At 70.3% G+C, this 56,862-nt stretch carries 51 protein-coding genes (1 of these 51 only partly in view); 28 read left to right on the top strand and 23 right to left on the bottom strand.

From position 1 onward, the window contains the following. Positions 1-75: 75 nt before the first annotated feature. On the bottom strand, positions 76-219 hold the full coding sequence (locus KYX17_RS27420) for a hypothetical protein (RefSeq protein WP_243231978.1): 144 nt from the start codon (positions 217-219) through the stop codon (positions 76-78). A gap of 105 nt (positions 220-324) precedes the next feature. On the opposite strand from KYX17_RS27420, the gene KYX17_RS27425 reads away from it, so the two are divergent. Then, positions 325-660, top strand: coding sequence for an aldo/keto reductase (locus KYX17_RS27425; RefSeq protein WP_243231979.1), 336 nt, complete (start codon positions 325-327; stop codon positions 658-660). Between the two features lie 104 nt (positions 661-764). Here KYX17_RS27425 and KYX17_RS27430 read toward each other — a convergent pair whose 3' ends face one another. Then, a complete protein-coding gene (locus KYX17_RS27430) occupies positions 765-902 on the bottom strand; it encodes a hypothetical protein (RefSeq protein WP_192900640.1) in 138 nt (45 codons plus the stop codon). Positions 903-1,677: 775 nt separating this feature from the next. On the opposite strand from KYX17_RS27430, the gene KYX17_RS27435 reads away from it, so the two are divergent. Next, a complete protein-coding gene (locus KYX17_RS27435) occupies positions 1,678-1,983 on the top strand; it encodes a heavy-metal-associated domain-containing protein (protein ID WP_243231980.1) in 306 nt (101 codons plus the stop codon). A 109-nt stretch (positions 1,984-2,092) separates the two neighbouring features. Here KYX17_RS27435 and KYX17_RS27440 read toward each other — a convergent pair whose 3' ends face one another. The 5 genes from KYX17_RS27440 to KYX17_RS27460 form a co-directional block, all read right to left on the bottom strand. Further along, entirely contained in the window at positions 2,093-2,896 is an 804-nt protein-coding gene (locus tag KYX17_RS27440; protein WP_243231981.1) for a DUF72 domain-containing protein, read from the bottom strand. A 209-nt stretch (positions 2,897-3,105) separates the two neighbouring features. After that, on the bottom strand, positions 3,106-4,872 hold the full coding sequence (locus KYX17_RS27445; RefSeq protein ID WP_243231983.1) for a molybdopterin-dependent oxidoreductase: 1,767 nt from the start codon (positions 4,870-4,872) through the stop codon (positions 3,106-3,108). 59 nt (positions 4,873-4,931) lie between these two features. Then, positions 4,932-5,588: a fasciclin domain-containing protein gene (locus KYX17_RS27450; RefSeq protein ID WP_243231985.1), complete on the bottom strand. Its 657-nt coding sequence runs from the start codon at positions 5,586-5,588 to the stop codon at positions 4,932-4,934. A gap of 135 nt (positions 5,589-5,723) precedes the next feature. Beyond that, positions 5,724-6,554, bottom strand: coding sequence for a PhzF family phenazine biosynthesis protein (locus KYX17_RS27455; protein ID WP_243231987.1), 831 nt, complete (start codon positions 6,552-6,554; stop codon positions 5,724-5,726). Positions 6,555-6,623: 69 nt separating this feature from the next. Beyond that, a complete protein-coding gene (locus KYX17_RS27460) occupies positions 6,624-8,324 on the bottom strand; it encodes an AMP-binding protein (RefSeq protein WP_243231988.1) in 1,701 nt (566 codons plus the stop codon). A gap of 177 nt (positions 8,325-8,501) precedes the next feature. Here KYX17_RS27460 and KYX17_RS27465 point away from each other — a divergent pair, with 177 nt between their 5' ends. Beyond that, positions 8,502-9,659, top strand: coding sequence for a polysaccharide deacetylase family protein (locus tag KYX17_RS27465; RefSeq protein WP_243231991.1), 1,158 nt, complete (start codon positions 8,502-8,504; stop codon positions 9,657-9,659). A 10-nt stretch (positions 9,660-9,669) separates the two neighbouring features. Here the strand turns inward: KYX17_RS27465 and KYX17_RS27470 are convergent, their stop codons facing one another. Continuing rightward, positions 9,670-10,824: a glycosyltransferase family 2 protein gene (locus KYX17_RS27470; RefSeq protein ID WP_243231993.1), complete on the bottom strand. Its 1,155-nt coding sequence runs from the start codon at positions 10,822-10,824 to the stop codon at positions 9,670-9,672. A gap of 162 nt (positions 10,825-10,986) precedes the next feature. On the opposite strand from KYX17_RS27470, the gene KYX17_RS27475 reads away from it, so the two are divergent. The 3 genes from KYX17_RS27475 to KYX17_RS27485 all read left to right on the top strand — a co-directional run bounded on the left by KYX17_RS27475 (position 10,987) and on the right by KYX17_RS27485 (position 14,400). After that, positions 10,987-11,247, top strand: a complete 261-nt coding sequence (locus KYX17_RS27475) for a glutaredoxin domain-containing protein (RefSeq protein ID WP_137418288.1) — start codon at positions 10,987-10,989, stop codon at positions 11,245-11,247. Between the two features lie 72 nt (positions 11,248-11,319). Beyond that, positions 11,320-13,686, top strand: a complete 2,367-nt coding sequence (locus KYX17_RS32400; protein WP_243231995.1) for an acyltransferase family protein — start codon at positions 11,320-11,322, stop codon at positions 13,684-13,686. A 138-nt stretch (positions 13,687-13,824) separates the two neighbouring features. Beyond that, positions 13,825-14,400, top strand: a complete 576-nt coding sequence (locus tag KYX17_RS27485) for a DoxX family protein (RefSeq protein ID WP_243231997.1) — start codon at positions 13,825-13,827, stop codon at positions 14,398-14,400. A gap of 233 nt (positions 14,401-14,633) precedes the next feature. Here KYX17_RS27485 and KYX17_RS27490 read toward each other — a convergent pair whose 3' ends face one another. From KYX17_RS27490 to KYX17_RS27500, 3 genes are all read right to left on the bottom strand, one after another. Then, positions 14,634-14,906, bottom strand: coding sequence for a hypothetical protein (locus tag KYX17_RS27490; RefSeq protein ID WP_243231999.1), 273 nt, complete (start codon positions 14,904-14,906; stop codon positions 14,634-14,636). A gap of 415 nt (positions 14,907-15,321) precedes the next feature. Next, complete coding sequence (locus KYX17_RS27495; protein WP_243232001.1) at positions 15,322-15,945, bottom strand: response regulator transcription factor; 624 nt, start codon at positions 15,943-15,945, stop codon at positions 15,322-15,324. After that, a complete protein-coding gene (locus KYX17_RS27500; protein ID WP_243232003.1) occupies positions 15,942-17,585 on the bottom strand; it encodes a GAF domain-containing sensor histidine kinase in 1,644 nt (547 codons plus the stop codon). Before KYX17_RS27500 ends, KYX17_RS27495 begins: the two co-directional genes overlap by 4 nt. 268 nt (positions 17,586-17,853) lie before the next feature. Between KYX17_RS27500 and KYX17_RS27505 the strand changes: the two genes are divergently transcribed. Next, positions 17,854-19,614: an aldehyde dehydrogenase family protein gene (locus KYX17_RS27505; RefSeq protein WP_243232005.1), complete on the top strand. Its 1,761-nt coding sequence runs from the start codon at positions 17,854-17,856 to the stop codon at positions 19,612-19,614. 3 nt (positions 19,615-19,617) lie between these two features. Here the strand turns inward: KYX17_RS27505 and pip are convergent, their stop codons facing one another. After that, complete coding sequence (gene pip, locus KYX17_RS27510; protein ID WP_243232007.1) at positions 19,618-20,589, bottom strand: prolyl aminopeptidase; 972 nt, start codon at positions 20,587-20,589, stop codon at positions 19,618-19,620. 95 nt (positions 20,590-20,684) lie between these two features. On the opposite strand from pip, the gene KYX17_RS27515 reads away from it, so the two are divergent. The 3 genes from KYX17_RS27515 to KYX17_RS27525 are packed head-to-tail and all read left to right on the top strand — an operon-like array spanning position 20,685 to position 23,924. Further along, entirely contained in the window at positions 20,685-21,698 is a 1,014-nt protein-coding gene (locus KYX17_RS27515) for a malate dehydrogenase (protein ID WP_243232014.1), read from the top strand. A gap of 1 nt (position 21,699) precedes the next feature. Beyond that, on the top strand, positions 21,700-23,424 hold the full coding sequence (locus tag KYX17_RS27520) for a sodium:proton antiporter (protein WP_243232016.1): 1,725 nt from the start codon (positions 21,700-21,702) through the stop codon (positions 23,422-23,424). A gap of 32 nt (positions 23,425-23,456) precedes the next feature. Next, on the top strand, positions 23,457-23,924 hold the full coding sequence (locus KYX17_RS27525) for a recombinase family protein (RefSeq protein ID WP_243232018.1): 468 nt from the start codon (positions 23,457-23,459) through the stop codon (positions 23,922-23,924). A 107-nt stretch (positions 23,925-24,031) separates the two neighbouring features. Here the strand turns inward: KYX17_RS27525 and KYX17_RS27530 are convergent, their stop codons facing one another. Both KYX17_RS27530 and KYX17_RS27535 read right to left on the bottom strand, forming a co-directional pair. Then, positions 24,032-24,604, bottom strand: a complete 573-nt coding sequence (locus KYX17_RS27530; RefSeq protein ID WP_243232020.1) for a DNA-3-methyladenine glycosylase I — start codon at positions 24,602-24,604, stop codon at positions 24,032-24,034. Positions 24,605-24,636: 32 nt separating this feature from the next. Further along, a complete protein-coding gene (locus tag KYX17_RS27535) occupies positions 24,637-26,745 on the bottom strand; it encodes an acyl-CoA dehydrogenase (protein WP_243232023.1) in 2,109 nt (702 codons plus the stop codon). Between the two features lie 329 nt (positions 26,746-27,074). On the opposite strand from KYX17_RS27535, the gene KYX17_RS27540 reads away from it, so the two are divergent. Beyond that, positions 27,075-28,340: a GNAT family N-acetyltransferase gene (locus tag KYX17_RS27540; RefSeq protein WP_243232024.1), complete on the top strand. Its 1,266-nt coding sequence runs from the start codon at positions 27,075-27,077 to the stop codon at positions 28,338-28,340. A gap of 10 nt (positions 28,341-28,350) precedes the next feature. On the opposite strand, the gene KYX17_RS27545 is transcribed toward KYX17_RS27540, so the two are convergent. Next, positions 28,351-29,460 (bottom strand): ROK family transcriptional regulator, encoded by a 1,110-nt coding sequence (locus KYX17_RS27545; RefSeq protein WP_243232026.1) that lies wholly within the window; start codon positions 29,458-29,460, stop codon positions 28,351-28,353. Positions 29,461-29,573: 113 nt separating this feature from the next. On the opposite strand from KYX17_RS27545, the gene KYX17_RS27550 reads away from it, so the two are divergent. The 4 genes from KYX17_RS27550 to KYX17_RS27565 are packed head-to-tail and all read left to right on the top strand — an operon-like array spanning position 29,574 to position 34,906. After that, positions 29,574-31,769 carry an alpha-galactosidase gene (locus KYX17_RS27550; RefSeq protein ID WP_243232028.1) on the top strand — a complete coding sequence of 732 codons (2,196 nt, stop codon included), beginning with the start codon at positions 29,574-29,576 and terminating at the stop codon, positions 31,767-31,769. A 38-nt stretch (positions 31,770-31,807) separates the two neighbouring features. Further along, positions 31,808-33,091 carry an ABC transporter substrate-binding protein gene (locus KYX17_RS27555; RefSeq protein WP_243232038.1) on the top strand — a complete coding sequence of 428 codons (1,284 nt, stop codon included), beginning with the start codon at positions 31,808-31,810 and terminating at the stop codon, positions 33,089-33,091. Between the two features lies 1 nt (position 33,092). Continuing rightward, positions 33,093-33,986, top strand: coding sequence for a carbohydrate ABC transporter permease (locus KYX17_RS27560; RefSeq protein ID WP_243232040.1), 894 nt, complete (start codon positions 33,093-33,095; stop codon positions 33,984-33,986). Beyond that, positions 33,986-34,906: a carbohydrate ABC transporter permease gene (locus KYX17_RS27565; RefSeq protein WP_243232042.1), complete on the top strand. Its 921-nt coding sequence runs from the start codon at positions 33,986-33,988 to the stop codon at positions 34,904-34,906. The genes KYX17_RS27560 and KYX17_RS27565 overlap by 1 nt, the downstream gene beginning before the upstream one ends. 72 nt (positions 34,907-34,978) lie before the next feature. On the opposite strand, the gene recQ is transcribed toward KYX17_RS27565, so the two are convergent. The 3 genes from recQ to KYX17_RS27580 all read right to left on the bottom strand — a co-directional run bounded on the left by recQ (position 34,979) and on the right by KYX17_RS27580 (position 39,133). After that, on the bottom strand, positions 34,979-37,000 hold the full coding sequence (gene recQ / locus KYX17_RS27570) for a DNA helicase RecQ (RefSeq protein ID WP_243232044.1): 2,022 nt from the start codon (positions 36,998-37,000) through the stop codon (positions 34,979-34,981). A gap of 394 nt (positions 37,001-37,394) precedes the next feature. Continuing rightward, positions 37,395-37,940: a DUF1697 domain-containing protein gene (locus KYX17_RS27575; RefSeq protein WP_243232045.1), complete on the bottom strand. Its 546-nt coding sequence runs from the start codon at positions 37,938-37,940 to the stop codon at positions 37,395-37,397. Positions 37,941-37,972: 32 nt separating this feature from the next. Further along, positions 37,973-39,133 carry a glycoside hydrolase family 3 N-terminal domain-containing protein gene (locus tag KYX17_RS27580; RefSeq protein ID WP_243232047.1) on the bottom strand — a complete coding sequence of 387 codons (1,161 nt, stop codon included), beginning with the start codon at positions 39,131-39,133 and terminating at the stop codon, positions 37,973-37,975. A 101-nt stretch (positions 39,134-39,234) separates the two neighbouring features. Between KYX17_RS27580 and KYX17_RS27585 the strand changes: the two genes are divergently transcribed. The 4 genes from KYX17_RS27585 to KYX17_RS27600 are packed head-to-tail and all read left to right on the top strand — an operon-like array spanning position 39,235 to position 41,349. Next, a complete protein-coding gene (locus tag KYX17_RS27585) occupies positions 39,235-39,531 on the top strand; it encodes a hypothetical protein (protein ID WP_243232049.1) in 297 nt (98 codons plus the stop codon). Then, complete coding sequence (locus tag KYX17_RS27590) at positions 39,528-39,797, top strand: hypothetical protein (RefSeq protein WP_243232053.1); 270 nt, start codon at positions 39,528-39,530, stop codon at positions 39,795-39,797. The genes KYX17_RS27585 and KYX17_RS27590 overlap by 4 nt, the downstream gene beginning before the upstream one ends. Next, on the top strand, positions 39,794-40,117 hold the full coding sequence (locus tag KYX17_RS27595) for a hypothetical protein (protein WP_243232054.1): 324 nt from the start codon (positions 39,794-39,796) through the stop codon (positions 40,115-40,117). Before KYX17_RS27590 ends, KYX17_RS27595 begins: the two co-directional genes overlap by 4 nt. Then, positions 40,111-41,349 (top strand): C2 family cysteine protease, encoded by a 1,239-nt coding sequence (locus tag KYX17_RS27600; protein WP_243232298.1) that lies wholly within the window; start codon positions 40,111-40,113, stop codon positions 41,347-41,349. The genes KYX17_RS27595 and KYX17_RS27600 overlap by 7 nt, the downstream gene beginning before the upstream one ends. On the opposite strand, the gene KYX17_RS27605 is transcribed toward KYX17_RS27600, so the two are convergent. Further along, complete coding sequence (locus KYX17_RS27605; RefSeq protein WP_243232056.1) at positions 41,346-43,967, bottom strand: RNA helicase; 2,622 nt, start codon at positions 43,965-43,967, stop codon at positions 41,346-41,348. The genes KYX17_RS27600 and KYX17_RS27605 overlap by 4 nt on opposite strands. A gap of 134 nt (positions 43,968-44,101) precedes the next feature. Here KYX17_RS27605 and KYX17_RS27610 point away from each other — a divergent pair, with 134 nt between their 5' ends. The 8 genes from KYX17_RS27610 (at position 44,102) to KYX17_RS27645 (ending at position 50,608) form a co-directional block, all read left to right on the top strand. Further along, entirely contained in the window at positions 44,102-44,395 is a 294-nt protein-coding gene (locus KYX17_RS27610; RefSeq protein WP_137418303.1) for a GNAT family N-acetyltransferase, read from the top strand. After that, a complete protein-coding gene (locus KYX17_RS27615; protein WP_243232058.1) occupies positions 44,392-45,366 on the top strand; it encodes a pirin family protein in 975 nt (324 codons plus the stop codon). Before KYX17_RS27610 ends, KYX17_RS27615 begins: the two co-directional genes overlap by 4 nt. Positions 45,367-45,428: 62 nt before the next feature. After that, complete coding sequence (locus KYX17_RS27620) at positions 45,429-45,977, top strand: ECF transporter S component (RefSeq protein ID WP_243232060.1); 549 nt, start codon at positions 45,429-45,431, stop codon at positions 45,975-45,977. A 4-nt stretch (positions 45,978-45,981) separates the two neighbouring features. Continuing rightward, a complete protein-coding gene (locus KYX17_RS27625; RefSeq protein ID WP_243232062.1) occupies positions 45,982-46,563 on the top strand; it encodes a TetR/AcrR family transcriptional regulator in 582 nt (193 codons plus the stop codon). Between the two features lie 47 nt (positions 46,564-46,610). Continuing rightward, on the top strand, positions 46,611-48,359 hold the full coding sequence (locus KYX17_RS27630) for an ABC transporter ATP-binding protein (RefSeq protein ID WP_243232064.1): 1,749 nt from the start codon (positions 46,611-46,613) through the stop codon (positions 48,357-48,359). After that, positions 48,356-49,171 (top strand): energy-coupling factor transporter transmembrane component T, encoded by an 816-nt coding sequence (locus KYX17_RS27635; protein WP_243232066.1) that lies wholly within the window; start codon positions 48,356-48,358, stop codon positions 49,169-49,171. The genes KYX17_RS27630 and KYX17_RS27635 overlap by 4 nt, the downstream gene beginning before the upstream one ends. Before the next feature lie 22 nt (positions 49,172-49,193). Continuing rightward, positions 49,194-50,048, top strand: a complete 855-nt coding sequence (locus KYX17_RS27640; RefSeq protein ID WP_243232069.1) for a siderophore-interacting protein — start codon at positions 49,194-49,196, stop codon at positions 50,046-50,048. Next, on the top strand, positions 50,045-50,608 hold the full coding sequence (locus tag KYX17_RS27645) for an ECF transporter S component (protein WP_243232070.1): 564 nt from the start codon (positions 50,045-50,047) through the stop codon (positions 50,606-50,608). The genes KYX17_RS27640 and KYX17_RS27645 overlap by 4 nt, the downstream gene beginning before the upstream one ends. A gap of 242 nt (positions 50,609-50,850) precedes the next feature. Here KYX17_RS27645 and KYX17_RS27650 read toward each other — a convergent pair whose 3' ends face one another. The 3 genes from KYX17_RS27650 to KYX17_RS31920 all read right to left on the bottom strand — a co-directional run bounded on the left by KYX17_RS27650 (position 50,851) and on the right by KYX17_RS31920 (position 53,784). Next, positions 50,851-52,014 (bottom strand): acyl-CoA dehydrogenase family protein, encoded by a 1,164-nt coding sequence (locus KYX17_RS27650; RefSeq protein ID WP_243232072.1) that lies wholly within the window; start codon positions 52,012-52,014, stop codon positions 50,851-50,853. A gap of 161 nt (positions 52,015-52,175) precedes the next feature. Continuing rightward, the gene (locus KYX17_RS27655; protein ID WP_243232075.1) at positions 52,176-52,718 is read right to left on the bottom strand and encodes a hypothetical protein; all 543 of its coding nucleotides are present in this window, start codon (positions 52,716-52,718) and stop codon (positions 52,176-52,178) included. A 100-nt stretch (positions 52,719-52,818) separates the two neighbouring features. After that, positions 52,819-53,784, bottom strand: coding sequence for a M15 family metallopeptidase (locus KYX17_RS31920; RefSeq protein ID WP_243232077.1), 966 nt, complete (start codon positions 53,782-53,784; stop codon positions 52,819-52,821). 108 nt (positions 53,785-53,892) lie between these two features. Between KYX17_RS31920 and KYX17_RS27665 the strand changes: the two genes are divergently transcribed. Further along, entirely contained in the window at positions 53,893-54,960 is a 1,068-nt protein-coding gene (locus tag KYX17_RS27665) for an Rv2578c family radical SAM protein (protein ID WP_243232079.1), read from the top strand. Positions 54,961-55,017: 57 nt separating this feature from the next. Here the strand turns inward: KYX17_RS27665 and KYX17_RS27670 are convergent, their stop codons facing one another. Next, positions 55,018-56,862: the 3' portion of a DEAD/DEAH box helicase gene (locus KYX17_RS27670; RefSeq protein ID WP_243232081.1), read on the bottom strand. 339 nt of this gene lie beyond the right edge of the window; 1,845 of the gene's 2,184 nt are visible here — the last part of the coding sequence; its start codon lies off the right edge, out of view; its stop codon occupies positions 55,018-55,020.

Consider the following 56,862-nt stretch of genomic DNA (forward strand, 5'->3'; position numbering starts at 1 on the left):
GCCCTCCCGGATGCTCGTCGGCACATCACAGTGCACGGTCGCCCCGCGAGCGCAGCGAGACCCCCCCCCCGGCCGCTAGTGCAGCCGCAGCCCATCGAGCAGGAGGCGGACCATCGCGTTCGGAGAACCGTCGACCGACGGCGCACGGTGACTGAGATCGCCGATGGCCTGCAGCAGCTCGATCGGATCGACGCCGGGTCGCACCTCGTCCGCATCCACTGCCGCATTTAGGAGCATCCGGATGGCCGGGCCCAGCTTCGCGATGAGGTGGGCCGGCAAAGACGGGCGGGCCAGACCAACGACAACTTCCGCGCTGGCACCGGCATGCAACACTTCCGCGACGAGCGCCGGCTTGCCACGATCGAGGAACTCGTCGCCCTGGCGGATGAGGTCGGCATCCCTCTCTCGCACCTGGCGATGGCGTTCACACTCGCGCACCCCGGAGTGACCTCGGCGATCATCGGTCCGCGGACCATGGAGCAGCTGGAGTCCACGCTCGCCGGCGCGGAGATCGCTCTGTCGGACGAGGTGCTCGACCGCATCGACGCGATCGTCCCGCCGGGCGAGAGCATCGGCGCGATGGACATGGTCTACCGCGGACCGGAGGTGGGCAACGCCGCGCTCCGCCGCCGACCCGTATCGGAGCGGATGGCGCGCTGACCGGATGCCGGCGTCTCTGATGCGCGGGGGCACGTTTCGTCTCGCTGCGCTCGCTCAACGGCCGGGGGGCGAGGAGCGCGTGATCGGCGGCCGGGCGGGAGGGCTCAGGCGGGTTCGGTCACGCGGACGAGGCCGCAGTTCAGACACGACCACGCGACGAGAAACGCCTCATCGTCGAGGATCTCGAAGCGCAGCGCGTCACCGCAGGTGGGGCACACCCACGGGGGCTGTCGAGAGGTCACTCCTCGAGCGTAGAACCGCTCGAGGAGGCGGGGGTCGTCGCGACGTCAGGTCGATGCCGAGCAGCTGCTTGGCGGCGGCGACGGCCGGAGCACCGCCGAAGTCGGGGTCGACCCCGAGCTTCATCTGCGTGAAAGTCACGTACACCCCGGGCACGTTCGTCACGGTCGTCAGACCACGAAGGTCGCCGGCGGCGCGCCCTCCCGCCCGCGGCTTCGAGTCCTGCATCCGGTACGTACTCCAGGCCGGACAGCTCGATCGTGTCGGTTGTCGGCACGTCGTCGGCACCGTTGTTCGGATCGACGTTCACCTCGAAGGTCACCGCTTCCGCTCCGATGGGAGATATCCACGAGCAGGCGATGGAGCCGTCTTCGATGGTCTCGTCCGACAGCTCGAGTCCCGCGATCTGAGCGGCGACCACCGCGCCGATCGCCTCGCACGGTGGGAAGCGCGACAGCACGGCGTCGACCGAGAACGAGCCTTCCCCGCTCGCACCCTGCTGCGAGGAGGGCTCCTCGTTCACGGGAGCGGCGCTGGAGCCGGAGTCTCCGTCGGCGGGAGCCGGAGCGGCGGCGGCGCACGATGCGAGCAGAGCGGCGCCGCATCCGAGTGCGAAGACAGTGAGGAGTCGCGTCAGGGGGCGAGAGGTCAGCACGGAGGGGGCTTACAGACGGCCGCCTGCGCTCCGAACGTTATCCACACGACCGTAAGGTGGCCGCAGATGCTTGCCCCAGAGATACCCCCTAGGGGTATGCTGGGCGGCGGAACGGAGCACACATGATCCAGCGCATCGAGTTCGGCCGCACCGAGCCCAAGGCGGCCTGCGCCTGCGGCGGTCACGGCGACCACCACGCATCCGAGCCGGCATCCGCCGACGCCCAGGAGATCCTCGTCACCGGGATGACGTGCGCGCACTGCGTGTCGGCCGTCACCCAGGAGCTCACCGCGATCGACGGCGTCACGGACGTGTCGGTCGACCTACAGGTCGGCGGCACCTCGCGCGTGACGTTCCGCGCCGCATCCCCCGTCGACGCGCAGGCGATCGCCGCCGCGATCGACGAGGCCGGCTACTCGCTGGCCTGAGCCGCTCGCCGCACCGCCCACTCGCCGCGAGACTGCATCCTCGTCACGAGATCACGGGTAATGACAGTGATCTCGCGATGAAAGTGCTGTCTCGTGGAGCGGCAGAGCGTCACACCCGTGCCGCGAGCGCGAGGGCGTCGTGCGGGGCGCGGCCGCGCGCGTCGTTGTCGAAGTAGACGTACACGTCGCCCGACCACCCGCTGATCCGCGCCGCCCAGGCATCGAGCTCCGCATCCGAGTATCCGCTCGCGTACAGGTCGGTCGACCCGTGCAAGCGTGCGTATGCGAAGGATGCGGTCTGCTCCCCGAATCCGGGCCAGGTTCCCGCGGAGTCGGCAGCGACCAGCGCCACGTCGCGCTCGCGCAGCAGGGGCGCGAGCGCCGGGGATTCGAACGAGCGCGCACGCGGCTCCAGGGCGTGGCGGAGCGGACGGTCCTCATCGATCTCGAGCCACGCGCGCCCCTCGACCCGCGCATCGTGCCGCCGGGCGAGCTCGAGAGCGGCGCCCGTCGACGTGGGCAGGCGCGAGAGGAAACCGTCGAGCACGTCGGCATCGAACTCCTCCCGCTCCGGAAGCTGCCACAGCACGGGGCCGAGCTTCGCTCCGAGCGCCAGCACGCCGGACGCGAAGAAGTTCGCCAGCGCCTGATCGGCCTCGCGTAGGCGGAGCATGTGGGTGATGTAGCGCGAGCCCTTGATCGCGAACACGAAGTCTTCCGGCACCGCATCCCGCCAGCGCTGATAGCTCGTCGGCCGCTGCAGCGAGTAGAACGATCCGTTGAGCTCGACGCTCCGCATCCGCTCGCCGGCGTAGGCGAGTTCCCTCGCGTGCGCGAGCCCCTTCGGGTAGAAATCGCCCCGCCATGACGGGTAGTTCCACCCGGATATGCCCACGCGCACGTCGCGACCCATGCCACCTCCTCGCGCCCGCGACGCTACGGCGGCGGATGCGGCCGGCGCAGCGGATGGCGCTTCGGCGTGCGCCGTGCTATCCGGGGCCGCCTCGCGCCCCGTTCTTCCGCGAGACTGCATCTTTCGCACGAGATCAGGGGTAATACCCGTGATCTCGTGCTCGAAATGCAGTCTCGCGGGATGGGGGAAGCGGGTGGGGATGCGCCGCGTCAGTTCACCGTGACGAGGGTGCGCTGCCAGCCGGACGACCCGTCCGGGGCGACGGGCGCGGGTTGCTCGGTCTGCAGCTTGCCCGCGGCGTCGATCGCCCGCACCGTGATGTAGTGCGAGCCGGGCGTCGCATCCCACTCGAGCACCCACTGCACCCAGGTGTCCTTGTTGACGGGCGAGGAGAGGGTGGCGCGCTGCCAGTCGCCGTTGTCGATGCGCACTTCGACCGCAGAGACGCCGACGCCCTGCGCCCACGCCATGCCGGCGATCGGCACCTTTCCCGCTGCGACCGGCTTGCCGATCTTCGGGGTGTCGACGCGTGAAGACAGCTTGATGGGGGCGCGATCGCTGTAGCCGCGGGGTGTCCAGTAGGCGGTGTCGGCGGCGAAGGTCGTGACCTTCAACTCCTCGAGCCACTTCGTCGCCGACACGTAGCCGTAGAGGCCGGGAACCACCATCCGCACCGGGAAGCCGTGCTCCAGCGGCAGCGGTTCGCCGTTCATCGCGACCGCGAGGATGGCGTCGACGCCGGGGTCGGTGAGGGATTCGAGCGGAGTGGATGCGGTGAAGCCGTCGACACTGCGCGAGAGCACCATGTCGGCGCCCGACTGCACGCCGGCCGCAGCCAGCACGGTGCGCACCGGAACGCCCAGCCACCTCGCGTTGCCGACCAGGTCGCCGCCGACCTCGTTCGAAACGCACGTGAGCGTGATCACGTACTCGTCGAGCCCGAGGGCGATCAGGTCGTCGAAGCTCAGCTCGACGCGCTTGTCGACCATCCCGTCGACGACCAGGCGCCACGTGTTCGGATCCACCGTGGGGACGGTCAGCGCGGTGTCGACGCGGTAGAAGTCGGCGTTGGAGGTGAAGAGCGGGGAGATCCCGTCGACGTCGAGCTCCGCGCCCTGCGGGATCGGGACCGTCGTCTTCGGAGCCGGCAGCCGGAGCGCCTCGCGGATCTGCCGGATGGATGCGGTCGTCGCGTTCAGCGCCCGCGCTCCGAGGCCCACCACGACGGCGGACGCCGCGACGATGCCGGTGAGGATGAAGAACCCGCGGCGGTCCAGCTGCACCTCGGACGGCGCGAACTTCGGATCCGACGGCGCGGACTTCGGACGCCGTTCGGGGGACGCGAAACGCGGCCCCGAGCCGCCCGAGCCCGCATCACGGGTCCCTTCAACAGAGCTTGTGGCGGCACCATCCGCTTCGAGGGACGCGGGATGCGACGAAATCGCCCCGGAGCCCGCATCACGGGGCCCTTGAACAGGCGCGGCAGCGGCAGCGGCAGCGGCAGCGGCAGCGGCAGCGGCAGCGAGCTTCCACCGACGTAGGCGGCGGGTGAGCAGCATCAGCATCCAGATGCCGACGGCGGCACCCGCGACGCACGCCACACCTGCGAGGGCCCCCGCATCCGCGCGAGTGACGACGGCGGCGGTGGCGAGGGCGGCGGCGAGCGCGAAGAGCACGATGCCCCAGAGCGGCCGGAGCGTCTCGACGATGCCGATGACGGCCGCGGCGATCACCACGGCCACCGCGAGGGAGGCGAGCAGCACCGCTTTGTCGGCGGTGCCGAACGTCGAGATCGCGAACTCCTTGAGCGGGCGCGGCACGATGTCGATGACGAACGATCCGACCGCGATCAGGGGGCTGGTGCCCCGCGAGACGAGGGCGGCGACCGCCTCGCTGACCGCGAGGAAGGCCGCCGCCGCAACGACACCGGCGAGCGAAGCCCAACCCCACGTCGTGCGCATCCGCAGTCGTGTCATGGTCGGTCTCCGCTCGCCGGTCCGGCGGATCACGCCGGGGTGTCGTCAGTGTTCAGGGATCACATGGGGGGCATCAGCACCGAGTCGATGAGGTACACGGTCGCGTTCTTGGTCTTCACGCCACCGCAGATGACCTTGGCGCCGTCGACCATGATGTTGTCACCGCTGCCGGTCACCGTCACGTCCTGACCCTCGACCGTCGTGTGCGTGCCGTCGATGGCGCTCGGGGCGATCTGGCCGGGGACCACGTGGTAGGTGAGGATCTTGGTCAGCGCCGCGCTGTCGGTCTTGAGCGAGTCGATGGTCGCGGCGTCGATCTTCGCGAAGGCGTCGTCGACGGGCGCGAAGACCGTGAACTCGCTGCCGTTGAGCGTGTCGACGAGGTTCACGTCGGGGTTCAGCTTGCCGCTGACGGCCGAGACGAGGGTCGTGAGCAGCGGGTTGTTGGATGCGGCCGTCGCGACCGGGTCGAGCGACATGCCCTCGACCGAGCCCGCGCCGCTCGGAACCATCGCGGCGTAGTCGGCGCAGCCGGCCCCGACAAGGTCGGATGCCGCATCCATCGTCTCGCTGGGCATCGGTGCCGCCGTCGAGGTCTCCGGCGCCATGGTGCTCTCGGACGTGCCGGCCGATCCGCCCGCACAACCTGCGAGTGCGAACCCGGCGACGGCGAGAAGGGTGAGGCCGCCGAACAGGTGCTTCTTGTTGGTGCGCATGATGTCCTCCGAATCAGAGAGTCGCTGTGTACCGACTCGTTCAGAACACGCCCCGGTGCCGGGAGCGAGGCAGCCGCACTCTTGCGGCGTACATGCTCTGTTCGGCGTGCTCCGTGAAACGGATGGGAAGAATTTCTAGCGGATGCGCGCGGCCCTCCCGGAGACCACGATTCCGCCGGTGGAGGTCACGTCCACATCGAGCTCGCTGGGCCGCCCGACGTGCGCGCCCTGACGGATCCGGATGCGCCGCGGCGCAAGGCCGCGGCTGCGCAGGTAACCGCCCGTGGCCGCGGCTGCGGCACCCGTGGCCGGGTCCTCTGTAACGGTGCCGACGGGGAAGATGTTGCGCGCGTGCCAGAGCGTGTCGCTCTCGGGCCAGAGCACGATGATCGTGGCAGGCCAGCCGTTCGCATCCAGCAGACGGCGCGCGGCGACGGGGTCGAAGGCGAACGCGTCGAACACCGAGCGCTCGGCGAGCACGAGCAGCGGATGCCAGTTTCCGCCGTACGCGAGAGCGGGCGGATACGACGGATGCAGCGCCTCGCGATCGATCCCCAGCAGAGCGACCAGCTCGTCCAGGGTCTCAAGCGCCAACTCCGCGGCATCCGGCTCCACGCTCGTGAACGACACGATGCGCCCCCGATCGTCCGATCGCGTCGTGATCTCGATCCCGCCCACCGCGGTCTCGAAGACGAATCGGCCGTCGCCCTCGCACTCCGCGAGCGCCGCGGCCGTGGCGACCGTCGCGTGACCGCAGAAGGGCACCTCGGCGATCGGGGAGAAGTAGCGGATGCGGCGGGAGCCGCCCTCATCCGTGGTCGCGAAGGCGGACTCGGCGTACCCGAGGTCGGCGGCGGTGCGCTGCATCCGCTCGTCGCTCCAGCGCTCGGCTCGGCGCACGACTCCCGCCGGGTTGCCGCCGGCCGGGTCGTCGGAGAAGGCGGTCCAGTGCTCGATCTCGCTCACGCTCTCACGCTACCCACGCGTGAGCGCGCCGGCCCCGGTCCACCCGGGTGTGCGTGGACCGCCCGAAGCTCAGCCCTTGAGGTCGGGGAAGTCGCTCTCGCGGAACTCGGAGCCGATGCGCTCGGATCCGGCCGCCTCCTCGCGCTCGCGCAGCTCGACGCGACGGATCTTGCCGGAGATCGTCTTGGGCAGCTCGAAGAACTCCACGCGCCGCACCCGCATGTACGGGGGCATGTGCTCGCGCGCGTGCGCGAGGATGCTGCGCGCTGTCGCCGCATCCGGTTCCACGCCCGCGGCGAGCGCGACGTAGGCCTTCACGACGTTCAGCCGCACCGCATCCGGGGCGCCGACGACGCCGGCTTCGGCGACGGCGGCGTGCTCGAGCAGGATCGACTCGACCTCGAACGGCGACACCTTGAAGTCGCTGGCCTTGAACACGTCGTCGGTGCGCCCGACGAAGGTCAGGAAGCCCTCCGCGTCGCGGACGGCGACATCGCTCGTGTGGTAGTACCCGTCGTGCTCGACCTTGGCGGTGCGTTCGGGCTCTCCGATGTAGCCGGGCGTGAGGTTCAGCGGCCGCACGGGAGCCGTGGGCAGGCAGATCTCCCCCTCGTCGGAGATCTCGCCGGTGAGCGGATCCAGCAGCACGATCTCGACGCCGGGAAGCGCGCGCCCCATGGATCCTGGCTTGAGCGCCACACCGGGGGTGTTGCCGATGACGGCCGTCAGCTCGGTCTGGCCGTAACCGTCGCGAATCTGGATGCCCCACCAGCGCTCGATCGTGGCGATCACCTCGGGGTTGAGCGGTTCCCCGGCCGACAGCAGCTCGCGGAGCGCCCGCGGCTTGTGCTCGAGTTCGGCCTGGATGAGCATGCGCCACACGGTCGGCGGCGCGCAGAACGTGTTGACGCCCGCGCGATCGAGCTCGCCGGCGAGCGCCACAGCGTCGAAGCGGCGGTAGTTGTAGACGAAGACGGTCGCTTCGGCGATCCACGGCGAGAAGAACAGGCTCCAGGCGTGCTTGCCCCAGCCGGGCGCACTGATGGTCATGTGCACGTCGCCGGGGCGCACGCCGATCCAGTACATCGTGCTGAGATGACCCACCGGGTACGAGACGTGGGTGTGCTCGACCATCTTCGGGCGCGAGGTCGTCCCGGAGGTGAAGTAGACGATCGCGGTGTCGGTGGAGCCCACGACGACCCCGGGGCGCTCGTCGGATGCGGTGTCCGCATCCGTGAACGAGGCCCAGCCCTCTCGGTCGCCGCCCACGACGACCCGCACGAGTTCGGAATCGAGCCCGTCGAACTTCTCCGCATCCGCCGCATCCGCGATCACGACACGGACACCCGCGCGCTCGATGCGCTCGGCAAGATCGTCGGGGCCGAGCACGACGGAGGTCGGCAGGATGACCGCGCCCAGCTTCATGATGGCGAGCATCGCCTCCCAGAGCTCGACCCGGTTGTCGAGCATCAGCATCACGGCGTCGCCGCGGCTCACGCCCTGCTCGCGCAGCCAGTTCGCGACGCGGTCGGAGCGCACGCGCATCTCGTCGTACGTGCGCGAGGCCTCGGTGCCGTCTTCCTCGAGCACCCGCAGCGCGAGGCGGTCATTGCCCAGAGCGATCTCGTCGAACCAGTCGACGGCCCAGTTGAAGTGGTCTCCGACATCGGGCCAGACGAACCCGGCGCGCGCGGCCTCGATGTCGTGGGAGTGGGCGAGCAGGAAGTCCCTGGCCTCGCGGAACGCGCGGCCGGCGGCGGAGTGGAGCATCGTGTCTTCGTTCTCGACGGGGAGAGGATGCGGCGCGCACGAGCAGGCTCTGGCACCGTCCGGTCAGTCTAGGACGGCGTATGTGCGGGCCGCGGCATCCTCTCGCAGGCGACGCCCGATAGCATCGGTGCGGTCGTCGCCGCCAGGGGGAGCCGACCGTACGGCACCGGGGGATTCATGGAGACGACCAGACGAGCGCAACGTGGACGCCGCTCGCTACTGCGCCGACGCAGGGCGCTGACCGCGGCCATCGGCGTCCTCGCCGTGGCCCTGATCGCCGTCGGCGTTGTGGCCGTCGTGCGCGCGGCGACCTCGGCGCCGACGCCGGCGGCTCAGGCCGCGGATCCGTCCACCCCGACGCCGACGCCCACCCCGACGCCCACGCCCCTCACCGCGAGCCAGCAGCTTCTCGCCGGCAGCGACGACCCGGCAGCGTGCGCCGTGAGCTTCGCCGGCGACGCGATCACCGAGCAGCCGCAACTGCAGTCGCAGGGCAAGCTCTACGCCTATCTGCCGATTCCGCGCCGCGAGGGCGCCGTCTTCGCGGGGTGGTATGCCACTCCCGCCGATGCGCAGGCCTTCACGATCGCCGGGCGCGTGAACGGTGCCGACGTCGTCACGTGCACCGACGATGAGATCACGCTCTATGGCGCGTGGAAGACTCCCGACGAGGTGGCGAGCGAGGACGTCATCGTCCCGATCCTCATGTACCACCAGTTCACGACCCGCCCCGAGGGCGAGGACGGCTGGCTGAAGGGCAACTACGCCTACATCAACGACTTTGACGCCCACATGGCGTACATCGCCGAGAAGCAGTTCTACCTGCCCACCTGGGACGAGCTCAGCGCCTTCATCGACGGCCGGCTCTTCCTTCCCCATCAGTCCGTGATCGTCACCGACGACGACGCCGACCAGACCTGGTTGGATCTGGCCGTCCCGGTGGTCGAGAAGTACGGCGTGCTGACGACGTCGTTCGTGATCACCGCTGCGCGGCAGGCGCCGTCACCGGGCCTGCATGTGCTCCAGCGTTCCCACACCCATGACATGCACACGGCGGGCGAGAACGGCAAGGGCCGGATGGTCAACTACTCGGTCGACCAGATCGTCGCCGACATGAACACGTCCGCCGAGATCCTCGGCGCCAAGGAGGTCATGGCCTACCCCTACGGCCACTACAACGACACGGCCAAAGAGGGGCTGCGCCAGGCCGGCTACGAGATGGCTCGCACCATCGAACCCGGCTACGTGCATGCCGGGACCGACAAGCTCGCGCTTCCCACCGTCCGCATCAACTACGGGATGAGCCTGCAGGAGCTCATCAACCTGATCGGCTGATACCCGCCGGTCAGATCTCCCCGGGCGAGATCGCCTGACGGTCGATCTCCTCGACGAAGTACCGGGCGCGCGAGGGCGCCGGGCGCGGCGACGAGGAGCTGCGGGGTGCGTAGACCACCAGCGAGTGGAAGAGGAAGCGCACCACGAAGGCCGCCACGAGGGTGACCGCGGTGGCGATGACCACCGAGATGTGCCACGTCGAGATCATCAGCGTCGTGATCGGGATGCGGATCAGCAGCTCGATGTTGTTGAACGAGAACGACTTCGCGAACCTGCTGCCGATGCCGGACGCCTGCTCGCGCATGTCCTGGAAGACGAACCGTTCCTGCAGCAGGAAGTTGGCGATGATCGTCGTCTCCGCCGCGATGATCATCGCAGCGAGGTCCGTGATGCCGGCGTGCGAGAGCAGCCAGACGATCGCGACATTCGCCACCGCTCCCAGCGCGCCGATGAGCGCGAAGGCGGACATCTTGCCGAAGCGGAGCATGGCCAGCTGCGCCAGGAACGAGATGCCCTGCGAGAACGAGGCCTTCGACGCACCCGCGAACCGGTCCGCGAACGCGAACGGGATCTCGGCCACGCGCAGCGACCGACGAGCGAGGATCTCGAGCAGGATCTTGAAGCCGCGCGGGCGCAGCTGATCGAGATCGATGGCGCGCCGGTCGACGAGGAAGAACCCCGTCATCGGGTCGGTGACCTCGCGCAGGCGGATCGGGAACATCGCCTTCGTCACGGCGGTCGAGCCGCGAGAGACGATGACGCGCGACCGGTCGGCGAGACCACCCGCGGTGCCGTCGGCGGTGTAGCGCGAGGCCACCACGACGTCCACGTCGCCGTGGAGGTAGCGCGCGACCAGGCGCGCGATGTCCTCCGGCGGATGCTGCAGGTCGCCGTCCATGACGATGCACACGTCACTGGGCGCCGCATCCAGTCCCGCGACGACGGCTCCGCTCAGACCCCCCGCCGGGTCGTCGCGATGGATGAGTCGGACGGGGATGCTGGCGGTCGCCGCCACGCGCCGGATGACGTCGGGCGTCTCGTCCGTGCTGTCGTCGACGAAGAGGATGTCGACGCTGAAGCCCTTCGCGGTTGCGGCGACCCGACGCACGAGTTCTGCCACATTGGGCGCCTCGTTGAACGTGGGGACGATGACCGTGACCTGCATGTGCACCGCCTGATGGAAGCTGTGAACGCCCGAGTGCGGGCGACACTGCTCATCCTGGCACGCTGGTGATGTCAATTCCCTGGGGTTGAGCATCCGCATAGGAATCCGCTAGCCAACTCGTAACCACCCGATCACGGGCTGTTTACCCGTACGCTGGAATCCATGAGCGAAACGGGATCCGGCATCACGATGTTCGGCGCCGAGTGGTGCCGCGACTGCCGCCGCACGAAGGCTCAGCTCGATGAGCTGGGCGTGGAGTACACGTACGTCGACCTCGAGGCCGACCCCGCCGCGGCGGAGGTCGCCCGCGAGATCTCCGGCCGCACCAACATCCCCGTGGTGGTCTATCCCGACGCGACCCACCACGTCGAGCCGTCCAACGCGGACGTCGATGCGAAGCTGCGCGAGCTGTCGATCATCTGAGCGGGATGCCGACCCGTCGGAGCGTGGGACCGCTCCCCGTACACTGATTCCGGCTTCCGCCGGAATCAGCACGTGAACCGCACTCCATCCCCCGCATCCCGCCGAGACATCCAGGGCCTGCGCGCCCTCGCTGTGCTCGGCGTCGTCGGCGCCCACGCCGCGGGTTGGCCCCGCGGCGGGTTCGTGGGTGTCGATGTGTTCTTCGTCATCTCCGGCTTCTTGATCACCGGCCTGCTGCTGCGCGAGGTCGAGACGACGGGGCGCGTGCGCCTCGCCCGCTTCTACGGGCGGCGAGCGCGGCGACTGCTGCCGGCCGCCGCCGTCGTCCTCGCCCTCACGGTCGGCGCCGGCTTCGTCGTGTTCAACGCCGTCGTCGCAGAGCGCACACTTCACGACGCGGTGTGGTCCGCGCTCTTCGCGGCGAACTGGCACTTCGCGGCGGACGGCACCGACTACTTCCACGCGACGGATGCGGCATCCGCGCTGCAGCACTTCTGGTCGCTCTCGGTCGAGGAGCAGTTCTACCTCGTGTGGCCGGGGGTCGTCGCGCTGAGCCTCCTGGTGCTGCCCGCCGCGGCACGGCGTGGACGGCGCGGACGTCTCACCGTCGGGGGGATCGCGACGGTGATCGTGCTCGCCTCGGCCGCGTGGGCCGCATCCCAGACGGCGTCCGAGCCGACCGTCGCCTACTTCTCCACGCTCACTCGCGCATGGGAGCTCGGGGCAGGAGCAGTGCTGGCCGCCGCAGCACCGCTCCTTTCCCGCATCCCGAGAGCCGCAGGCGGGGTCATGGGCTGGGTCGGCCTCGCAGGCATTGTCACCGCCTTCGCGGTGATCGATCCGGCCGCGGGCGGCTTTCCTTCCCCCTGGGCCGCGCTCCCCGTCGCGGCCACGGCCCTCGTGCTGGCGGGCGGCGTCGGCGGTGACCCGCGCCACCGGCACCTGTTCCCGCTGACGAATCCCGTCAGCGTCTTCGTCGGCGACATGTCGTACTCGCTGTACCTGTGGCACTTCCCGGTGATCGTGCTCGCCTCGGTCGTGCTCGCCGGACGCGACGGGGCGCTCTGGCTCACGCTGGGAGCAATCACCGTCCTGTCACTGGCGACCTACCTGATCGTGGAGCAGCCGTTGCGGTATGCGCCGCTGCTGCCGACGCGAGCGGATGCGGCCGAGCCCGCCGCGCCGGAGCCGATCACCCCTCAGCCTGCCCCCATCCCGGCGACCCCCGCCGCGCCGCGGCCTCGCGTCGTGGCCACACGCCCCGCGGGATGGACGCCCGGCACCCGCTACTACCCCGGCTCGCCTCGGCCGCTCCCGCTCGCCGCCGACCCTGTTCTCGAGCCGGTACTCGCCGATCCCGATCCCGAACCCGTGATCGTGCCGATCGTCGCAGCCGACGTCTCGCCCGACGAACAGGAGAACGACGAACGGTCTCCCTGGAAGGCTTGGCGGGCCCGCTTCGGAGGGCAGATCGCCCTCGCCTCTTCGGGCCTCGGCATCGCCGTCCTGGCTGCCGTGCTCGTGGCGCAGAGCATCTTCGGCGCACCCGTGATCGGGCCTCTCACCCCGCCCGCCGAGGCGCAGGCGGATGGCGGAGACGACCCGATCGCCGCCGTGCAGAGCGAGCTCGCGGCCGCCGCATCCGCCACCGCATGGCCTGCGCTCTCTCCCTCTCTGGACACCGTGATCGCGCGCGGCTCTGCGGACAATCCGGCACGGGACTGCTTCGCACCCGACGTGGCACCGGATGGGGGCCGGTGCAGCTGGGGGTCGGAGCAGGCTGCCACCCGCGTCTACCTCGTCGGCGACTCGACCGCCATGGCCTACGCCCCCGCATTCAAGAAGATGGCGGAGGACAGCGGCGGCGCCATCCGCGTGACGACCGTCGGGCTCTACGGCTGCCGGTTCACCGAGGTGGCCGTGCAGAACGACGGCGCGGGCGTTATGGCGGCCTGCGAGCAGCGCAAGGCCGACGTGCGCGCCATGGTTCTCGCCGATGCCCCGAACGTCGTCGTGATGAGCAACGCCTACACGCTGGGCCACACCCCGGACGGGCAGGACCTGAGCGCCGAGACGCTCATCGCGTCGCAGCAGGCGGAGGCCGCCGGCTACGACGTGCCGGGGCGGATCGTGCATCTCGCGCCTCCGCCGGAGGGCGCCGACCTCGCTCGCTGCTACTCGCCGCTGACATCGCCCTACGACTGCGCGAGCGCGGTGTCGCCGACCTGGCAGCAGATGGAGGCGTTGGCCGAGCGTGCGGCCGCCGCATCCGGTGATCACGCGATCAGCTCCCTGCCGTTCAGCTGCTGGGAGGGCGTGTGCCCCGCGTTCGCGGGGACGCTGCCGGCCAAGTACGACCAGACGCACCTCACCGTGCCGTTCGCGGAACACATCGCCCCGATCCTGCGGTCGATGCTCGCGACCGCGGGGCTTGTCTGAACGACGACGGTGACGGTGGGACCTAGGTCCCTATCGGCACCTGCGTGAGCGGAGGAGGGTGGAACCACAAACACACACAGCCCCCCAGGTTCCGGCCCCACACCGCCGCTCCGAGGGATCGAAAGGAGCACACCTCTCATGGCCACCATCACCGCAAATGCCCGGACGCAGGTCGCTGCCAAGCCGATCACGGCAGAGGCGAGCGTCGTCACGAGCCTCGCGGCCCGACGCACCGTCGCCATCGCACGCTTCGCGACCGGCTTCATCTTCCTGTGGGCCTTCCTCGACAAGACCTTCGGCCTGGGCTTCTCCACTCCGGTCGAGCGGGCCTGGATCAACGGCGGCACCCCCGCCCAGGGCTTCCTCAACAGCGAGGCCGTGAGCGGTCCGTTCAAGGGGATCTTCCAGGCGATCGCGACGCCGCTGACCGACGTCCTGTTCATGGCCGGCATGCTCGGCGTGGGACTGGCCGTCATGCTCGGCATCGGGATGCGGGTCGCCGCCGTCTCCGGTAGCGCGATCATGCTCTTCATGTGGATGGCGGAGTTCCCGATGATCTGGGGCACCGGTTCCACCAACCCGGTCGTCGACTACCACATCATCTACGCCCTCATGCTCATCGTTTTCGTCGCACTTGCGGCCGGCGAAACGTGGGGCCTCGGCGCCCAGTGGCGCAAGCTGCCCATCGTGCAGAAGAACCACTGGCTCATCTAGCCGACCTGCTGGCCGCGTGACGGTGCGGCGCTTCCTCGCCCGGGGAGCGCCGCATCGTCATGTCTGCACGTCCCCGCCCTCCCCGCCCCGCGGCCCGCTCCCGGACCCGGGGCCTCTGCATGTTCAAGGGACCCGACGCCTTTGCCGGTTCAAGGGACCCGAAACGTCACGCCCACGGCCCGGGGACCGCAGTACGCGTCCTTCGAACAGGAGGATGTGGGACGGTCAGACGATCAGAAAGTGCCACCGTTGCGGAGGTCGGCACCGGGGGCACCGGAAGGAAGATGGGGGGCGGTGTGGGTCGTGCCCGCACGCCCGCGCCGAGCGGACACCCACACCGAGACCGCCACGAGCACCGCGACGGCGACACCGATGACGACGCCGGTCACCGCATCCTGCAACAGAGCGGTCAGAGCGACCGCGATCACCACGCCGATGACGACCGCCGCCAGCGCGCCCCTGACCAGGTGACGACCCCGGCTCGCGTGCTCCTGCGCTTCGTGCATTTCTCCATGCTCCCCCACGAACCGGATGCTGTCACCCCCGCTCCGCTCACGTCCCGCCGCACTCTGCGCGCCCCCGCCGCGCTGTTCGCCGCGCTCGAGGGACCCGAAACGTCCGGTTCCCGACCCCGAAGCGACAACACGCGTCCCTCGAACCGGACAAGGCAGTGCTCGAGGGACCCGAAACGTCGCCCTTGCGGCCCCGGGACCGCATCATGCGTCCCTCGAACAAGTGCGAGCAGTGTTCGAGGGACCCGAAACGTCGCGCCCGCGGCCCCGCGACGACAACGCGCGTCCCTCGAACAAAACGCGCGTCCCTCGAACGAGAGGATGCGGGAGCGAGGAGAGCGAGGAGAGCGAAGGGAGCGAGGAGAGCGAGGAGAGCGAGGAGAGCGAAGGGGCGCGGCCGCGGGCGGGATCAGGAGCGGCGCTGCTCGGCGCGGTAGACGGCGGCCTGGGTGCGCCGCTCCATGCCGAGCTTGCGTAGCAGCCCCGACACGTAGTTCTTGACCGTCTTCTCGACCAGGTTCAGTTTCTCGCCGATCTGGCGATTGGTGAGCCCGTCGGCGATCAGGTCCAGGATCTGCCGCTCGCGCAGGGTCAGGTCGACCTCGGGGGCGGTATCCGCATCCGCGCGCGAGCGGACGAGCTCGGCAGCGCGCGTTCCGGTGAGAGTCTTGCCCGCGGCGACCTGGCGGATGCTGTCGAGCAGCCCGTTCGCGCGGATGTCCTTGAGCACGTAGCCCGCAGCGCCGGCGAGCACCGCGGCTTCGCTCGCGCGGTCGTCGTCGAACGCGGTGAGGATCAGGCACGCGATCTCCGGATGCGCGGAGCGCACGTCGCGGCAGACATCAATGCCGTCGCCGTCGGGCAGGCGCATGTCGAGCACCGCGACGTCCGGGCGCACCGCATCCACACGCGGCAGCGTCTGGGCCGCCGTCGACGCTTCGCCGACGACCTCCATGTCGGGGGCAGCGTCGATGAGGTCGACGACCCCGCGGCGCACGAGTTCGTGGTCATCGAGAACGAAGACGCGGATCATAGGTCGGCCTCCTGCCGTGAGCTCTCATCATCGGATGCGGCCGCCGGAGCGGCCAGCGGCACGCTCCACGCGGCGAGGGTGCCGCCGCCGGGGCGCGGCGCGAGTGCGAAGGTGCCGCCGCGGGCCTCGGCCCGCGCCTGCAGGTTGCTGAGACCGCTGCGCCGTTCCCGGGCAGGGTCGAGCCCACGACCGTCGTCGCCGACCTCGATGACGATGCGGCCGTCGCGCACCTCCACCCGCACCTCGGCGTGCGAGGCGCGTGCGTGCCGGACGACGTTCGAGAGCGCCTCGCGCACGACCGCGGCGGCCTCCGGTGCGAGTTCGGCGGGGACGTCGTGATCGACGGGACCGCGGAAGACGAGCCGCGGCGGCTCAGCGAGAAGGGCGCGATACTCTCCGACGACGTCGACGATACGATCGCGCAGTGTGACGCCGCCCACGTCGTCGTGCTGCAGCGCGAAGATCGCGGTGCGGATCTCGGCGATCGCCTCATCGAGGGCGTCGATCTGCGCCGAGAGCCGGTCGCCCAAGCGCGGATCATCGACACCGGCCGAGACGACCTGCAGCTGCATCCCGGCGGCGAACAGGCGCTGGATCACGTTGTCGTGCAGATCGCGGGCGATACGGCCGCGATCCTCCAGCAGGGCGAGCCGGTGGCGGTCGGCACGCGCACGGCTGAGCTCCCCGGCGAGGTCCGCGACGGAGGCCAGCGCGGTCGTGCGACGGATGTCGTCGTCGCTGAACGGCCGTTCACGCAGGTGACGGGCCAGCAGCACTCCCACATCCGCGCCGTCCTGGCCACCGAGGCTCACCACGAATGCATCGCCGAACCGCACGGTCTCGCCCTCGAATGTCGGCAGCGCCACCTCGGGGAGCACCGTGGCGCCCGTCGCGAGCAGGGCGCGGGCGACCCGATCGTGGCCGGGCAGCTCCACACTCTCCAGCTGGCGCGCCATGGCGTCGCCGCGCACGATCTGCAGCCGCACGGTGCCGCGTTCGGTGGACGTGATGATCGCCACGAGCGCCGCACCCGTCAGCATCGGCAGCTGCTCCGCGAGCAATCGGTAGGGCCTCTCGTCGTCGACCTCGAGGAAGGCCGCGCGCACCTCGGCAGTCGCCGCGGCCCAGCGCTCCCGCAGCCGGGCGGCCTCGTACAACCGCGCCTTCTCGATAGCGATGCCCGCCGTCACGGCGAGCGAGCGCAGGAGCTCCGTGTCTTCCTCGGTGAAATGGCCGTCCGGATGCTCGGCCAGGTAGAGGTTGCCGAACATCTCCTCGCGGACGCGGATCGGGACGCCGACGAAGCTGTCCATGTGGGGATGGTGCGCGGGGAATCCGGTGAATCGCGGATCGGCGACGACATGGTCGACCCGCACGCTCTCGGACACGATGGCTCCCAGCAGGCCGCGCCCGCGCGGCGGGTGCCCCATCCGCGCCGCGGTCTTCTCGTCGATCCCGACGTGCACGAAGTCGACGATCGCACCGTCGGCGCCCAGCACGCCGATCGCGCCGTATCGCGCGCCGACGAGGTCGACGGCCGACTCGACGATCTCGCGCAGCACGGAGTGCAGATGGATGTGGCCGACGATCGCCTGGTTGAGCGAGAGCAGGCTGCGCAGTCGCGCCTCGATGTCGGCCACGGTCCCCTCCCCTGGTGTCGCGCCCAAGTCTAGGTGCGCCCCCGTCGGCGGCCACCCGCCGCCGCCGTGACTACTGCCCCCTCGCCGGTCCCCGGCCGCCCCTCGCCGGTCCGCGGCCGCCCTCCGCACCCCGGTTCGCCTGTCACAGATCGAGCCGGCGGGCTCGATCTGTGACAGGCGAACAAAACGGCGACCCCCGACGACCGGCGCGTTGTGCTCCAGGCCCGGTTCACAGCATCCGGAACGCCGCGGGCGGCACACTGGCCTGGTGGCCCACCCGAAGGAGAGCGCCGTGCCCGCGTCCGAGTCCTCTGCAACGCCCGCACCCGTGTCCGCGCCCGAGCTCGATCCGCGGCTGCGCGCGGCGATCGACGACGACCTCGTCGCGCTCCGCCAGGGCGCCGCGCTCTGGTCGCGCTCGAGCATCGTCGAGCGCATTCGCGCACTCTCGGCCACGAGGGATGCGGTCGGCACCGCGGCCGCGGACTGGGCCGGCATCGCCGCGCGCGCGAAGGGGCTCGCGCCCGACCACCCGCTCCGCGGCGAGGAGTGGCTCTCGGGCCCGTACGCCGTGCTCGGCGCACTCGACGGCTACCTCGCGACGCTGCGCCGGATCGCCGCCGGCGGCAGCCCGCTCGACGGGGTGCGGCTCGACCGGGCGCCGGGCGACCGCATCCGCGCGCACGTCTTCCCTCGCGAACCCATCGACAACCTCCTGCTGTCGGGATTCACGGGCGAGATCTGGCTGCGCCCCGGCACCGACGCCTCCACAGCCATCCGCCGCGCCGGGCTCGCGCAGGTCACCCCCCACGCTGCGGGCGTGGGACTCGTCCTCGGCGCGGGCAACATCTCCGCGATCCCGGTCCTGGACGTGCTGTACGAGCTGCTCGCCTTCGACCGCGTGAGCCTGCTCAAAGTCAACCCCACCCAGGACGCCCTCGTGCCGGTCTTCGAGCGTGCGCTCGCGCCGCTGATCGGTCGAGGCCTCGTGCGGATCGTGCGCGGCGGCGGCGATGTCGGCGCCTACCTCACCGCTCACGAGGGCATCGAGCACGTGCACATCACGGGCTCCGCCGCGACCTTCGACGCGATCGTGTGGGGCGACCGCGATCGCACGACCGACGAACCGCAGCTGAAGGCCCCCATCACCGCCGAGCTCGGCGGGGTGTCCCCGATCATCGTGGTGCCGGGCGAGTGGACCGACGCCGACCTCCGCTTCCAAGCGGCCCACATAGCGACGATGCGGCTGCACAACAGCGGTCACAACTGCATCGCCGGTCAGGTCGTGCTGATGAGCGCGGACTGGCCGCAGCGGGAGCAGTTCCTGCGGGCGCTGCACGAGGCCTACCGCGATGCTCCGGCCCGGCCGGTCTGGTACCCCCGCGCCGACGAGCGGCTCCACGCGCTCACGGTGACGTATCCGAGCGCCGAGTGGTCGGCCGGGCACAGCCGTGCGCTCGTGCAGGTGGCGCCGGGCGAGGATGCCACCGAACTGGAGACCACGGAGTACTTCGCCCCCGTGCTGGGTGTCGTGGAGCTGGCCGGCACGGGTCAGGAGTTTCTCGACGCCGCCGTCGCGCACGCGAACGAGTCGCTCGCGGGCACGCTCGGTGCCAACGTCATCGTCGACCCCGACACCGAGGATGCGATGGGGGCCGGCTTCGAGCGGGCGATCGCCGAGCTCCGCTACGGCGGCATCGCGATCAACGCGTGGACCGGCGTGCTGTTCGCGACGCCCGTGCTCAGTTGGGGTGCCTTTCCGGGCTCGGACGTGCGGGAGGTCGGATCGGGGATCGGCGTGGTCCACAACACCTCGCTGCTGGCCGACGTCGAACGCTCGGTGCTGCGAGGCCCCTTCCGCCCGTTTCCGCGCTCGCTCGGTCCGGGACGCTTCTCGGTGCTGCCCACTCCGCCGTGGTTCGTCTCCGCACGCACGGCGGCGGCCGTGAGCGAGGGCCTCACCCGCTACCGGGTCGACCGCAATCCGCTCGGTCTCGCCCTCACCCTCATCCGGGCGATGGGAGCCTGACCCTCACGCGAACCGGTCGGTAGCCGCCCGCAGGGCCGCCGCGATCCCGGGCTCGGATGCGGAGTGCGAGGCGTCGTCCACGACCACCAGCTCCGACTCGGGCCACGCACGGTGCAGGTCCCACGCGGTCATGATCGGCGTGCAGACGTCGTAACGCCCCTGGACGATGACCGCGGGGATGTGGCGGATGCGGTCCACTTCCTCGATCAGCTGGCCCTCGCGCAGCCATCCGTGGTTCACGAAATAGTGGTTCTCGATGCGCGCGAACGCGGTGGCCGCATCCGGATCCGTCATCGATGCCACCAGCTCCGGGTCGGGACGCAGCGTGAGCGTCGACGCCTCCCACCGGGTCCACGCGAGCGCGGCGGGCCGGTGCACGGCCGGGTCCGCGTCGAACAGGCGGCGGTGGTAGGCCTCGATCATCCGACTGCGCTCGAGCACCGGGATCTCGGCGACGTAGCCCTCCCACAGGTCGGGGAAGATCGCCGAGGCGCCGCCCTCGTAGAACCACTCGAGTTCGTGCCGGCGAAGCGTGAAGATGCCGCGCAGCACGAGCTCGGTGACGACCTCGGGGTGCGCCTGGGCGTAGGAGAGCGCGAGGGTGGACCCCCAGGAGCCGCCGAACACCTGCCAGCGCTCGATTCCGAGATTGCGACGCAGGAGTTCGAGGTCGGCGACCAGGTGCCAGGTCGTGTTGAACCGCAGATCGGCTGCGGGGTCGCTCGCGTGCGGGGTGGACTTGCCGCATCCGCGCTGATCCAGCAGGACGATCCGGTAGCGCTCCGGATCGAAGAAACGCCGATGCCAGGGCGAGGTGCCTCCGCCGGGACCGCCGTGCAGGAAGACGACCGGCTTGCCCTCCGGGTTGCCGGACTGCTCCCAGTAGATGCGCTGACCGTCGCCGACCAGCAGTTCTCCGCTCTCGTAGGGCTCGATCGGCGGGTACAGGATGTCGTCGAGCTCGGAGACCGTCATATCCTCACGGTACCTTGCCACCCCATCGTGTCCGCGGATGCGCTAAGGGGCTCATCGAGATGTGTCCGTTGTGAGCCTGCTCGTATGCTCATCGCATGAGCACAGCTGCGCCCACCACGATCACCATCACCGGCGCCGGGGGACAGATCGGCTACGCGCTGCTGTTCCGCATCGCGGCAGGCGACATGCTGGGCCCCGACAGGCCGGTCAGGCTGCGTCTGCTGGAGATCCGCCAGGGGCTGCGCGCCGCCGAGGGCGCGGCCCTGGAGCTTCAGGACGGCGCGTTCGAGCTGCTGCGCGACGTCGAGGTCACGGAGGATCCGGCCGTGGCGTTCGACGGCTGCAACATCGCTCTGCTCGTCGGCGCTCGCCCGCGCGGGCCCGGCATGGAGCGCGCCGACCTCCTCGCCGCGAACGCGGGAATCTTCGGCCCCCAGGGTGCGGCGATCGCGGCGCACGCCGCATCCGACGTCCGCGCCCTCGTGGTGGGCAACCCCGCGAACACGAATGCTCTGATCGCCTCGGCTGCGGCCCCCGACGTGCCCGCCGAACGCTTCGCCGCGCTCACCCGCCTCGACCACAACCGCGCCGTCGGTCAGCTCGCCGAGGCGCTCGGCGTCGGCGTGTCCGCCGTGCGCGACGTGGCGATCTGGGGCAACCACTCCGCCACCCAGGTTCCCGACGTGACGCACGCGACGATCGACGGTGCCCCCGCCCTTGACGTGCTCACCGCGCGCTTCGGCGACGAGGATGCGGCGATCCGCTGGCTCGACGACGAGTTCACCCCGCGGGTGGCGAAGCGCGGGGCGGAGATCATCGAGGTGCGCGGCTCCTCCTCCGTCGCCTCAGCGGCGAACGCAGCGATCTCCCACATCCGCGACGACGTCGAGGGCACGCGACTGGGCTGGACCTCCGCTGCGGTCGTCTCCCACGGCGAGTACGGCGTGCCGGAGGGTCTCTTCAGCTCCTTCCCGGTGCGCTCGGACGGCAGCGGCTACCGCATCGTCGAGGGGCTGGAGGTTCCCGCTCGCATCCGCCGCCGTCTGGACGCCTCGGTCGCCGAGCTCGCCGACGAGCGCGAGGCCGTGCGTGCGCTGGGAGTGATCTGACGTGGAGCATCTGGCCGTCATCGTCGGCGGCATCATCGTCGTCGCCATCGTGACGGCCCTGGGCCGGCGGCTCAACATCGCCGGCCCCCTCGTCCTCGTCGCCATCGGACTCGTGCTGGCCGCCCTGCCGTTCGTCCCCGACATCCCCGAGGTCGATCCCGAATGGATCCTCGTGGGCGTGCTCCCGCCCCTGCTGTACTCGTCGGCCGTGCAGCTTCCGGCGATCGAGTTCCGCCGCGACTTCACCCCGATCGCGGGGTTGTCGGTCGTGCTGGTGGTGGGAAGCGCCGTCCTGCTCGGATTCTTCTTCACCTGGGTGATCCCGGGCCTCGACCTCGGCCTCGGCATCGCCCTGGGCGCGATCCTCTCGCCGACGGATGCGGTCGCCACCTCGATCGTGAAACGGATGGGCATCTCCACGCGCGTCACGACGATGCTCGAGGGCGAGAGTCTGCTCAACGACGCGACGGCCCTGGTGCTGCTGCGCACCTCGACCGCCGCGATCGCCGCCGGATTCTCGTTCGGCGATGCCATCCTGTCGTTCCTGTGGGCGGTGCTGATCGCGCTCGTGATCGGCGGACTCGTCGGCTGGGTCAACCTGCGCGTGCGCACATGGGTCGGCCACTCGGCGGCGAACACCGCCATCAGCTTCGCGATCCCCTTCATCGCGTACCTGCCCACGGAAGAGCTCAACGGCTCGGGACTCGTGGCCGCCGTGGTCGCGGGCATCGTCACCGGGCAGGGCGCGGCCAGACGCTTCTCTCCCGAGCAACGGCTGTCGGAAGAGGCCAACTGGCGCACGATCGAGCTCGTCCTCGAAGGCGGCGTCTTCCTCGTCATGGGGCTGGAGCTCACCGACGTCGTCAACAAGAACCTGACCGAGCACGACGGCCTCTGGCACGGCACCTGGCTCGCGCTGTCCGCCATCGGCATCATCGTCGCCGTGCGCGGCGTGTACGTGGCCTTCCTCATCTGGCAGCAGGGACGACGAGCGCGGCGGTTCGCCGGCTTCGACATCGCGCGCGTCGACAACAGGCTGCAGGAGATGGCCGACGGCACGGTGCCGATCGAGAGATCGAACCCGGAGCGGGCGATGCGCCGCATCCCGTTGATCCGGAAGCGACTCGCGCGCCTCGGCGCCGACCTGGACTACTACCGCTCCTCGCCGCTCGGGTGGAAGCACGGCACGATCATCGTCTGGGCCGGGATGCGGGGCGTCGTGACCCTCGCCGCGGCGCAGACTCTCCCGCGGGACACCGACCACCGGCCTCTGCTCATCTTCGTCGCGTTCATGGTGGCGATCATCAGCCTGCTCCTGCAGGGCTTCACCCTGCCGGCACTGGTGCGCCTGCTCCGGATCCCGTCGGAGTCGGCCGGACCGACGCGGGAGGAGCAGCGGCGCCTGGACGATGTGCTGCGCGAGGCCGCGTCCGAGCGACTGCAGGACGAGGATCTGCGCCGGCGCGACGGGACGGCGTTCAGCGAGCGCATCCTCACCCGGGTGGGAGCGCGACTCGTGGACCCGCCCGACGACGAGATGACGGCAGCCGCGCGCGAGGTGCTGGAGCTGCGCCTCGAGATGATCGACGCGATGCGCGAGCGCCTGCTCGAGGCGGGGTCGTCGGGGTCGTTCAGCACGGCCGCGCTGCGCCACGCCCTCGCGGAGCTCGACGCCGACCAGATCAGCCTCGAACTGCGCCTGGCGGACGAGACGGGCGACGAGTGACACCGTCACCCGATCCGGGGGAGAATGGACGCATGATCAGCGAGGGGACGGGCGACGACGCTGGTGCGGGTTCCGATCCCGCGACCGCGCCGCTGCACCTGCCCCACACGGCGGCCGACTGCCCCAAGTGCTTCACGGAGCTGCAGTCCGACCGCAACTGGTGGCGTGCGCGACCGACCGGTGCGCGCCTGGTGGGCCTCGTGGTGAACCGCGACGACATGCCCTCGGTGGTCGAACAGCGCGCCGAGCTGACGCGCTTCGGGGTGCCCATCGACGGCTTCCGACACCCCGCCCCCGACATCCTCGAGTCGTGGGAGGAGCGCCTGGGTCGCCTGTTCGGGCGCCTCACACGCGGCGACGTCCTCGTGGTGGCGAGCGTTCATGCGCTGGGCCGCAACATCGACGAGGAGACCCGCACGGTCGCGGAGCTTCGCCGACGCGGCGTGATGGTGAAGGTGCTGGGCCACTCGGGCCGTCACCTGTTCGACACCGGCCGCTGACGCCGAGCGCGTTTCGTCTCGCCCGCGGCTCGCTCAACGACCGATGCTGCGGCTCGCTCAGCGACCGGTGCCCGTGGCTTGCTCAACGACCAGTGATCGTGGCCCGCTCAACGAGCAGCGCGCCAGCAGCCGGCGACGTGGTCGTCGACGAGTCCGGCGGACTGCATCAGGGCGTACATCGTCGTGGGGCCGACGAAACGGAAGCCCCGCCGGCGTAGCTCCTTGCTGAGCGCGGTCGATTCGGCCGTCGTGGCCGGGACCGCAGCGAAGGACGCGGGCGGCACGTGCCCTTCCGGCGAGAACGACCAGATCAGCGTGTCGAGATCACCCGGCGACATGGCCTTGACCAGACGCGCGTTGCCGGTGACGGCCTCGATCTTGGCCCGGTTGCGCACGATGCCCGCGTCGCCCATCAACCGCTCGATGTCGACCTCGTCGAAGGCGGCGACCGCATCCGGCTCGAACCCGGCGAACACCTCGCGGAAGCGCGGACGCTTTCGCAGGATGGTGATCCAGCTGAGCCCGGCCTGGAACCCCTCGAGGCTCATCTTCTCGAACAGCGGCCGATCACCGTGAAGCGGGGTGCCCCACTCCTCGTCGTGGTAGCGCAGGTACTCGGGATCGGCTCCGGCCCACGCGCAACGCGCAACCCCGTCCTCTCCCACGATGATGTCGGTCATCCACCCACGCTATCCGCGGGCGCCGACACCGCTCAGCGCTTCTTCTGCAGCGACTTCTCCGACACCGGCGCCTCACCGGATGCGGCGAGATCCGCGTAGTACGCGTGCGCCTCGTCCTGTCGCTGCTGCTCCGCGCCCGACGCGATGTGTGCACGGATGTGCTCGGGCTCGAAGCCCCACGCGTCCACGAGGTCCTGCGCGTGCGGGCGGAGCCGGGCCGAGAGGCGACCGATGTAGCGCGACACGGAACCTGCGCGCTGAGCCGAGAGGCGACCGTTGATGAGGTACCACGAGAGGTGCTTCTCGATGAGGCTCATCCCGAAGAGATCGCGCAGCCACGTGAGAACGCGCAGCGTGCCGTCGTCGCCGATGCGGTGCACGGCGTCGGTGAAGGCCTCCCACTGCAGCAGCTCACCGTGTGCACGAGCGGCCTCGATGAGGTCGTACTGGCACTCGTTGAACAGCGCGGCGGCCTCGGCGGCGGGCAGCTTCGCCGCCGGACGCAGTCGCGCCGCGACGTCGGCGACCATCTGCTGCACGCGTCCCGCCAGTAGCTCGAACTGCTGGTCCTCGCGCAGCCCGAGCTCGACCGAGCGCGCGGTCGAGCCGAGGTCGGCGAGCGACTGTCCGAGCTGACGAAGGCCCGCTCCATGGAACACCTTGCCCGCCGTGCTGCCGACGGCGAAGCGGGCGAGCGCGGCCGCATCCTTGCCCTTGAACTGCGAGGCGTAGTCCGAGAGCAGACGCTTGCCGACGAGCTGGAGGAGCACGTTGTTGTCACCCTCGAACGTCACATACACGTCGAGGTCGCTGCGCAGACCGACGAGCCGGTTCTCGGCGAGGAAGCCGGCGCCGCCGCTCGCCTCGCGGCACTCCTGCAGGATGTCGAGCGCGTTCCACGTCGACAGGGGCTTGAGCGCCGCCGCGAGCGTCTCGAGATCCTCGCGCTCTTCGGAGGTGTCGGTGCGACCGGAGAACACGCCGTCGAACTTCTTCAGGAACTCGTCGTGTGCGAAGGCCTGCGCGTACACCGTGGCCAGGCGCGGCAGGAGACGGCGCTGGTGCTTGCCGTAGTCGAGCAGGGTCACCTCGGGCGTCCCTGCCCCGGAATCGAACTGCCGGCGCTGGTTGGCATAGGTGACGGCGATCTTGAGCCCGAGGGCGGCAGCCGTGGTGGCCGCACCGTCGAGCGAGACGCGGCCCTGCACGAGCGCGCCGAGCATCGTGAAGAAACGGCGGCCGGGGCTCGCGATCTCGCTCGAGTACGTGCCGTCGGCGGCGACGTCGCCGTAGCGGTTGAGAAGGTTCTCGCGGGGGATGCGGACGTGGTCGAAGTGCAGGCGGCCGTTGTCGATGCCGTTGAGACCGCCCTTGACGCCGTCATCCTCACCGCCGACACCCGGCAGGAAGTCGCCGGCCTCGTCACGAATCGGAACGAAGAAGCAGTGGACGCCGTAGTTGACGCCGCCGGTGATCAGTTGGGCGAAGACGGTGGCCGCACGCCCGTGCACCGCCGCGTTGCCGAGGTAGTCCTTCCACGCACCGCGGAACGGCGTGTGGATGACGAACTCCTCCGTGTCGGCGTCGTACGTCGCGGTCGTGCCGATCGCGGCCACATCCGAGCCGTGGCCGGTCTCGGTCATCGCGAAGGCACCCGGCAGCTTCAGCGTCACGACGTCGGCGAGCCACTTGTCGTGGTGCTTCTTGGTGCCGAGCTGCTGGATGGCGGCACCGAAGAGCCCCCACTGCACGCCGGCCTTGATCTGCAGGCTGGGGTCGGCGAGCACGAGCTCCTCGAAGCCGGCGATGTTCGCGCCGTTGTCACCGAGACCGCCGTACTCGACGGGGTAGGCGCGCGCGGACACGCCCTGCTCGACGATGAGTCCCAGCTGACCGAAGACACGGTCGCGGTGCTCGGCGACGGTCTGCCCGTCGATCCGCCAGAACGCCGGGTCCTTGATCATCTCGCGCGCCTCACGGCGCGTCTTGCCCCATGTGCCGAGCAGCATCTCGGTCACGGCGGGCAGGTCGATGCGCGGCTCGGCGGCTTCTGCCGCGGAGTGCGCCGCCGTGGGCGCACCTCCGGCGGGGGTGCGACGGTTGGTCGCAGGCTTGGCGGGACGGACGACGGCGTCGGTCATGGCATCACCCTTCGGTGGGACAGAGGAAGACGATCTCGACCGTAGGAGCACGACAACACCATCCCAACTCGCTTGCAGGACATCGACAACCCGTTGCCGCCCCGTCGCCCCGTGTGCTTGTGTGCGCACTACATCCCCGCTCGACGGCGGCGGGGATATAGTGCGGGGCCTCCGCATCCACGTCTCGGCGCCACTGAGCGCCGTCGCCGCCGGTTCGGTGGCGGCAAGACGCGGGTGCGCAGGCGCCACACCCGCAATTCGGCGCCACCGAACCCGGTGGGATGCGGGTGTCGGCGGGCGAGGGCAGGATGGGCGGCGGGAGGGGTGCCATGACGGTGGAACTGCGCGCGTGGTCGGCGGAGGATCTCCCCGTGCTCGAGCGGGCGAACACTCCCGAGATGACGCGCCTCCTCGGCGGCCCCGAGACGCCCGAGCAGGTCATGGCGCGTCACGAGAAGTATCTGCGCTTGTGGCGCTCGGGCGAGGCTGAGATGTACCGCATCGACCTCGACGACGAGCCGGTCGGAGCGATCGGCTTCTGGCAGGCGGAACACGAGGGGACTCACGCATACGAGGCCGGGTGGGGTGTCGAGCCCGCATGGCAGGGTCGCGGCATCGCGCGCGAGGCGCTCCGCCTGCTGATCGCCCGGGTGCGCGAGCGTGGTGACCGGCAGCTGCTCGTCGCCTACCCCGGCGCCGAGAACGCCGCATCCAACGCGCTCTGCCGCACGACGGGGTTCATACAGGGACGCACGTTCACCGAGCCCTGGCGTGGCGGCGAGCTCACCGTGACCGCCTGGGCGCTCGACATGTCGCCGCTCGATCTCGCGGGCCGCATCCCCGACCTCGACGAGCGTTTCGTCGACACGCTCGACCGCGAGATCTGGTCGCCGTACTACCTGCCGCACTGGTCGAGTCGGGATGCGGCGAGCGCGCGCTGGCGCACCGGGCCCGACGGGCTCGAATTGCGCATCGACGAAGACACGGCACCCTGGGCTCCGGAGTGGGACGGCGAGGTGCGCGTCGCGCACCTGCAGACCGGGCAGCGCTCCGGACCCGTCGGCAGTGCCGATGGACAGCACCGCTTCCGCGAGGGTCTCGTCGTGCGCGAACAGCAGCCGGAGCAGCGGCTGCACCTGGTACGCCACGGCGTGATCGAGGTTCGACTGTCGGCGGTGCGCGATCCGCGGGCGCTCTCAGCGCTCTGGCCCATCGGCTTCGAGGATGCCCCCGAACGCTCGGGAGAGATCTGCGTGTGCGAGATCTTCGGCGACGAGATCGACGATGACGGCGGCTGGGTCTGCGTCGGCGTCAAGGCGCAGCACGACCCCGCACTGCGCGACGCCTTCGAGAAGGTACGCGTCACGGGAGATCTGACCACCCCACACGACTACGCGGTCGAATGGTCGCCCGACCGCATCCGCTTCTTCATCGACGGCCGGTGGGTCAAGACGGTCGCACAGGCGATCGACTACCCGATGCAGCTCATGCTCGACCTCTACGACCTGCCACGGGCGCCGCGCGCCGCCTCCACGTATCCGATGCGGATGCGGGTGGAACGCATCCGCACCTTCCCGGCTCAGCCGGCGGCCTGAACATCCGGCTCTACAACGGGAGCCGCGTCATGGCCGCCTGGATGGCGACCGCCGCGGCACCCCGCGCCCAGGCACGGAATCCCGAGTCATCGACGTGGATGTCGACGGGCTCGCTCTGCGGGTCCCGGCCCGCCGCGACAGCGGCACGGACCTCCGCCTCGGCGATCGGGAACAGCCCGATCCCCTCACCGGCGAGCACCACGGCCGACTGGAGGGAGAAGTTCAGCGCCAGGGCGATCATCCGACCGAGCGCCTGCCCCGCGGCGTCGACCACCGCACGGGCAGCGGGCTCGCCCGCGGCGGCCAAGCGCAGCGTCTCGGCGTAGTCGACCGACTCGCCCCTGGCCGCCGACACCTGCGCCGCGATGGAGCCCGCGGAGAGCATCGCCTGCGCACAGCCGCGATGGCCATCGGAGCAGACGGGACCGTAGGGATCGAGCGGGATGTGCCCACCGGTGCCGACCGTGGCGTCGGCCGTGCGCACGACCTGACCGTCCACGACGAGCCCGTAGCCCACGCCCGCACCGATCGTCACCGTCACGAAGCCGTCGAGGCCACGCCCGGCGCCGAACCATCGCTCCGCCTCGGTGAGCGCGACGAGGTCGTTCTCGACGACGACGGGAAGCCCGAGCGCCGCCTCGACGCGGGCACCCAGGTCGACGTCGTGCCACTGCAGGAAGGGCGCGTGGCGCACCACGCCGTCGCGCGCGTTTCCGCCGAGGGCGATACCGACGCCGACGATCCCCTCGAGGGCGAGCTCCGCCACGGCCGCGCGGATCTGCGCGACGACGGCATCGGGGTCACGATCCACGAGCGGATGCTCGCACTCGGCCAGCAGTTCCGCGCGGATATCGGTGCCGACCGCGAACAGACGATCGCCGGTGAGTTTGATACCCACGAATCTGCCGAGATCGGGGGCGATGTCGAGCGGGCGGGACGGCCGGCCGATCGAACCGTCGGCGACGTCATCGAGCTCGATGATCACTCCGCCGTCGAGCAGCGGTTTGGCGAGTCTGGTGAGGCTGGCCGGCGAAAGCCCGAGCCTTCCGGTGAGCTCGCGGCGCGAGAGAGGGCCGTGGATCAGAACGGCGCGAGCGAGCGCGGCCTCGCTGTCACTCATCACACCACCCTCACTTTCGTTTCATTGTGGCACAAAACATTCGAGAATGAGCGGTAGATCTTCGACTTGAGCCCTCTTGACCGTCTATTTATTTTCGTGTTAGAACTAACACCATGCTCGACACCGACAGTGACGTCTTGGCCGCCACCCCTCCCGGACACGCGTCCGGCGTCGTCCACCTGCGTCGCGGCGGCACCAGCGTCGTCATCGACCTCGCGGCGGAACCGCACCCGGCGATCGTGCACTGGGGCGACGACCTCGGCGACTGCTCGCCGCGCACTCTCGAATCCCTTGCGATCGCGACGCGCGCGCAGCGGGTGTCGGGCGGCCTCGACACCACCGCGCGACTCACGCTCGCGCCCACCGAGGCCGCCGGCTGGCTCGGGACGCCCTCGGTCGAGGGGCACCGCGACGGCCGCGCCACGAGCGCACTGTTCACGCTGCGTCAGGCCGCCGCGACCGAGACCGCCCTGCGGGTCGACCTCACCGACGACGAGAGCGCGCTCGCACTGCGCGTCGACCTGTCCGTGGGCGCGGCGGGCCTGGTGCGCCAGCGCCTCACCCTGACCAACACGGGACCCACCGACTACACCGTGCAGACCCTGCAGTCCCTGCTGCCCGTGCCCTGGGATGCCACCGAGATCCTCGACACGACGGGCCGCCATCTGCGCGAACGGTCGGCGCAGCGCCACGAGCTCACGTTCGGCACGCACCTGCGCGAGAGCCGTCGCGGCCGTCCCGGTGCGGATGCGACGCTGCTGCTGGCCGCCGGCCGCCCGGGCTTCGGCTTCGAGAGCGGGCGGGTGCACGCGGTGCATCTGGCCTGGAGCGGCAACCAGCGCGTGCTCGCCGAGCGCACCACGACGGGCGAGGCATTCCTCGGCGCCGGCGAGCTCTACGGCCCGGGCGAGATCGTCCTCGCCCCCGGCGAGCAGATCGCCGCTCCCGAGGTGCTCGGCTCGTGGGGCGACGGGCTGAACGAGCTGGCGGCGCGGTTCCACGACGAGTGGCGCGCGCGCCCGCAGCACCCGCGCCGCCCGCGCCCGGTCACCCTCAACACGTGGGAGGCCGTCTACTTCGACCACTCGCTCGACAAGCTGATCGCGTTGGCCGACGCCGGTGCACGCCTGGGCGTCGAGCGCTACGTGCTCGACGACGGCTGGTTCCGTCACCGCCGCGACGACACGGCGGGCCTCGGCGACTGGTACGTGGACGACACCGTCTGGCCCGAGGGTCTCGGACCGATCGTCGACCACGTCACGGGACTCGGCATGGAGTTCGGCCTCTGGTTCGAGCCCGAGATGGTCAACCCCGACAGCGACCTGGCCCGCTCGCACCCCGAGTGGCTGTTCCGCGGCCGCTCGACTCTGCCGCCGGCCGCCCGTCAGCAGCAGGTCCTGAACCTCGCGCACCCCGGCGCGTACGCCTACCTCGCCGAGCGCATCGCCTCGATCCTCGCCGAGTACCGGATCTCCTACATCAAGTGGGATCACAACCGCGACCTGGTGGATGCCGCATCCGGCCCCGGCGGAGCACGTCAGGTGCACGCCCACACCCTGGCGGTGTACCGCCTGATCGACCAGCTGAAGGCGACGCACCCTGGCCTCGAGATCGAGAGCTGCGCGTCGGGCGGCGCGCGCGTCGACCTGGGCATCCTCGACCGCACCGACCGGATCTGGACGAGCGACTGCCTCGACCCGGTCGAGCGGCTCGAGAACCAGCGCTACACCGGCCTGGTCGTGCCGCCCGAGATGATGGGCATGCATCTGACCACGCCCCACGTGCACTCCACGGGTCGCACCGTATCGCTCACGATGAGCGGCGCAGTCGCCCTGTTCGGCCACTTCGGCATCGAGTGGGACGTCACGACGCTCTCCGACGCGGATGCGGCATCGGTCGCCGACTGGGTGGCCCTGTCGAAGCGGGTGCGCCCCCTGGTCGCGACCGGCCACGTCGTGAACGTCGACACGACGGATCCCGGTCTCGACGTGCGCGGCATCGTCGCTCCGGACCGGGATGTGGCGTTCTTCACGATCTCGCAGACGCAGACCCTCATCTCGTCGCCCACCGGCCGCGTGCGGTTCCCCGGGCTCGACGAGCAGCGAGAGTACCGCATCCGCCTCGTCACTCCCGGCGGCATCGTGTCCGAGCCCGCGCAGTCGCCGCTGGCATGGGCGCACCACGACACCGTGCTCACCGGCCGCCAGCTCGCACGCGTGGGCGTCCGCCCGCCCGTACAGAACCCCCAGCAATCCGTCGTCGTCGAGATCTCGCTCGCCGACGAGACCGACGTAGACTCCGCCGCCTGATCAGGCGGCACATCACCCAGCGCAAGGAGGCGCGCACCATGAGAAAACGCATCATCCGCACCGCCGCCGCGGTCATCGGCCTCGCGGGGCTGGTCGCCGTGGCCGGCGGCTGCGCCGCGAATCCGTCGAACGGGGTGACCACACTCGACTTCTTCCAGTTCAAGGGAGAGGCACTCGAGGACTTCGCCGAGATCATCGACGCGTTCGAGGCCGAGAACCCCGACATCCGCGTCGTCCAGAACCAGGTCGCGGACTCCGAAACGCTGATCCGCACGCTGCTGGTGAAGGACCGCACGCCCGACGTGATCACGCTGAACGCCAACGGCAACTTCGGCAAGCTCGCCGAGGCCGGGGTGTTCTACGACTTCTCGGACGAGCCCGTGCTCGACACCATCAACCCCGGCGTGCAGGAGATCCTCGCCCAGCTGGGCACCGCACCCGGCGAGGTGAACAGCCTCGGCTATGTGAACAACGCCAACGGCATCATCTACAACCGCGCGATCTTCCAGGAGCAGGGCCTCGACGTTCCCGAGACCTGGGACGAGCTCATCGCGCTGTGCGAGACGCTCGTCGAGCGCGGCATCACGCCGTTCGCGACGTCGCTCGCCGAGAACTGGACGGCGATGCCCTCGTGGAACGGCATCGGTGCGTACTACAGCCAGGACGGCTTCTTCGACGAGATGCGCGCCGAAGGGGAGGACGTCGGCGCCGATGCACAGGTGTCGTTCGAGAAGGACTTCCCGGAGGCGATGGCCCGCCAGGCCGAGCTCTTCCAGTACTCGCAGGACGGCTATCGCGGCGCCTCGTACGACGACAGCACTTCGCTGTTCGCCCAGGGCGGGGCGGCCATGATGCTGCAGGGCATCTGGGCGCTCAGTCCGGTCAAGGCCGTGAACCCCGACATCGAAGCGGCGATCTTCCCGTACCCGGTGCCGGAGGATCCTGCCGATCGGATGCTGGTGTCCGGCGTCGACGTCACCGTCACCATGGCGCGCGACACCCCGCACCGCGAAGAGGCGCTGCGCTTCATCGAGTACCTCTTCCGCCCCGATGTGATCGAGCGTTTCGCCGCCTCGCAGACGATGGTGCCTTCGGTCATCGGCGCCGAGCTGAGCGACGATCCCGCGCTGCAGTCGATCGCCCCCTACTTCGACGAGGGGAAGATCACCGGCTTCATCGACCATCAGGTGCCCACCGCGATCCCCCTGACGGGCATCGTGCAGCAGTTCCTGTACGACGACGACGCCTCCGGCGCGCTGCGCACCCTCGACAACGAGTGGCGCAAGGTCGCCGCGCGCACGATTACCCCGACGGAGGACTGAGATGGCCACCCTCACCGCATCCGGGCCGTCCGCCCGCACGAAACTCGCGCCGCGAGCCTTCTACTGGTTCGTCTGGCCGGCCGTGATCGCCTTCGCGGCGTTCCACACCCTGCCGGTGATCATCGGCGTGTTCTTCAGCTTCACGAACTACGCGGGCTACGGCACGTGGGACTTCGTGGGCATCGCGAACTACGTGAACATCTTCCGCGACGACCGCGTGCTGCAGGCCTACGGATTCTCGTTCCTGTTCGCGATCGTCGCGACCGTGCTGACGAACGCGATCGCCCTCGCGATCGCGATGGGACTGAACGCGAAGATCCGCGCACGGAACTTCTGGCGCGGCGTCTACTTCGTGCCCTACATCCTGGCGGTGCTGGTCGTCGGCTACGTCTTCCAGTTCCTGTTCTCGAACTCGCTGCCCAAGATCCTGTCGGGCATCCCGCTGTTCGCCGACAACATCCTCACCAACCCCGATCTCGCCTGGACCGCCGTGGTGGCGCTCGCGGTCTGGCAGGCCTGCGCGTTCTCGATCATCATCTACCTCGCCGGACTCCAGACCATCCCCGGCGAGCTGTACGAGGCCGCATCCATCGACGGCGCCTCGACGGGCCGTCAGTTCCGCTCGATCACCTTCCCGCTCATCAGCGCGTTCTTCACGATCAACGTGGTGCTGAGCCTGAAGGGGTTCCTGCAGGTGTTCGACCCGATCATCGCCCTCACCAACGGCGGACCGGGCACATCGACCGAGTCGGTGACGATGCTCATCTTCCGCGGTGGCTTCTCTGGCGGCGAGTTCGCCTACCAGACGGCGAACGCGGTGATCTTCTTCATCGTCATCACGATCGTCTCGCTCCTCCAATTCCGGGTCCTTCAGCGCAGAGAGGCCGACTTCTGATGTCCAGCTCACTCACCACCCCCATCGAGGCCGAGGACGCCACCCGCGCCGTCGTTCTCCCCCGTCGTCGCCGCCGTCGCGGAGGTGACGACGAGTCGGACACCCGCCGCACCAACTGGTGGGCGACGGCGCTCATCGCGGTCTGCTCGCTCACGGTGTTCATCCCGCTCTACCTCGCGATCTCGGTGGCGCTCAAGACGCCCGCCCAGCTCGCCGAAGGCACCGGCTTCGAGCTGCCGTGGCCGATCGACTGGCAGAACTTCGCCGTCGCCTGGCAGCGCACCGATTTCCCGCAAGCGCTGCTGACCACGGGCATCATCACGGTCGGCTCGGTCGTCTTCACACTGCTGACCAGCTCGCTCGTGGCGTACGCCCTGGCGCGCAACCTGCACCGGCCGTTCTTCAAGGGCGTGTTCTACTACCTGCTCGCGGCGCTGTTCATCCCGTTCCCGATCATCATGCTGCCGCTGGTCAAGCAGACCTCGCTCCTGGGGCTGGACAACCCCGCGGGCATGATCATCCTGTACACGATCTACGGGCTGAGCCTGAACATCTTCATCTACACGGCCTTCATCCGCTCGATCCCGATCGAGCTCGAAGAGGCCGCGCGCATGGACGGCGCATCGACGTGGCGGGTGTTCCGTCAGATCGTGTTCCCGCTGCTCATGCCGATGAACGCGACCGTCGGCATCCTCACGTGCGTGTGGGCGTGGAACGACTTCATCATGCCGCTCGTCGTGCTGACCTCGCCGTCGGATCGCACGCTCTCGCTCGCGCAGTACGTGTTCCAGGGCCAGTACAACACCGACTACACCGTGGCGTTCGCCTCGTATCTGATGGCGATGGCCCCCCTACTGATCGTCTACATCTTCTCGCAGCGGTGGGTCATCTCCGGCGTCATGCGCGGGTCGATCAAGTAGCCGCATCCACGAGGAAGGGGGCCCGCGCGCGATCGACGCCCGGGCCCCCTTCCTCGTGTCGCACGTTCCGGCTCAGCCGGCCGCGATCACCTCGAGCACGGCCTCGCCGTAGGCGTCGCGCTTCTTGGCGCCGATGCCAGTGATGCCGTCGAGGGCGGCGAGCGAATCGGGACGATGTTCGGCGAGCGCGCGCAGCGTGGCGTCGCCGAAAACGATGTACGCGGGAACCCCCTGCTCGCGTGCGGTTTGGGCACGCCATTCGCGCAGGGCCTCGAACAGTGCGCGATCACCCTCGGCCACGGCGTCGGATGCGGCGGCACGCCGCGCTCGGGGGGCCGCCGCGGGGCGGCCGATAACGTCACGCCGGAGGCGCACCGCGGTCTCGCCGCGCAGCACCCCGCCGGCTTCCTCGCCCAGTGCGAGAGTGCCGTACTCACCTCGCGCGACGAGCACGCCCCGCGCGAGGAGCTGGCGGATGACGCTGCGCCAGTCCTGATCGCTGAGGTCGGCGCCGATGCCGTACGTCGCCAGCTCGTTGTGCCGTTGCTGACGGATGCGGTCGGTGTCGGCACCGCGCAGGATGTCGATGATCTGGCCGGCCCCGAAGGACTGGTTGCGCTCCCGCTGCAGGCGCACGACCGTCGACAGGAGTTTCTGCGCCGGCACGAGGCCGTCGAAGATCTCGGGCGGGGTGAGGCACGTGTCGCAGTTGCCGCAGGGCTCGGCCTGCTCGCCGAAGTAGTTGAGCAGGTTCTGCCGGCGGCACTCGACGGTCTCGCAGAGCGCCAGCATGGCGTCGAGATGCTGCCCCATCCGGATCTTGAACGTACGGTCGCCGGGGCTCTGGTCGATGAGTCGCCGCTGCTGCACGACGTCGCCGAGCCCGTACGCCATCCAGACGACGGAAGGGTCGCCGTCGCGGCCAGCGCGGCCGGTCTCCTGGTAGTAGCCCTCGACGGACTTCGGCAGATCGATGTGCGCGACGAAACGCACATCCGGCTTGTCGATGCCCATGCCGAAGGCGATCGTGGCCACCATCACGACGCCGTCGTCGCGCAGGAACCGTGACTGGTTCGCCGCGCGGGTCTCCGCCGGCAGGCCCGCGTGGTACGGCAGGGCATCGATCCCCTGCGCACGCAGATAGTCGGCCGTCTGCTCGACGCTCTTGCGGCTCAGCGCGTACACGATGCCGGCGGAGCCCTCCGGCATCGACCGGATGAAGGCGACGAGCTGGCGGCGCGGATCGACCTTTGGCTCGATGCGGTACTGGATGTTGGGCCGATCGAAGCTCGCGACGAAGTGACGGGCGTCACCGAGCGCCAGTCGCTGAGTGATCTCTTGATGGGTCGCGCGCGTCGCCGTGGCGGTCAGCGCCATCCGCGGCACGCCAGGGAAGAGGCCGCCCAGCTCGCCGAGGGCGAGGTAGTCGGGGCGGAAGTCGTGACCCCACTGCGACACGCAGTGCGCTTCGTCGATCGCGATCACGCTCAGTCTGCCGCGCTTCAGCAGCGCCGTGGTGGTGGAGAGGTTGAGTCGCTCGGGGGCGACGTAGAGCAGGTCGATCTCGCCGGCCACATACGCGCGCTCGACGCTCTGCCGCTCGCCCGGCAGCTGCGTGGAGTTCAGGTAGGCGGCGCGCACGCCGTTGGCGAGCAGCGCTTCGACCTGGTCGTGCATGAGGGCGATGAGGGGGCTGACGACGAGCCCGGTCCCCGGCCGCACGAGCGCCGGCACCTGGTAGGTGACGCTCTTTCCGCCGCCCGTCGGCATGAGCACGATGGCGTCGCCGCCGCCGACCACGTGATCGACGATGTCGGCCTGGTCGCCCCGGAAGGCGTCGTAGCCGTAGACCTCGTGCAACACGGCCCGCGGGTCCTGGCCGGTGAAGTCTCGGCGCGGCGCGGCGGGCGGCGCATCCTCCGGCGGGACCCAGCCGTCGTCGGGCGGAACCCAACCGCTCTCGCCGTACGGATCGTACGGCGGCTCGTCTTCGGGAGGCGCCCAGTCATCCGGTGGGACGTCCCACGAGGACGGATGCGGCGAACTCACCCTTCCAGGGTAACCAGCCCCGCCGACAGACTCGCTGCCCCGCATCCGCCCCGCATCCTCGCCCCGCCCTCACCCCGCCGCCCGCTCCCGCCGCCCGCGGTCTCTGCCTCGGCCTCCACCCTGCGTGTCTCAAACGTTCACGCCCGAAGCCCCTGAAACGTGCACAAGTGAGACACGCAACGCTCCGCCCATCCCCCTCGCCCATCCGTGTCCCACACGTTCACGCCCGAAGCCCCCGAAACGTGCACAAGTGAGACACGCAACACCCCAGACACCGCGCACACCCCTACGTGTCTCGAACGTTCACGCCGGAAGCCCCCGAGACGTGCACAAGTGAGACACGCAACACCCCAAGGCGGGCAACACCCCAAGGCGAGCGGGCGGGCAGGCGGGCGCGGGCCCCCGGCGCCGCGCCCGGCGCACCGGAGAACCGTCGCCGTCAGCACCAGCGATCGGCGAGGGCCCCGACGACGTTGAGGTTGCGGTTGGTGGCGATGCCGAGCAGCTTCGCGGCGGACAGCGGGTCGACCGTGCCGTCGTTGTACCCGGGTCCCAGCAGCGCGTGCGCCGCCCGGCCCGAAACGACCATCTCGCCCTTGTCGCCGCTGGTCGCCTCGACGAGGGCCGCCTGCTCCGGGGTGAGCTCTTGTTTCAGCAGATACACGTAGTGCCGCGCGAGATTCGGTCGGGCCTCGCTCAACGCGCGCGCCTCGTCGGCGATGCGCGCGAACTCGTCGGTCGTGAACACGATCGTGAGCACGTCGAAGCCACGGTCGGCGTGGAACGCGCGCTCCAGCGCCTCCTCGATCCGGGCGCGCGAACGCATCCGCGTCGAGAACCTCACGTTGCCGGTGTTGAGGTGCGTGGTGACGTCCTCGAAACCGAGTTCGGACACCACCCGGCAGATGTCGCCCTTCGGAAAGACGCGCTTCGCTCCGAGGTTGATGGCGCGGAGAAACCCGAGATACGTCGGCACCCGGCCCATTGTGGCCCGCCGCGCCCGATCCCGCATCCCCGTCACTCGCCGGGGAACGTCTCCTTCAGCTCCAGGATGCGGCCCGCCGCCGCATCCACTTTCTCGGCGAACGCCGGGTCGGTCTTGGCCCGCTGCAGCACGGCCTGGTACATCTCGGGAAATACCGACGTGTCGGCGGAGAGCAGCAGCAGATCGACACCGGCGTCGACGGCGAGCACCGCCCGGTCCGCGGGCGCCCAGCGCTCCACCTGCGCCGTGGCCGAGATGTCGTCGGTCATCACGACGCCGTCGAATCCGAGCCCGTCGCGCAACAAGCCCGTCACGACGGGTTCGGAGAACGCCGCGGGCATCGAGGGGTCGATGCGCTGATAGACGGCAGTCGCCATCATGACCGCGGCCGGCCCCTGGTCGAGAAGGGTGCGATAGACGTTCACGTCCGGCGAGTCCGCGCCGACGACGGTGTCGACGACATCGGCCGCGTAGTCGGTGTTTCCGGTCACCCGGCCGAGCCCCGGGAAGTGCTTGATCGTCGGCAGGACGCCGGCCTCCCGCATCCCCTGTGCGAAGACACCCGCCTTGTCGGCGACGGTCGCCTCGTCGTAGCCGTAGTGGCGGTTGTAGACGCCGATCGGCTGATTCAGCCGTGCGGTGTCGGCGCTCGTGACGATGTCGGCCACCGGCGCGAGATTCATGTCGACCCCCGCCGCGCGCAGCTGGGCGGCCCACCGCTCGGCATCCGCGCGCAGCGTCGCGTCGTCGCGTTGCGCACTCGTGAGCGCCGTCGGCATGGGCTCGAAGCCGTCTCCCGAGAGCACCTGCACGTCCCCGCCCTCCTGGTCCGTCGCAATCCAGGTGCGAGGGCCGGTCGCAGGCTCCACCGCCATGAACTGCGCGACGAGCGATGCCGTGGCCGCCGCGCCCGCGGAGGAACGTCCGCGCAGGAAGAGCCCGCCCACACCCGGGTCGGCCATCGCGGCGAGCGCCGTCGGGTCGGGGGCGTCAGCGGGAGTTCCCACCATGAAGAGCTGCCCGACGCGCTGCTCCAGCGTGAGGGCGTCGATCGGGTCGGGCGTCGGGGTCGGTGTGGGCGTGGGGCTCTGTGTCGAGGGGGCAGCCGTCGGCGTGACCTGCGCGGAGCATCCCACGAGCACCGCCGCCGCGGCGAGAACGGCCAGCGCGCGAACCGCGATCGTCTTGCGCATCATCCCAGTGTGACCGACCAGACCTGGACGCACCCGGGGTTGTGGACGACTCCGGATGCGGCTTTGGACCCTGTGCGACACTGAGGCGAAAGGGGAGGCTCATGACCATCGCGATGTCCTTCGACGAACTTTCCGCCCTCAGCACACGATTGCACGACACTGCTGGCCGGCTGGCGGATGTCGATGCGCAGGTCCCTACGGATGCGGGCACCCTCGGTGGCGATGACGTCGCCGCCGCAGCAGCGTCGTTCGCAGCCGCGACGGAGCGCATGCGCGATGCGGCGCACGATCGGTGGCGGCAGCTCGGCGATGCGGTGTCTGCAACCGGCAACGCCATGCACGAGCGCGAGTCCGCACTGTCGGCGTCTCTGGCCCGAGTCCATGGCGAGCTCCCGTGACGGTGCGGGTCGTTCTCCGGCAGGGAACACAGTTCCGGGATGACGGACTGACGATCGGCTTCATCTCGGCCGATCTCCGACCATCCGCTGAGGGCGGCGGCGTTACGGCGCGGCTCGGCATCGCCGGCGCCGAGGGCCGAACCTCGGTCCGACTGGCGTCCGGAGAATCCGCTCCGCTGCCGGGTGGCGGCTCGCTGCGGGTGGCCGCTCTCGCTTTCTCGCCGGACGGCTCCGAGAGCACGGTATCGATCGAGATCGAGCGATGAGAAGCCGCAGGATCGCGCTCTTCGTCGCGGGTGGCCTGGTCGCCGTCGCCGCCGCGGCGGTCACGGCGTGCCAGATCGTGGGCGTGCCGCAGACGCTCGCCGCGGGGGCGCAGACCGAGGTGTGCGGCGTGCGCATCGGGGTCGTCGACGCCGGTGAGCCCGTCGTGCTGACCTGGGGCGACCGGCAGCGCGCCGCTCTGACGGTCGGCGAACGCGCGCGGGTGGCTGCCTGGTGCGTGATCGAGATCGAACGCGTCGAGGGCTCCGACGACGGGGTGGACGGCAGCGGCCAGGTGTTCGTGCGGTGGCGACCATGGTGAACGCGATGGGGGATGCGGGCACGGTCGCCGCCGCAGCGCGGCGTCTGCGCGCGGCCGCCGACGCGGTGACCGACGCTGTGGCGCTCGGCCGCAGCGCCACAGCGGACGACTGGCAGGGGGAGGCGTCCTCCGCCTTCAGCAGCGCCCGGTCCGCCGACGCCGACACAACCACCCGGCTGGCAACGGCCTATTCCCGCGCGGCGGTCACGCTCGAGTGGTACGCCCAGCACATCCGCACCGTCGGCGCGAACTACGATCGCGCGGTCGCAGCCTACGATCGTGCCGCGGACGCCGTGCGCGCCAACCCCTTCGACCTCGGCGCCTACGGCGCGGCCGTGAGCGCCCGCCTCGACGCTTTCGCCGCCGTCGGCGCGCACCAGGAGGCCGCGGCGCGCGCCGCGGCGGAACTCCGCGCTGCGGCGGGTCAGGATGCGGAGGGCAACGCCTGGTGGGACCCGTTCGGCTGGTTCACGGGCGATGAGAGCGAACCCGACGAGCCGGTGACCGAGGCGATCACCGACGACGATGCCTTCGACGCGGACGACGTGGCCCAGGGTCAGATCGGCGACTGTTTCATGCTGTCCAGCATCGTGTCGCTCCTGGGCACCGACGGCGGCGACGACTTCATCCGCGAGCACGTGCGGTGGGATGCCGACCGCGAGGGCTACTGGGTGACGCTCTACGAGAACGGCGAACCCAAAGAGGTTTTCGTAGACAACGTCTTCGGTCACGGGGCACGCCAGTCCGACTGGGAGTGGTTCCTGTTCTCCGGCGACAAACCTTCGATCGCGGCCTTGTACGAGGCGGCACTGCGCGAGGAATACGGGTATGACTTCCTCGACGGCGGCGTGCCCGCCGACGCGATGGAGATCATCACGGGACGCGACGTGACCGTCACCGAGAACGATTCCTACGCGGGACTGACTGCCGATCAACTCGCTCCGCTCCGGGAGAATCTGGAGCAGGGCGGTCAGGTTGTCATCTCGTCGCCGCGCAGCGGCGACCATACGATCACCGTGGAGGCGGCCGACGGCAGCTCGCGCGAGATCGACATCGTCTCGTCTCACTCGTATGCCGTCACGCGCATCGAAGAAGACGGCAGCGTGTGGATGCGCAACCCGTGGGGCCCGGGCAACAGCGCAGACGGCGGCGGCGAGTTCCGCGTTTCGGCGGACGACGTCGAGGCACTGTTCTGGCGCGCGACCTCGACGAACGTGACGGCGCCCGACTAGAGGCGCACGATCTCGGTGACCCTGACCTGCGCCGCGCCCTCTTGGGCGGATGCGGCGAGGTCGACGACCGCGCGGATGCGCCAGTCGTGGTCGCCCTCCGGATCGTGGATCACCTGCTCGACGCGCCAGATGCCGCCGGCCGCGTCCGACTCATCGATCGTGCAGAGCGCGGGCGAGCGCGCACCGGCGTCGGTGAGGACGGCGTCGTGCTCGTCGTAGTAGGCGTCGAGAGCATCGGGCCAGCCCGCATCCGGGTCCAGCGCGACGAGGTCGTCGTCACGCTGGAGCGCCGCGAGCTGCACGCGCCGGAACATCTCGTTGCGCACGAGCACCACGAAGGCGCGACGGTTGGCCACGACCGAGGGGGGCGCGGGAGGCACGACCGGCTCGCCCGCCACATCCGCCGGGTTCACGAGCCGCTCCCACTCGTCGACGAGGCTCGAGTCCACCTGCCGCACGAGTTCGCCGAGCCAGGCGATCACGTCCATCAGCTCCTCGGTGCGCGCTTCGGCCGGCACCGTCTGGCGAATCGCACGGTACGCGTCGCTGAGGTAGCGCAGCACGAGGCCTTCGCTGCGACCGAGCTGGTACCAGGAGACGAACTCCGCGAAGGAGAATGCCTGCTCGAACATGTCGCGGACGACAGATTTGGGGCGCAGCTCGAAGTCACGCACCCAGGGCTGACTGGAGGCGAACACCTCGAACGCCTCGCCGAGCAGCGTGGCGAGCGGCTTCGGATAGGTGATGTCCTCGAGGGCCGCCATCCGCTCGTCGTAGTCGAGTCCGTCGCGCTTCATGGCCGCGACCGCCTCGCCGCGCGCCTTGAACTCCTGTTGCGCGAGCACCGGACGCGGGTCGTCGAGGGTCGCCTCGATGACGCTGACCACATCCAGGGCGTAGTGACCCGACCCCGCGGTGCGCGCCGGTCGGAGATCCGGCCGGATGTCGGAGGTTTCGCCGTCGATCCTCCGACCTTCGTCGCTTTCTCCGACCGGAGCGACCTCGGCGGCGGATGCGGCCGCGGCGGATGCGGGCGGCGCCGCATCCGGGTCGAGCAGCTCGATGGCGGCGAGCGCGAAGGGCGAGAGGGGCTGGTTGAGCGCGAAGTTCGGCTGCAGGTCGACCGTCAGCCGGATGCGGCCGTCGGCCACCTCGACGACGTCCGCGGCGACGAGCGTGCGGAAGATCGCGAGCGCACGGCGCGCGAGCTCGTAGCGGCGCGCTCGGGGCTCGTGGTTGTCGAAGACGAGGGAGCGCACATGAGCGAAGACGTCGCCGCCGCGGGCGATGACGTTGATGAGCATGGCCGCCGTCAGCTGCATCTGCGGCACCAGCGGCTCGGGCACGGCCTGCACGAGCCGCTCGAACGACCCCTCGCCCCAGTTCACGGCGCCGGCCGGCGCCTTCTTGCGCACGATCTTCTTGCGCTTGGCGGCGTCGCCCGCGGCCTTGCGCAGCGCCTGCTCGTTCTCGATTTCCCACTCGGGGGCCATGACGACGACCGTGCCGGCGGTGTCGTAGCCCGCACGACCGGCACGACCCGCGATCTGATGGAACTCGCGCGCGGTGATCTGCCGCATCCGGGTGCCGTCGAACTTGGTGAGCGCCGTCAGCAGCACGGTGCGGATGGGCACGTTGATACCCACGCCGAGGGTGTCGGTGCCGCAGATCACGCGCAGCAGCCCGCGCTGCGCGAGCGTCTCGACGAGACGTCGGTAGCGCGGCAGCATGCCCGCGTGGTGCACGCCGATGCCGGCGCGCACGAGGCGCGAGAGGGTCTTGCCGAACGCCGTCGTGAAGCGGAAGCCGCCGATGGCCTCGGCGATCTCGTCGCGCTGCGCGCGGGTGGCGACCTTTACGCTCGCGAGCGCCTGCGCGCGCTCCATCGCCTGCGCCTGCGAGAAGTGCACGATGTACACCGGCGCCTCGTTCTCCTCCAGCAGCTTCTCGACCTGCTCCTGGATCGGGATGCGGGCGTAGGAGAAGTGCAGCGGAACGGGGCGCTCCACCCCCGTCACCTCGACGGTCGGACGCTCGGTGCGGCGGGTGAGGTCGGCGGCGATCTCGGTCACGTCGCCGAGCGTCGCCGACATCAGCAGGAACTGCGCCCGCGGCAGGAGGAGGAGCGGCACCTGCCAGGCCCACCCCCGGTCGGGCTCACCGTAGAAGTGGAACTCGTCCATCACGACCTGGTCCACCGGCGCATCCGCCCCGTGGCGCAGGGCGAGGTTCGCCAGGATCTCCGCCGTGCAGCACACGATCGGCGCATCCGGGTTGACCGAGGAGTCGCCCGTGACCATCCCGACGTTCTCCGCGCCGAAGATGTCCACGAGCGCGAAGAACTTCTCGCTCACGAGGGCCTTGATGGGCGCGGTGTAGTAGCTGCGCCCGCCCCGCGCGATGCTCACGGCGTGCGCGGCGACGGCGACGAGCGACTTGCCCGTGCCGGTGGGGGTCGACAGGATCACGTTCTGACCCGAGACGAGCTCGATGACCGCCTCATCCTGCGCGGGGTACAGCTCGATGCCGCGTCCGGTGGTCCAGCCCACGAATGCGTCGTACAGCGCATCCGCGTCGTCCCCGGCTGCGCGGGCGAGCTCGGTGAGGGATGCGGTCATCCCTCGAGTCTGCCCGACGCCGGCCACATCCAGCGGGCGACCCTCGTCATCCGACGCAGGCGTCCTCGGCGGATGACGCAGCCCGAGACCGCCCGCCCACGGCTAGCGTGGGAGCACGCGAGCAGAGGAGAGCCATGTCGGATGAGCTGAACGTGCGCGTCGAACGCGGCGAGGACCGGTACGAGGTCTTCCTCGATGACGTCCCCGCGGGCTTCACGGCCTTCTACACGGACGAGGAAGGCCGCACGGTCTTCCCCCACACCCAAGTGGATCCCGCCTTCAAGGGTCACGGCGTCGCGAGCATCCTGGTCGAACGCGCTCTCGAGGACGAGGCGAAGCGCGGCGAGACGATCGTCCCGCTCTGCCCGTTCGTGGCGAAGTACCTGCGCGAGCACGAGGTGCCGGGCCTCAAGGTCGCCTGGCCGTGACCCGACTCGACGCGGACGCCGAGGAGAGCCTCGAGCAGTCCGTCGAGTGCGACGGGCCCCGTGCCGTCGTGCTCGACGCGCGCGTGGTTCCGCTCGGCGGAGTGCGCGCGATGCAGGTGCACCGCGCCCTCCCGCAGCGCGAGCTGCCGATGGTCGGCGCGTGGTGCTTCCTCGATCGCTTCGGCCCCCAAGAGGTGCGGATGCGGGTCGAGCCGCACCCGCACATCGGACTGCAGACGGTCACCTGGCCGCTGGTGGGCGAGGTACGCCACCGCGACGGCATCGGCAGCGACGTGCTGATCTCCCGAGGACAGCTCAACCTCATGACGAGCGGGCGCGGCATCGCCCACTCCGAGTACTCGGTCACCGAAGAGCCCATCCCGCTCGACGCCCTGCAGCTGTGGATCGCCCTCCCCGATTCGCGTCGGCACGGCGACGCCGCGTTCGAGCAGCACACCGACCTCCCCGAGCTGGCCCTGGACGGTGGCGGCGGCGCCACCGTCGTCATGGGAGAGCTCGCCGGAGTGCGCTCGCCCGCATCCGCCTACACGCCGATCGTGGGGGCCGAGATCCGCGTCCCCGCAGGCTCCCGCATCACGCTGCCGCTGCGCGCGGACTGGGAGCATGCGCTCGTCGGCGTCGCCGGCACCCCGCGCGTGCACACGGCGGATGCAGAGCGCACCGAGCTGGTGGGGCTGCAATTGCTGTACCTCGGGCGCGGACGCGAGGAGGTGGAGATCTCGAGCGCCGAGGACGCGACGCTGTTCCTCCTGGGCGGCGAACCCTTCGAAGACGAGATCGTCATGTGGTGGAACTTCGTCGGACGCGACCACGACGAGATCGTGGCGGCCCGCGAGGAGTGGGAGGCGGGCTCGGAACGCTTCGCACACGTGGTCGGCCACGGCGACGAACGCGTCCCCGCGCCTCCGCTGCCGGCCGTGCGGCTGACGCGTCGCCGGCGTCGGCTCTGAGCGGCGGAGTTCTCCCGGGCGCCGCGAGCCGGCCCGCACCGTCACGCCGATAGTCTGGGGACGTGGCCCGCACCTCTGTTCTGTCGACGCGCGTGCTGCTCGTGTGCGCCGCGATCGGTGTGGCCACCGGCATCCTCGGCGGCATCGCCGGCTGGGCCACGGTGCCGCTTCTGGGTTTCGTCCCTCCGCTGTACGGTCTGCTGCTGGGCGTGCACGTGCTGCCCGGCATCATCGCGCAGGAGGTGCTGCGCCGACCCGGTGTCGCCCTCCTGGCGCACCTGCTGGCTGCTCTCGTCTCCAGCGCCACGGCGCCGCAGTACGCACTGCAGTTCCTCGGAACCGCGGTGCTCTTCGGCGGCATCCAGGAGGTGGTCGCCGCCGCGACCCGCTATCGATCCTGGCGCGCATGGCGGTTCTTCGTCTCGGCCCTCGTGATCGGCGTCGTCATCGCCGCCGCGGTCTTCTTCGCCGCGGGCCTGAAGACGCTGCCGCTCTGGGCGCAGATCGCATACCTCGCCATCTCGGTGCTGGCCCCCGTCGCGTGGACCGCCGTGGGTCTGTGGGTCGGCATCGGTCTGCGCCGGGCGGGCGTCGTGCGCGGCGGGCGCTGAGTCGATGACCGAGGGCGCGGACAACCCCGAGCGCCGCCGGCTCGCGCAGCTCGCGGCCGACCTCATCCTCGAGAACGGCCTCATCGACCTCAGCCTGTCCGGCATCGCCCGCGCGGTGGGCTCCAACAACCGGATGCTGCTGTACTACTTCGGTTCGAAGGAGCGGCTGCTGGAGGCCGCATCCGAGATCGCGATCGAGCGCTTCCCCCACCTCGCCGCCGTCTTCGAGCGCCTCGCCGCCGACGATGCTCCGCTGCGGGAGCGCCTGTTGCGGGCATGGCAGGACATCGGCGCCCCCGAGAACAGGCCCTACCTGGTCATGTTCTTCCACCGCTTCGCGGTCGCCCTCGGAGACCCCGAGCGCTGGGACGAGTTCCTCTCGCACCTCGGCACCGGATGGGTGACTCGCGTGCGCGCGGTGTTCGTCGCCGAGGGCTGGGCTCCGGATGCGGCCGAGCTCGCCGCGACGCGCGTCGTCGCGGAGTGGCGCGGCCTGCAGTTCGCGCTCCTGTGCGGGATGGGACCCGCGCGGCTGACGGCGGCCTACGAACGCAGTATCGACGAGCTTCTGGAGAAGGCGAGTTAGGTTAGGCTAAGTTGGGAGGACCCGCCCGTCGAAACTCTGGATCCTCCGTGCCCGCTGCCTCCGCCGATCGCGACGCCTCGTTCGCCGCATCCGGCGTCGACGCACCCCTCCTGCGGGTCGAGGACCTCTCGATCACCCACGAGGGCGCCGGGCGCCCCTCGCCCGCATCCGCCACGTTCCGGATCGACCCCGGCGAGGTCGTGCTGCTTCTGGGGCCCAGCGGCTCCGGCAAGTCGACGCTCGCCCTGGCGCTGAACGGGCTCATCCCCCACGACATCCCCGCCGAGGTCACCGGGCGCGTGACGGCCGGGAGCCTGGACACCCGCGACGCCTCCGTCGCCCAGCTGAGCACGCAGGTGGCGATGGTGTTCCAGGATCCGGATGCCCAGCTCGTCACCGGCACGCTGCTCGACGAGGTCGCCTTCGGTCCCGAAAACCTGCGGCTTCCCGTCGACGAGGTGCTCCGCCGCGCCGAAGACGCCCTGCGCCGGGTCGGGCTCTGGGACCGCCGGAACGAGAACCCCGACCGCCTGTCCGGCGGCGGACGCCAGCGCCTCGCCATCGCCGCGGCTCTGGCCATGGCCTCTCCCCTGCTGGTGCTCGACGAGCCCACCGCCAACCTCGATCCGCGCGGCATCGAAGAGGTGTACGCGACGCTCGCCGAACTCGTCGCGGCCGGCGATCGCGCCATCCTGCTGATCGAGCACAACCTGGATGCGGCCGTGCCGCTGATCGATCGCGTCGTCGTGCTGGATGCGGCGGGCGCGGTCATCGCGGACGGGGGCGTCGACGAGGTGCTGCGTGCGCGGGCCGACGAGCTGCACGAGCTCGGCGTGTGGCTGCCGACCTGCACCCTCGCGGCGCTCCGTCTGCGGTCGGCCGGGTACCGCATGGACCCGCTGCCGCTGAGTCCTGCCGAGCTGCGCGCGGCGCTCGAGGCGCAGCCCGCGCCCGCATCCGTTGCCCCCGCCGCGCGGGCGGCCGTCACCTCACGCGAACCCCGCGATCCGATCGTCCACGTGCGCTCGCTCACCCTGCGGCGCGGGCGCGCCGAGGTGCTGCACGACGTCTCGCTGAGTGTCGCCGCAGGCTCCTTCGTCGCGATCGTCGGAGCCAACGGTGCCGGAAAGACGAGCCTGCTGCAGGCGATCGCGGGAGTCGTCGTCCCCCCGCGCGGCACCGTGACGGTCGCCGGGATCGACGTGGGCCGCGCCGACGCGCGAACGCTTCCCGCTCGCATCGGCTTCGTGTTCCAGAACCCGGAGCACCAGTTCATCGCCCACACGGTCGCCGACGAGATCGCGCACGGCCTGCACCGGCAGCGGCTCGCCGATGACGAGGTGCACCGGCGCACCGACGAGCTGCTCGCGCGGTTCGGGCTGGCAGAGCGCGCCGGGGCACATCCCTTCCTGCTCTCGGGCGGCCAGAAGCGCCGCCTCTCCGTCGGCACGGCACTCGTGGCCGGCGCCCCGGTGCTCGCGCTCGACGAGCCGACGTTCGGGCAGGACCGCGCCCGCGCCGACGAACTGCTCGCGCTGCTCGCCGAGCTCAATGCCGCCGGCACCACGGTGCTCGTGGTGACGCACGACATGCAGCTCGTGACAGAGTACGCCGATCACGTGGTCGTGGTGCACGAGGGGCGCATCGCCGCATCCGGCGCCACATCCGACGTATTCGCCGACGCGGCACTCATCGAGCGAGCAGGGTTGCGCCCTCCGCCGCTACGGCACGCACTCGCTCAGCTCGAGGGTCATCCCGCCCTCGCCGGCGTCGTGCGGTTGGCGGATCTGCCATGACCGCGACGATCGACCCGTTCGCGGCGCCCACGGCGGCATCCGGGGCGCGCTTCCTCTACGCACTCAATCCGCTCGCCAAGTTCGCGGCCATCATCCCCCCGAGTCTCGCGCTGATCTTCGTCCGCGACCTCACCACCCCGCTCGCGTTCCTCGTGCTCGCCTACGCGGTGCTGCTCATGGGCGCGCGGGCGTCGCGTCAGGTGCTGCTCACACTGTTCGTGGCGCTACCCGCCGCCGTCCTCGTGCTCGGATGCGGCTTCGCCGTGTGGACGGATGCGGCCCAGGTCGACACGACGCCGCTCGTGCTGCAGATCGGCCAGTGGCGGCTGTTCTCCGGCGCTCTCGCGATCGGTTTCGCCACGGCGCTGCGCCTGATCGCGATCCTCGCGCTCGCCCTGGCCGCGGGGTTCACGACCGCAGGGGCCGACCTCGCCCGATCGCTCGTGCAGCAGCTGCGTGTGCCGTACCGCATCGGCTACACGGCTCTCGCCGCGTTCCGTTTCGTGCCGCGGTTCGCTCACGAACTGGACGTGATCCGACAGGCGCACCGGGTGCGCGGATCGCACGGCGGGCGCGGACCCTTCGCCGCGATCGCCCGCTGGGGCGGGTATATCGTCCCCCTGCTCGCGGGGGCGATCCGTCACGCCGAGCGCGTCGCTCTCGCGATGGACGCCCGCGCGTTCGGCGCCTACCCCGACCGCACCGAGCGTCATCAGGTGCCCTTCCGCATCCGCGACGTCGTCTTCGTCCTCGCGTTCTGGACCGTCTCGGCGGCGGTCTTCCTCATCGCGCGCCCGTGGACCGGCGCCTGACCCCCCGACAGAAAGGCTCCGCATGGCTCGGTTCTCCCGTCTCGTGAAGCCCGCATCCCCCGACCTCCTGCACCTGCGGGTGGTGCGCACCGAACGCCTCAGCGAGCACTGGATGCGCGTGACCCTGGGCGAGGGCGAGATCGACAGGTTCGTGCCGCTCGGCTACGACCAGTGGTTCCGCCTCTTCCTCCCCGTCGGCGGCGATCAGGGCCTGGAGCGGATCCCCGCGAAGGCGAACAAGCTGATCGGGTATCTGAAGTACCTGCGCATCCCGGACGGCGTGCGTCCCGTCATGCGCAACTACACCGTGCGCGCCTACCGGGCAGCGACGGTGGACGCAGGAGCGGAGATCGACGTCGACTTCGTGCTGCACGGCACGGGGCCCGATGCGGGTCCTGCGTCCCGGTGGGCAGCATCCGCACGCCCCGGCGACAGCGTCGTGATCATCGACGAAGGGCTCGGGTTCGACCCGGCCCGCGGCGTCGACCGGGTGATTCTCGTCGCGGACGAGACGGGCCTGCCCGCGGTGTCCGGGGTGTGCGCCTCGCTGCCGGCGAGCGCGACGGGCGTCGCCCTCATCGAGGTGCCGTCCGAGGCCGACGCGCTGGCCTTCGATGCCCCGGCCGGCGTCGAGGTGCGGTGGCTCGTGCGCGACGCCCAGACCCGCCCCGGCACGCTCGCGCTCGCGGCTCTCGAGGAGGTCCCGCTGCCCGCGCAAGGGGTGCACGCGTTCATCGTCGGCGAGCAGTCGCTGCCCACATCCGCTCGCCGCGCGCTCGTCGCCCGCGGCCTCGATAAAGCATCGATCAGCTTCATCGGCTACTGGCGGATGGGCGCGTCGACCCCTGCGTCGACCACCGCGGGGGTCGACGCGTGAGCGCCCCGTCCGCCGAGACCCCGCACACGGCGCGCGGCCGCATCCCGACCCTGGTGCTGCTGACCTGCGCCGCGATCGGTGTGGCCAGCGGTGTGGTGCTCTGGGGCGTGACCGCCCTGTCGACGCTGCTCTTCGCGGTCGTGCCGTTCGCGTCGGTGGCACTGGCGGGGATGTGGCTGCTGCCGGCGACCATCGCGCTGCGACTGTTGCAGCGTCCGGGGGTGGGCCTTCTCGTGGGCCTCATCTCCGGCATCGTCGTGCTGCCCTACATCGGCACCAACCTCTGGTGGGCGTTCTTCGCCGAGCTGCCGTTCCTACTCGTGCTGTACCGCTACTGGGGAACCTGGCTGCACTTCGCCGGCGCGCTCATCATCGGCGTGGTCTACCCGTTGTTCGCGGCCGAGTACTTCAACCTGTGGACCATGCCGCTGCCCGCGATGATCGGCTTCTTCGCGCTGACGATCGCGAGCTGCCTGGCGGGCACAGCGATCGGCGTCGTGATCGCCGACGCCCTCCGGCGCGCGGGCGTCGCTCGCCTCGCCCGCCGCCAGCCCCGCTGACCCCTCACGACGTCGCCCCAAATGGCGGCACCCCCGCGTCTCACGCCACGACACTTCGCGTCCCTCGAACACGGTCCCACCCAATTCGAGGGACCCGGGATGCGGCCCACACGCCCGAATCACGACGTTTCGGGTCCCTCGAACACGGTCGATGCGGCTCAGGCATGTTCAAGGGACCCGCGGTGCGGCCGGCGCGCTCGCACGGCGACATCACGGGTCCCTCGAACGGGATGGGGCTGAGGCTACTTCCGGCCGGTCACCTGACGCGCGACGATCTCGCGCATGATCTCGTTCGTCCCGCCGTAGATGCGGTGCACGCGGGCGTCGACGAATGCGCGGGCGACGGGGTACTCGAGGATGTAGCCGTACCCGCCGTGCAGCTGGACGGCGGCATCGAGCACCTCCCACTCGCGCTCCGTCGTCCAGAACTTGACCTTGGCGGCTTCCTCCGGCGTGAGCTTGCCCTCGCCGTACAGCGCGATGGCGCGGTCGACGTAAGCCCACAGCACATCGACCGTCGTGGCCATGTCGGCCAGGCGGAAGCGCGTGTTCTGGAAGTCGGCGATCGCGTGGCCGAACGCCTCGCGACTGCTCGTGTACTCGAGCGTCCAGCGCAGGCCCGCCTCCGCGGCCGCCGCGGCGGCGACGCCGATCGACAGCCGCTCGAGCGGAAGGTTGCGCATGAGCTGCACGAAGCCATGGCCGGGCTCGCCGCCGATGAGGTTCTCGTCGGGGATGAAGACGTCGGTGAACGACAGCTCCGCGGTGTCGTGCCCGGCGAAGCCCATCTTGTGCAGCTTCTTTCCGTGATCGAAGCCCGCCATGCCGTTCTCGACGAGCACGAGGCTGAACGCGTCGGGGCGGTTGCCCTCTCCCGTCTTGACGAAGGTCACCACGATGTCTGCCGTCGCTCCGGAGGAGATGAACGTCTTGGCACCGTTCAGGATCCAGCCGCCGTCCACCTTCTTCGCCACGGTCGAGATGCCGCGCAGATCGCTGCCCGCGCCGGGCTCGGTCATGGCGAGTGCGCCGATCACCTCGCCGGTGGCCATGCCGGGCAGCCACTTCTGCTTCTGCTGCGGCGTGCCGAAGTGGGCCAGGTACGGCACGGCGAGGTCGTCCTGGATGCCGAAGGCACCTGCCAGCGACCCGAGCCCGGCCTTGATGACCTCCTCATTGACCACAGCGCGGAAGCGGTAGTCCTGCAGCATCCCCGCGCCGCCGAACTCCTCGGGAACCGACAGTCCGATGATCCCGGCGTCGCCGGCGGCCCTCATGGTCTCGCGGTCGATCTGACCGGCCGCATCCCACGCTTCGCGCCGGGCGTTCGTGCCGTAGCGCTTGATGAACTCGACCACGACCTCCCGGAAGGCCTCGTGATCCTCGTCGTAGATGTCGCGTTCCACGGACGTCTCCTCCATCTCGGGGCGCCTGCGTCGACACGCTGCGGCGCCATCGCCTGACGCGATCCTAGACCGGCGGGTGCGCGCGGAGCACACCACGCTGTGGAATCGCATCCCACGCACACCGAAACCGAGTGTCGCGATTGTGGAGGCCCTCCAGCGGGTCAGTTCCCCTCGGTGCGCGCCGGATCCGTACCGTCCGGGGCGACGTCGTAGAAGACCGAGCGGTAGTCGCCGTCGAACCAGAAACGCGCGCGCACCGGCCCCGCGTTCTGCGCGAACGTCGGCGAATCGATGTCACTGTCGGCCGCCCGCTCCAGCCGCAGTGCGACTCCGCTCAGACTGTCGATCCCCTCCGTGTCGGCGGCCGTCTGCATGGCGGTCCACAGCCCTGGCCAGGACACCTTGTCGAGCGAGAACTGCTCGGCGGCCGAGTCGGGCTGCGACGGCGCCGGACCGTCGCGGACCACCTCACCGCGGCGATACTCCCAGCGGTCGGTATCGGTGGAGCCGGGAGTCACGGGAGCATCGACGAGGATGACATCCTCGCTGACGGAGATGCCGACCACCCGATCGTGTCCGATCTTCTCGGTGAGGGCAGCGACCGCGTCGGCGGTCGTCTCCGGCTGGCGCAGATCCGCGGTGAGCCGCCCCTGTCCGAGAGCGGTGAGGCTCTGAGCGACCGCCGTCGGGTAGGGCAGGGCCACCGATGCGCCTCGACGAGGAACGCGAGGGTGAACAGGACGAATCGCAGCCCCCTCCCCTTCGGGTGAGCAGCCTTCGGCCACCGGTGCCGGATGCGCCGGGTCATCCGGGGTAGGAGGGGGCGGCGGGAAGGCCGAAGAACTCCTCGAGCGTGTGCCAGCCGCCCTCGTGATACGCCTGCGCCAGCTCCGGACCGATGTAGCGGAGGTGCCAGGGTTCCGCCTCGTACCCCGTCACCGGCGTGTAGCCCTGCTCGTAGCGCACGATGAACCCGAACTGCCAGGCGTTGGCGGCCACCCACTGCCCTTCACGGGAGGCTCCGAAGTCGTCGAGCGTCCCGCATCCGCTGCCGCAGGGCATGAGGTCCATCGCGAGGCCGAGCTGGTGCTCGCTGAATCCCGGCCGCGCGCTCGAGATCTCCGCCTCCGCCTGCCCGCCGCGCGCCACGTTCTCCTGGTACGTCGACACCTGCGTGTCGTAGGAGCGATATCCGCTGAGCTGCCCGAGCGAACCGACACCGGCCGTCTCGACGGCCTCCGCCATCTGCTGCAGCGCGGCAGCGGCATCCTGGCGGAGCACGCCGGCGTTGAAGGTCTTCAGGCCCTGCACCTGGACGATGCCCTGCGGCTCGTAGTCGAGCGGATTCAGGGGCCGCTGCTTGTTGACGACGACCCAGCGGCGGGCGGGATCAGACAGCGAGATGCACGGGGCGGTTCCGGAAACGACGGCCTCTCGAAAGGACATTCCCCCACCGGCGGCCACGATCACGGCCTCGTCGTCGCCGGCGGCGACCGCTGCGGCGACCGCCGGGTCGTCGCAGATGGATGCGGCGGCGGGTGCCCTGGTGAAGACCGGCGCGGGGATGGCCTGTGCAGCGGGCGGGCCGGCCGGCGCAGCGGGAGCGGCCACCGGGGCTCCCGCCAGGAGAGCGCTCAGCCACAGCGCCGCCACCACGACGCCGACCACCGCGAGGCACGCGACCGCGATGCGGCGGCGTCGAAGCCGCCCGGACGCGACGCGCGCAGCGCGGCGCGAGGGAAGCGTCTCGGGTGACGCGGTGGAGATCACGCTCCATTGTGCCTCCCGCGCGCGCGTTGGGCGAGCTGGTCCATACTTCTGCACGAATGAGAACCCTTCAGGGTTGACAGGGATTCGAATCTTTGTTCCACTGTCGTCATGCGGTGGAACGGGCAGAAGGTCGGCGAAGAGGATGCGGCTGCGCTCCCCGGCATGGAACGACTCGACTCTCTCGTGCGCTCGGTGACGACACCGGAGTTCGCCGGCATGACGTTCCACGAAGTCGCGGCGCGCTCCGCGCTGAATCACGTCCCCGGTTCGTCCGCGATGCCCTTCGACTGGACCATCAACCCGTACCGCGGGTGCAGCCACGCCTGCACGTACTGCTTCGCACGCGGAACGCACACCTACCTCGACCTCGATGCGGGTCGCGACTTCGACACCCAGGTCGTGGTGAAGGTGAACATCGCCGACGTGCTCGAGCGCGAGCTCGCCCGCAGCTCTTGGGGCCGGGAGCACGTCGCCCTCGGCACGAACACCGATCCGTACCAGCGGGCGGAGGGGCGCTACCGGCTCATGCCCGGGATCATCGACGCTCTGGCCGCATCCGGAACACCCTTCTCCATCCTCACGAAGGGCACACTGCTTCGTCGCGACCTGCCGGTGCTGCAGCGAGCGCACGAGCGCGTCCCCGTATCGATCGCGATGTCGATCGCCCTCTTCGACGACGACCTGCAACGCTCAGTCGAACCCGGCACCCCGACGGCCCAGGCTCGCCTCGACACGGTCCGTGCAGCGACGGATGCGGGCTTTCGCGTCACGGTCTTCCTCATGCCCGTGATGCCGCACCTGACCGACTCGATCGCAGCCCTCGACGACGCGCTGCGGCGCATCAAGGCGGCGGGGGCGATTCGCGTCGTCTACGGCGCGCTGCATCTGCGTCCCGGCGTGAAGCCCTGGTTCATGGCATGGCTGCGGCGCGAGCATCCGGAGCTCGTCTCGAGCTACCTGGGGCTGTACCCGGGGGCATCGGTGAGCGCCCCGAAGGCGTACCGACAGTGGCTCGCGCGGCGCGTTCGACCCCTGCTGCGGGTGCACGGGCTCGACGGCCGCGACGAGGAGGAGCCGGTACGCGCGCGTCCGGTCGCTCCCGGGGCACGCGCGGCGGCGGCCGCCGCATCCGTGCGCTTCACCGGTTCGACGCCGCAGCCGGCACGCCTGTTCTGACCCGAGACGCGGCAACGCCCCCTCGCACGGGGCGAGGGGGCGTTGCGCGACTCGATGTCAGGCGGAGGCGACGTCGGCGAGCTGGCGCCCGGCGACCTCCTCGACGACGTCGTCGCCGGGGCGGACCTCTTCGAACGGCGCGTCGATCTCGGCGCGCGAGAGCAGCTCCGTCATGCGACGGCGGCGCTGACGCGGGACCAGCGTGACGACGGTGCCGCTGCGGCCCGCGCGGCCGGTGCGGCCGGAGCGGTGCAGGTACGTCTTGTACTCGTCGGGAGCGTCGGCCTGGATGACCAGATCGATGTCGTCGACGTGGATGCCGCGGGCCGCCACGTCGGTCGCGACCAGCACGTTGACCTTTCCGTCGGTCAGGCGCTGCAGGTTGCGCGTGCGCTTGGCCTGGTTGAGGTCTCCGTGCAGAGCGACGGCGGAGATGCCGGCGTCCTCGAAGTTCTCGACGAGCATCTCGGCGAACGCGCGGGTGCGCGAGAAGACGAGCGTCTTGCCGTCGCGGTCCACAAGGGATGCGAGCAGCTCGGCCTTGTCACGGTGGTCGACGACGAAGACGCGGTGGTCGATCGTTCCGGTCTCCTGCGTCTCGCCCGCGACCTCGTAGACGGCCGGGTCGACGAGGAACTCGTCGACGAGGGCGGCGACCTCGCGGTCGAGCGTGGCGGAGAACAGCAGCTTCTGGCTGCCCTCGCCGGTCAGGCGCAGGATGCGCTGCACGGGCTCGGCGAATCCGAGCTCGGCCATGTGGTCGGCCTCATCCAGCACCGAGACCTGCACCTCGGACAGGTCGAGCTTGCCCTGGTTGATGAGGTCTTCGATGCGGCCGGGGGTGCCGATGATGATGTCGATGCCCTTCTTGAGCGCACCGACCTGACGCGCCTGGGGCACGCCGCCGTAGATCTGCGTGGTGAACAGGCCGACGCTGCGCGCGATCGGCTGCACGGTGCGGTCGATCTGCAGGGCAAGCTCACGCGTCGGCGCGAGGATGAGCGCCTTGGGGCGGCGGCCGAACTCGCGGCGGGTACCCGCCTGCGCGCGCAGGATGCGCTCGACCAGCGGCGCGCCGAAGGCGATGGTCTTGCCGGAGCCGGTGCGGCCGCGGGCGAGCACGTCGCGTCCCTCGAGGATCGGGGGGATCGTCGCGGACTGGATCGGGAACGGGCTGGGTGCACCGAGCTCGGCGAGCACCTTCACGATGTTCTGACCGAGGCCGAGCTCACCGAAGCCCTGCCCCTCGACGGTCTCGGCCTGGACGGCCTCGGCCTCGAGACGCTCGTGCACGACGTCGACGTGCTGCTCGTGCGCCTTGGCGGCGGTCGCGGTCCAATCGGAGCGGTTGCCGGCCTCGCGACGCGCGGGACGCTCGTCGAAGGAGCGACGCGGACGGTCATCGAACGAACGCGCGGGGCGATCGTCGAACGAGCGGCGGGGACGGTCGTCGAACGAACGCGCCGGACGATCGCCGAAGGAGCGAGCCGAACGCTCACCGTCGCGACGAGCCGGACGCTCGTCGAACGAACGACGGGGACGGTCATCGAACGAACGCGCCGGACGGTCGCCATCGCGACGAGCCGGGCGGTCGTCGAACGAACGACGGGGACGGTCATCGAAGGAGCGAGCCGGACGCTCACCGTCGCGACGAGCCGGACGCTCGTCGAAGGAGCGAGCCGGACGGTCATCGAAGGAACGACGCGGACGGTCATCGAACGAACGACGCGGGCGGTCATCGAACGAACGCGCCGGACGATCGCCATCGCGGCGAGCCGGACGGTCATCGAACGAACGACGGGGACGGTCATCGAACGAACGAGCCGGACGATCGCCGTCACGACGGGCAGGGCGGTCGTCGAAGGAACGACGCGGACGGTCGTCGTAGGAACGTGCCGGGCG

This window comes from Microbacterium sp. CIAB417 (assembly GCF_022788845.1).

What these genes read in the sequence shown, in the direction of transcription:
- KYX17_RS27425 (WP_243231979.1), top strand. Translation starts at nt 325, where the DNA reads ATGCAACACTTCCGCGACGAGCGCCGGCTTGCCACGATCGAGGAACTC.
- KYX17_RS27435 (WP_243231980.1), top strand. Translation starts at nt 1,678, where the DNA reads ATGATCCAGCGCATCGAGTTCGGCCGCACCGAGCCCAAGGCGGCCTGC.
- KYX17_RS27440 (WP_243231981.1), bottom strand. Translation starts at nt 2,896, where the DNA reads ATGGGTCGCGACGTGCGCGTGGGCATATCCGGGTGGAACTACCCGTCA.
- KYX17_RS27445 (WP_243231983.1), bottom strand. Translation starts at nt 4,872, where the DNA reads ATGACACGACTGCGGATGCGCACGACGTGGGGTTGGGCTTCGCTCGCC.
- KYX17_RS27450 (WP_243231985.1), bottom strand. Translation starts at nt 5,588, where the DNA reads ATGCGCACCAACAAGAAGCACCTGTTCGGCGGCCTCACCCTTCTCGCC.
- KYX17_RS27460 (WP_243231988.1), bottom strand. Translation starts at nt 8,324, where the DNA reads ATGCTCCACTCCGCCGCCGGCCGCGCGTTCCGCGAGGCCAGGGACTTC.
- KYX17_RS27465 (WP_243231991.1), top strand. Translation starts at nt 8,502, where the DNA reads ATGGAGACGACCAGACGAGCGCAACGTGGACGCCGCTCGCTACTGCGC.
- KYX17_RS27470 (WP_243231993.1), bottom strand. Translation starts at nt 10,824, where the DNA reads ATGCAGGTCACGGTCATCGTCCCCACGTTCAACGAGGCGCCCAATGTG.
- KYX17_RS27475 (WP_137418288.1), top strand. Translation starts at nt 10,987, where the DNA reads ATGAGCGAAACGGGATCCGGCATCACGATGTTCGGCGCCGAGTGGTGC.
- KYX17_RS27485 (WP_243231997.1), top strand. Translation starts at nt 13,825, where the DNA reads ATGGCCACCATCACCGCAAATGCCCGGACGCAGGTCGCTGCCAAGCCG.
- KYX17_RS27490 (WP_243231999.1), bottom strand. Translation starts at nt 14,906, where the DNA reads ATGCACGAAGCGCAGGAGCACGCGAGCCGGGGTCGTCACCTGGTCAGG.
- KYX17_RS27495 (WP_243232001.1), bottom strand. Translation starts at nt 15,945, where the DNA reads ATGATCCGCGTCTTCGTTCTCGATGACCACGAACTCGTGCGCCGCGGG.
- pip (WP_243232007.1), bottom strand. Translation starts at nt 20,589, where the DNA reads ATGACGGTCTCCGAGCTCGACGACATCCTGTACCCGCCGATCGAGCCC.
- KYX17_RS27515 (WP_243232014.1), top strand. Translation starts at nt 20,685, where the DNA reads ATGAGCACAGCTGCGCCCACCACGATCACCATCACCGGCGCCGGGGGA.
- KYX17_RS27525 (WP_243232018.1), top strand. Translation starts at nt 23,457, where the DNA reads ATGATCAGCGAGGGGACGGGCGACGACGCTGGTGCGGGTTCCGATCCC.
- KYX17_RS27530 (WP_243232020.1), bottom strand. Translation starts at nt 24,604, where the DNA reads ATGACCGACATCATCGTGGGAGAGGACGGGGTTGCGCGTTGCGCGTGG.
- KYX17_RS27535 (WP_243232023.1), bottom strand. Translation starts at nt 26,745, where the DNA reads ATGACCGACGCCGTCGTCCGTCCCGCCAAGCCTGCGACCAACCGTCGC.
- KYX17_RS27540 (WP_243232024.1), top strand. Translation starts at nt 27,075, where the DNA reads ATGACGGTGGAACTGCGCGCGTGGTCGGCGGAGGATCTCCCCGTGCTC.
- KYX17_RS27545 (WP_243232026.1), bottom strand. Translation starts at nt 29,460, where the DNA reads ATGAGTGACAGCGAGGCCGCGCTCGCTCGCGCCGTTCTGATCCACGGC.
- KYX17_RS27550 (WP_243232028.1), top strand. Translation starts at nt 29,574, where the DNA reads ATGCTCGACACCGACAGTGACGTCTTGGCCGCCACCCCTCCCGGACAC.
- KYX17_RS27555 (WP_243232038.1), top strand. Translation starts at nt 31,808, where the DNA reads ATGAGAAAACGCATCATCCGCACCGCCGCCGCGGTCATCGGCCTCGCG.
- KYX17_RS27560 (WP_243232040.1), top strand. Translation starts at nt 33,093, where the DNA reads ATGGCCACCCTCACCGCATCCGGGCCGTCCGCCCGCACGAAACTCGCG.
- KYX17_RS27565 (WP_243232042.1), top strand. Translation starts at nt 33,986, where the DNA reads ATGTCCAGCTCACTCACCACCCCCATCGAGGCCGAGGACGCCACCCGC.
- recQ (WP_243232044.1), bottom strand. Translation starts at nt 37,000, where the DNA reads ATGCGGGGCAGCGAGTCTGTCGGCGGGGCTGGTTACCCTGGAAGGGTG.
- KYX17_RS27575 (WP_243232045.1), bottom strand. Translation starts at nt 37,940, where the DNA reads ATGGGCCGGGTGCCGACGTATCTCGGGTTTCTCCGCGCCATCAACCTC.
- KYX17_RS27580 (WP_243232047.1), bottom strand. Translation starts at nt 39,133, where the DNA reads ATGCGCAAGACGATCGCGGTTCGCGCGCTGGCCGTTCTCGCCGCGGCG.
- KYX17_RS27585 (WP_243232049.1), top strand. Translation starts at nt 39,235, where the DNA reads ATGACCATCGCGATGTCCTTCGACGAACTTTCCGCCCTCAGCACACGA.
- KYX17_RS27595 (WP_243232054.1), top strand. Translation starts at nt 39,794, where the DNA reads ATGAGAAGCCGCAGGATCGCGCTCTTCGTCGCGGGTGGCCTGGTCGCC.
- KYX17_RS27600 (WP_243232298.1), top strand. Translation starts at nt 40,111, where the DNA reads ATGGTGAACGCGATGGGGGATGCGGGCACGGTCGCCGCCGCAGCGCGG.
- KYX17_RS27605 (WP_243232056.1), bottom strand. Translation starts at nt 43,967, where the DNA reads ATGACCGCATCCCTCACCGAGCTCGCCCGCGCAGCCGGGGACGACGCG.
- KYX17_RS27610 (WP_137418303.1), top strand. Translation starts at nt 44,102, where the DNA reads ATGTCGGATGAGCTGAACGTGCGCGTCGAACGCGGCGAGGACCGGTAC.
- KYX17_RS27625 (WP_243232062.1), top strand. Translation starts at nt 45,982, where the DNA reads ATGACCGAGGGCGCGGACAACCCCGAGCGCCGCCGGCTCGCGCAGCTC.
- KYX17_RS27635 (WP_243232066.1), top strand. Translation starts at nt 48,356, where the DNA reads ATGACCGCGACGATCGACCCGTTCGCGGCGCCCACGGCGGCATCCGGG.
- KYX17_RS27640 (WP_243232069.1), top strand. Translation starts at nt 49,194, where the DNA reads ATGGCTCGGTTCTCCCGTCTCGTGAAGCCCGCATCCCCCGACCTCCTG.
- KYX17_RS27665 (WP_243232079.1), top strand. Translation starts at nt 53,893, where the DNA reads ATGCGGTGGAACGGGCAGAAGGTCGGCGAAGAGGATGCGGCTGCGCTC.